The sequence below is a fragment of the Paraburkholderia phytofirmans genome (assembly GCF_046028095.1).
Classification (GTDB): Bacteria; Pseudomonadota; Gammaproteobacteria; order Burkholderiales; family Burkholderiaceae; genus Paraburkholderia; species Paraburkholderia phytofirmans_A.
Genome location: NZ_JAQQDJ010000009.1, coordinates 1 through 57,111 on the forward strand (window position 1 = coordinate 1; position 57,111 = coordinate 57,111).

A 57,111-nucleotide genomic window follows, 5' to 3' on the forward strand; every position below is an offset into this window, starting at 1 on the left:
ATGCTCGGCGCTAGCTCACTTCGACTGCGAGGTGGTTACCGACATCGAGGCAGAAGATCATCACCTCGTGCTGGTCTCGGTGTGGATGGGGCTCGAACCCCGGCCCCAACGCCGGTTGAATCCCGTCGCACGCTGGTCGACCAAAGCGGCCGGTGTCAGGCTTCGAGCCTCACACGCACGCGCTCCGCGAGTATTTCAGGAGCGAACGGCTTGCGAATGACCTCCATGCCGACCGGCGCATCGCCCGGTGCGTAACCGGTCACCAAAATGACCGGCATATCAGGGTAGCGAAGCTTTACCGCCTCCGCGACCTCGCGCCCGTTAATGCCACCGGGCAACACAACATCGCTGATGAGCAGGTCGAACTGGCTTCCTGCATGGATGAGCCGTAGCGCGGCGGGCCCGCTGTCTGCTTCAAGCACGCGATAGCCGAGTTCGCGCAACTGCTCGGCGGTCACCTCCCTGACGATCTCCTCGTCTTCGACCAGCATGACCGTCTTGGCAGTGCCGCGATCGCTCGCGGACGGATTGTCGCGTTCGACGAACGCTGGCATACATATCCGCACTGTCGTGCCCTTGCCGAGCTCGGTATCCACTTGCAAGATGCCGCCCGACTGTCGGACGAAACCATAGATCTGGCTCAATCCCAGGCCAGCGCCCTGCCCAGCAGGCTTGGTCGTGAAGAACGGCTCGAACGCCTGTTCCAGCACTTCATCCGACATCCCCGTGCCGGTATCGGAAACAGCGATGCAGCAGTATCGCCCGGGCTGTGCTTCCTCGAATGTCGTAATGTCCGATTCATGCAGTATGACCTCGGCCGTGCTGATGGTTAGCCAGCCGCCGAGCGGCATCGCATCCCGCGCATTGATGCAGAGGTTGAGCAGCGCGCTCTCCATCTGGTTCGGGTCACACATAACCCGCCATTGACCGTCAGCGAGTTTCAGCTCCATGTCGACGCCCGCACCGACCGCGCGCCGGATCATGTCCTCCAGGTCGCGGGCGATCGTGTCGAGACTCACCAGACGCGGCTCCAGTGTCTGCTGTCGTCCGAACGCAAGCAGTCTATGCGTCAGCGTCGCCGCCCGCAGTGCGCCGCGCTCCGCACGCTCAATGAAATTGATCACCTCCATCGGACGACCCTGCTCCGTACGGCTGCGAATCATACTCATACAACTGATAATTCCCTGCAAAACGTTGTTGAAGTCGTGAGCGATGCCGCCCGTGAGCTGACCGATCGCCTTCAGTTTCTCGCTATGACGCAGCCGTTCCTCGGCAAGCGAACGCTCACGGCTTTCGCTCTGCAAGGTGTCAAGCGCGGCCTGCAATTCCGCCGTTCGCTCCGCTACGCGCGTTTCGAGCATCTCGCTGCTGCGTTCGAGCGCCTCCCGGACACGCGCCTGATCTTCAACATCTGTCGACGTGCCGAGCCAGGCAACGATCCGGCCGTCCGCTCGTACCGGCGTCGCGCGGCTCTGGAACCAGCGGAACGTGCCGTCCGACTTACGGCGAATCCGGTGCTCGACGGCGAATTCACCCATCGCTTCGCACGCTGCCCACGCTGCCATGGTCGCTCTGCGATCGTCCTCGTGAACCGCGTCTAGCCAGCCCAGACCCAGGCTAGCCTGTTCGGAAATACCGCTGTAAGCGGCCCACTGCGGGCTGCACCATGTGCGCTCACCCGAACTGTGCGCCGTGAAGACCAGCTGCGGAATCTGTGTTGCGAGCATCCGGTAACGCTCTTCGCTGTCGCGCAACGAAGCGGCGTGCAGGCGCGTCTGCGCCGCGATCCGCAACCTTTCAACTGCGGCCGCCAGCAGGTTCGCATATGAGCGAAGAAATTCGGTGTCCGGCCTGGAAAAGTCGCGCGGCTTCAGGCTGTCCACCTGCAGCACACCGTAGGCGCCCCGCCCTTTTCCGCCGAGGATGACGACGTTGACAAACGCCCTCACGCCGGCGTCGGCAATAAATTCTGCGTAACGAAAACGATTTTCCGTGGCGATGTCCGGCGATATTGCCGGTTCGCCTGACTGAAGTGCATAGCCTTCCGAAGAATCGGCGTCGGCTTGTGCCGTCGCCTGTCCTACGATACCGGGTGGCCAACCGATGCCAGCGCGCACCAGCAGCGTCTTCCCGTCTTCCTGCAATTCCATCACCTTGGCCATGTCGGTACCTAGCGCCTCCCCGACGAGACGGCACGCTTCAGTGAGAATTTCGTCAAGATCATCTGAACGGAGCGCCAGTTCACCGAACCTGGCCAGAATGGCCTGTTGGTGAACAAGAATGGATTCGCGATCAGCTGTACTCACGTCCTCCTCCCCGAGTTGTCTGGTTAGCGGCTGGGCGCCCCAACAACCCGGCCATGCACGATACCCTACGCGTGTTACTAGCCAAAACCGTTCCCGATCCCGATCGGTCTCGCTGCTTGCGGCGCCATCGAAAGGCAGGCATCGCCCATATTCTTCCGCCCGCTGACCGCAGAAAGCAACCTTCGATGGAATCCTCAGCGGGATTCCTGATCGGCAGATTCTCCCGCGCTAACCATGTTCATACGGGATGGTCCCGTTGATCGGGGCTCCGCAGCTCGTCTTCACCTTAATGTTCGAATGAGCGAATTGACCGTCACTCGGAATTCAATCGCGATCGACCTAGCCCGAAGGGCACGGCAATAACCGGCACGCTCAGCATCAGGAAGCCGGCGGGCCCACTGCCCCGGTTATGCCCAACATCGAGACTGAGAGGATACGGCACTCCGGCGCAATCGCTCAATCGGAGGTGCTGTATCTACATAATCAGCTACCAGCCCTCGTGCGTGCGCTTGGCATCCGAGGGGCCTGTGATCCAGAGACACAACCAGCACGCGATAATTCGCAGTGCAGATTGGTTGCGGATCGCTTGCTTCTCGCCCCTGAGCCTTTGCTCCTCGCCGAAACTGAGGGATCGCTAGTTTGAGCCGTGTAGGGGGGCGCGGTCGAACTGCGTGCACGGAGCGCGTTCAAAATTCGACAGTTCCACGACGGCTGCGTGATCTTCGCCCGTTACTCGGTCGAGCCTTCCTGTCATCGAGATGACCGTACCGCAGAAGAGTATGAGGATCCGTACTCGTCCGTTGACTAATCTGGGTCAACCGGCCAGGCTGTATGTTGTCAACCTGTTGTTGATCCTCCCCATTGCTCGCCGCACTCAATCCCCTGCCGATTGCATGTGGCTCGCGCTGCTTGCAGACTCGCACCGGCTGCTTGACCGGCTCGCAGAAAAATAGCCCATCCCCAGCCGAGATAGGGCCAGGCTTAAAAACATACGCCAAGAAGAAGGGTTCAGTCTCCGTTGCCATTGAAGTTAAATGAAGTTTCATTCCGAGTCAACGTGAAACGCTTTCCGCAAAAATAGCCTTTGTTTAGTGCAAAGAAAATGCCGTTTTCTAACATTTATTGTTATCCGCTTCGGAAAAATAAACCTGTCTGATGTCAAATACATTTGACAGAGCTTTCTCAGCGCGAATCGGCGATACTGTTACTCGCGATGAACTTACGCCGGGCTACCGCCCCGTATGGCTGTTATCGACGGGGTTAGTGCGCAATCATTTGCGCAGCATCCAATGGATGTGTGCTCGTCGTGTTGTCCAAACGTTCAAACGGGGCGGTCACGCTGGCGCTCACAGGGAGAGCGCACGTCGACAGCCTGAACCTTCGAGTGCGGCCAGACCAGCAGCGCGGCGGAAAATATCGCGACGGCCGCGCTCGTCGCCACCAGACGGCTGTGGTTGTCGTCGGCTATGAGCACGCGCGCGGCTTTTTTATCCGTCAGCGAACTGTCTGCAAGCTCGGGCAACGCAGGACATCTCGATGTCGCAATGCAACGGCTTTGAGGCCGCCCGGGCACTGCGGAATGACCCGAGTACCCGGTGAGATCGCAATTGTTGCGCATACCGCACGGACGAGGCCGAGGTGGGTCGGCAGGTCGTGCGCGACGAATTCGATGGCTATCTGCAAAAAAGGCCGGCCACTCAACCAGCTGGTCGCGCTGGTCACCGCCCTCGCACACTAACGGGCCGCCATGCGGACGGGGCAGGCGCACCGTGAACACGATTTCAGGCGCCTCTGAATGGGCCTCGATCGTGGCGCCGTGCGCAGCGGGGTCGTCCGGGCAATGAACCAGGCCGGGCCCCAGGTTGCCGTGGTGCCGCCCGAAACGTATCCGGGCGGTACTCGAGCGGGGGGCAGATATCCTCTTCAGGGTTGCCGGCTTTACCGTAGGCCCCGCATTTCTGACCTCGAACCGGACCACCCTCCTGTCGCCGGTCATCAGCACCCGCACCGGCATATCAGGCGCGCCATACTTGATCGCATTCAGGACAAGGTAGTCACGTAGCTGCGGCAGGCGGTGGCAGTCCCAGAAACCGTGAAAGTCAAATCTGCACCGTCAACAAATCGGTGGCGTCTGCCCCCGGCAGTGGAGGCGCGCGCTAGAGCGGTAGCCAGACAACAGTCTGCGCCTTCCGGTACTGATGTACCGGCGGTAAAAGAGCATCTAATGAGAGCCAATGTTCAATAATGGCCGACGCTCCTACGATCGTCCAACGGCTCTCCTGCTATCCCGATATATCGGGCCGCCGCCCGCTACCCGTCGCCGGTAGGTGCCGCCCCTTCACTCGTTCTGCTCGTCAAGATTTTTGCTCGAGGAATTGGATCCTTCCGTGTCGGGTTGGGAAGTCTGATCCTTGCCCGACACAGTTGTTGAAACGTTAAGCTCATTAAGGGTCCGGTTTATTTTATTTCTATCGCCTTCATCGAGTGCTCGCTGCACGGCCTCATCCGAAGTAATTTCATCCGTGGGGTCAGCGTCGCCCGATTCCGATCGATTTCCGGAATCGTCCGGTTCGTCTGTGTTCATCTGCGTCATGGCACCTCCGCTTTATTAACTAAGGCTCCGGTCATGCCGGCCCTCGGATATGGAGCCGCATGGGTCGTTCCCGCTACGAAAGCCATGCTTGCCAGTGTCAAGCCGAAGAGTTATTCACCCGCAGAAGCTGCCCGACGTAGAACGCATCAAAAATGTCAACTTTGCGACTATAAGGGCCGTCAACCGGCGATCTGAGCATTCCGATAGGGCAAGCGTTTGCGGGACGCGAAATAAGTAGTCACTTCGCTCTTAAAGCGCCGCCTTCGACGCACAGACGCCGACGGCGTTTGAGGAATATTGCGGCCAACGTGTGCTGACCGCAGCTGGCAGCACGCGACCAGAAGGCGACGGCCGCGCCGCGTCGCCGAACGACGGCTACTGGATGCAATGCGGCCCTCGAGCGCTAGTTCGCCTATGCCGCTCCAGCTTTTTGCAAGACACATCTCAACCGCAGGGGAGGGGCGAGGTGGCGCGCTCTTTGCTTGGCACTGCGAGCACGTGTGCGTCGAACCGTCGCGCCGGGCAGACGGGACATTGTCGGCCGAGCGCCGGCAGTGAACGCCCGGCAGGGGTTAGGCTAACGCCTGAGTAGCGTTACGAAAAACTGGCTTACGTTTGGAAATTGCAAAAAATTCGCTGCTGATGTAATTTTTCCACTCCGGGAACGCTTCGCTCAATGCATTGCAGCCGCCCACCTGACGTACGCCTCATAACAACGCTGAAGAACCGCCCATGAAGCCGCCTCGAATCGGCCCCTTCCCCGAGCTTGCGGCATATCTTGAGGGAAAAAGTGGACTTATTACGCGCCGTTGGCTGCGTGCGGTGCGGTCCGACCCAGCGATTGAACCGGCCGGCAGGCTAACGACGGGCCAACTGGTTGATCACCTACCGTCGCTCTATGAGGAAATCTGCAACGTCTTGCGGACCGAGCGGATGACGCTGGCAGGATTGCACAACGACGCCAGAAAACATGGTCGTGACCGCTGGACGCGCGGCTATCAGCTCGATGAACTATTTCGGGAGTTGAACCAGCTACAGCGCTGCGTGCAGCGGGCGGCACGCGAGTTTTTCGCGGGAACCCCAGTATCACGTAACGCCCAGGCCACCGCACATCAACTGCTCGAGGATTTATTCAGCGCGATCATCCACACCGCGATCCGCCAACTGATCGAGGAGCAGGATGGGCGGATTTCAGCGACCATCGACGAGCGCGACCGCGCTCTGGCCGCGCAGCAAAAGAGCGAGGACCGGCTTCGGATGGCAGCATCGGCTGCCGGGCTTGGTATTTTCGAGTGGAATGTCCCAACCCGGGCAGGTGTTTGGGAAAACAGACGGATGTATGAATTTACGGGCCAGCCTGAATCGCTGGGACCGCTGTCATGCAAGGCGTTTGTGCGTGAACTTGTTCACCCGGACGACGCGCAGGCGCTGATCACGAACTACATGGAGAGCATGCAGAACGGGGGAGACTTCCATTCCGTTTTCCGAATCCTGCGCATCAATGATCGGGCGCCGCGCGTGGTCGAGATGCATGGCCGCTTCCGGACAGCGGCGGATGGCCCGATCCAGTGTTTCATCGGTACGTTAACCGATATCACGCAACGAACGCTCGCCGAAGAAGCGCTTCGTGAGACCGATCGTCGCAAAGACGCATTTCTGGCAACCTTGGCTCACGAACTTCGAAACCCGCTCGCGCCGATCCGTAATGCGGCACAGATCCTCAAACGGATCAGCCCTGATATGCCACCCGAGGCCGAATGGGCGCGCATGACGGTTGAGCGCCAATGCTCTCATCTGACCCGCCTGATCGACGATCTGATGGATGTATCACGTATCAGTAGTGGCAAGATCCGTTTGCAACGCGAAGTGTTCGACATCCGGGACGCTGTGCAAAGCGCTGTTGAGATCAATCTGCCGATCGCGCACGAACACCGGCACCGTATCAATGTCAGTCTGCCCGACGCGCCTGTACTGGTGGATGGTGACCGAACGAGGCTGACTCAGGTCGTTTCCAATCTGCTCGACAACGCGATCAAATATTCGAACGACGGCATGGAGATAGCGATCGACGCAGCAGTTCATGACGATGAAATTGAAATCGTCGTGACAGACAAGGGTATCGGCATCCCTGGGTCGCAACTTGTCCAGATGTTCGAAGCGTACGTTCAGCTGCCGCCGCCAGATGGCAAATGGCGTCCAGGCCTCGGTATTGGGCTGTCTGTCGTTCAGAACCTCGTCGATATGCACGGCGGCCGTGTGACTGCTGCAAGCGACGGAGTGGGAAAGGGATCGCGATTCACGGTCAGGTTGCCGATAACGCAGGCAAGAGCCACCGGAACCACGGGCGCGACCGTACCGGTGAGGCAACTCACGAGACGGTTACGCGTACTTGTTGTTGATGATAATCGTGACGCGGCCGAATCGCTGGCGATGCTCCTGCACGGCCATGAGGTTCAATGTGCACCCGATGGGGAAGCGGCGCTTACCGCCGCACAAGAATTTCTTCCTGACATCGTCGTGCTCGACATTGGCTTACCGGGGATGAGCGGACACGAACTGGCGAGGCGACTGAGGGCGCTGCCAAAAACCGCACATGCGGTTCTGGTTGCACTTAGTGGATTCGGGGCGCCGGAAGACCGCGCGCGCTCACGCGAAGCCGGTTGCGAGCGGCACTTTGTCAAGCCGGTCGATCCCGAGACATTGATCGATTTCGTGCGCGATATCGCGGCAAGGCTCACAAGTTGACAGGCGTTTTGCCGCTCGTGGCAGCGGCGTGGTTTTCTGGCCTCCCGGTTTTCCCGCGCGCCTTCTTATCTCTGTGGCAACGTTTCTGGACTAAACTCCAAGCATAAAGCGCGCCCGACCTCGCCCCCTTCAACTGAACCTCGCCGCTTGGATTTTCCTGATGCCGACGAACTCGCCATGCTGCGCGCCTCGTATGCCGGCATGCCGTTTGCAAAGCCGCAGAGCACTATGTGCCGGATCGAATCGGGGCAGCGCAGTCGGCACGCGGCCTGCTCGGCGAGCTTCGGCGGCGGCTGGCTAAGTTCGCGCGGCAGGTCTGCCGGCCGGATCTCGCTGCTGTTTTTGAACACGCCGACCTGTAAGCGTTTCCGGGGAGCGAAGGCTGTCACAGATGCGATCGAAGTTCTTCGACATGCAGGCCCGCCGTCACCGCAGATCAGTGACGACATCGGCTTGTGGCAGACGGCTCGCGCCGTTCCTGTGCCGCGTGCACATGACATTGCGACGCTGACGGATCTCACAGTGCAGATTCCGCGGCGGCGTCATTGGTGGAAAGCGGTCGCCGGGCTCGGTCCGGCGAGTGCACGGCGGATCGAAGCGTTCTTCACCGCGCATCCTGCACTGTCCGAGCGGGCGCGCGCCCCGATCGCGGTCCGCTGTCCTGGCGCAGTCGTCCCGTGGGAGTCGCTGGGGTGGTTTTGTCGCGTTAACGACGATGCGACGATCAGTCCCCTGAGATGAAGAGGATTACTTACATCACGAGAGAATAGAATTGTTGGGCTGCAGTCGATGCAGCGCCATCGTCACACATCTGTCCCTTGCGAATCATGTGCGCGATCTCTATACCAGACAGAATGATGCGCGCACACCGGAAGTCCTTGAACCCCATCATCGGTTTGATGATGCGTTTGATGGCCCGGTGATCCTGCTCGACGACGTTGTTCAGGTATTTGTTTTGCCGGACCTTGATCGGCGTTGAACGCTCGCCTTTGAGCGCTTCAAGTGCAGCCAGATTCGCACCGCTCCTGTCAACGGTAATTGTCTCGGGCTCACCGTTCTGTTCAATCGCCTTCTCGTAGCGGCGAGCAGCGGGCTTATCACGATGGGCGCGCAGCAGGGAATCCACCGTGTTGCCCGCCTTGTCGACGGCGCGGTACAAGTATTTCCATTGGCCTTTGACCTTGACGTAGGTCTCATCAACGCGCGAGTTCTTGCCGACAGGCCGTTTGCGTTTGCGGAATGCTTTTTCAAACACCGGCAGCAGCTTGATAACCCACCCGTGCACGCTCGAATGATCCACCTCGATACCCCGCTCAGCCATCATTTCCTCGAGGTTACGCAGGCTCAGTGAGTACGCCACGTACCACCGGACGCACACCCGGATCACGTCCAGCGGGTAGTGCAGCCGCTTCAGTACCTTGCCAATGCCAGCGGGCAGCGTCTTGCGCGGCGAGTTCGTCTTTACCATCATGCTTGTCATGCGTTGCAGTAGACGAATTTTACTTGACCGCGTTAATGCGACAAAACCCGCCGTAGCGTGCGTTGCAACTCGGGCAAGTGAGTGCGGACCGCTCGCCGATTTCATCGAGTGCCTCGGGTGCTACAAGCCCACTTTCGGCGATTTGCGCCGCGCGATCCAGATCAGGACGGTTGGTCATGACTCGCTCCTCGCCTCGCGGTTCGCCTACAGCGGCTTGAAGAATATGCCCAGTTCTTCCGCATTCGCCACAGCATCGACGTCGGCTGCCGCACGAAACACACGTTCGGAATACGCATTCGTCAACGCGCCGCGCGGACCGTCGGCCACCCAGGCCACGTCGATCAATGTCGTTGCGCGCCTGACGGAGCACACCGTGAGCACTGCCTGCAGCGACCCGACGCCAGGCTCCTACGGCGATCAGTTGTGGCGCGGGCTGCGCGCACGCGGTTCGGGCGTTTGCGCGATCAGCGGCAGAGCGATAGCGCGCGGCGGTTCGGTGTACAGCCCGCGTTGCTCCTCTCCGCCCTTGGCGAATGCCGGCGCGATGATTCTTTTTTCCGTTATCGACACCATGCCGCCTCAAGCGGATCAGTGGCCCAGAACCCTGCATGCGGCGAAACTCACCTACGCCCGCGTGAAAGATGCAACGCCGTTGGCACGAAGTGCCAACGGCGTTTGCAAGGGTCTTTCGTAAGTGTGTGTTCTATTCGCTCTTTGCCGGGGACGCGGGGACCGACTTGCCTAACTCATTCTCGTCTTCGGGCGAGGCGCCCGGCGCGAGAGGATCCGTGTCCGGCGCGACGCCCGGCAATGGACGAGGCTGTGTGCCGGACTCGTCGAGCGGCTCGTTCGAAGGATGGGCGACGGGATCGATAGTAGGATCGGTTTGCATGATTCGGCCTCGCTTTGTGAAATGAAGTGTCCGTATCCGCTGACGCAACCGCTATTCCCGATCGTCAGTTCAGGCCGCTGACGCCGGCGGCCGGATTGCAACGCGCCGGGTACAGCGGTTGCGGTGCAGGCAGTCACTCGAAAGTTCTCTGGTCCGGTTCGAATCACCGATCGCGCGGCGTAACAACGTGAACCAACGGTCCGGATAGCGGAAGCGAACTCGAAAGTTGGGGCCGGTGCGCGGGCTCTGCCGCATCGGATTGCGTGAATCGCATGCGCGTCGCCCACCCAACGAGGTGGGCATTTTTTTACAGCTAAACTTTATGCGGACTGCACGGCAGGAGTGATCGACGGAGAACGAAAGCCAGGGTCGCCATAGCGGCCCGTTTGCCGTGCATGGCCGACTTGAATACGAACAGTCATGAAAGACAGATCAACCGCTATCTGCGTACGTGACGGGCGCATACTGCTGGTTGCTCGCGAGCGCTCATCGCAAGTGACCCGGTGGTCGTTGCCCGGCGGCAAACGTACCGTGTCCGAGACGCTCGCCGAAGCGTGCCGTCGTGAGTTGATGGAGGAGACGTCGATCAATCCGCTAAAACTCGACTATCTGTTTCAATTCGGTGGATTCGCGAAACGGCATTATGTTTTTCTCGCCGAGTTGGCGCCCGACGAACCCGCTCGAGCCAGCAACGAAATTACAGCGTGTGAATGGTTCACTCCGCGAAAAATCGCGACCTTGCCGGCGAGCATTCCGACTCGTGAGATCGTCGCGTTGTTTATTCGACGCTTCGCTCACCCGCCGCTGAGGTGAGGGGGCACGTACGCGCCGCATCTTTTCTCTCGGACGCGAAGCGCGAAACCCTCGCGACGCTACTGTGAACTCGCCGGCTGTGCGTTCGGCGACTGGTTCACGGTCGCCTCACTCCCGGCAGGACTGACGCTGCTCGCCGCCGAACCCGCCGAAGCATTCGCACGATTCGCGGCGTCGCTATTATGCGTGCCGTTCGGTGCCGCCGAATTGCTCAACACGCCGCTGCTGGCGGCGTCCATTGCGGAACGGCTGCCGCCCGCGTTCTCTGCGCGCTTGCAGCCCGCTGTCGCGATTGCCACGGCGGCGACACAAAGGACGGTGACGGTGTAATTCAGTGTGCGATTCATGATATGCGCTCCTGTTCGTTATAGCCGCAGGCATGCCTGCTTGAAAACGGCACGCGGCGTCGTCTTCCGAACGAGCGTCGGGCATGTGTCGCACGGAAATCCTCGGCACGCCGCAACGCGGCCCGATCGCATTGCCGTCTAACCGCCGGACCCGGTCACGCGCCAAACCGCGTTGCCTGCGTCGTCCGCGATCAGTAGCGCGCCGTCCTGGTCCTGCGCAACACCGACAGGCGCCCCATACAGTTCCTTCTCGTCGTCAGAGACGAAGCCGGTCACGACAGGCGTAGGCGTGCCGACCGGCTTGCCGTTCTCGAACGCGACGTACACCACTGCGTAGCCGTTCAACGGCGAGCGATCCCAACTGCCGTGCTCGCCAATGAAGGCGCCGCCTCGATACTGCGCCGGCAGGTTCGTGCCTGTGTAAAACACGAACCCCAGCGGCGCCACGTGCGAGCCGATTGCGTAGTCCGGTTTGATCGCCTTCGCGACCAGATCGGGCCGCTGTGGCTGTACACGCCGGTCGACATGCTGGCCATAGTAGCTGTAAGGCCAGCCGTAAAAAGCGCCGTCCCGGACCGAGGTCAGATAGTCCGGCACCAGGTCCGCGCCAATCTCGTCGCGTTCATTCGCAACCGCCCACAGCTGCCCGGTGTGCGGTTCCCATTGCAGCCCTGTTGGATTGCGGATGCCGGCCGCGAAAATGCGGCTTCCGCCAGAGGCGAGATCGACTTCCAGCACATTCGCGCGACGGTACTCGACGTCGAGACCGTTTTCGCTCGCATTGCTGTTGGAACCGACGCCGACATATAACTTCCTGCCGTCACGGCTTGCCAGCAACGCCTTGGTCCAATGGTGATTAATCCGATCCGGCAGATCGGTCACTTCCACGCCCGCAGTCGCAATGCTGGCGGCACCCGGTACATAAGCGAACTTGAGTATCGCGTCCGTGTCGGCTATATAGAGCGTGTTGCCGATCAGCTGCATGCCAAATGGCGAATGCAGGTGATTGATATAGACGAACCTGTCCCACTCTCCGCTGCCGTCAGGCCGCTTCCGTAGCAACATAATGCGATTTGCGCCTTTTGCCTCCTTGCCGGAGCGGCTCTGAATCATGCCGGCAATCAGTTGCTTTGGCGTGGTCACCGGCTCCGCCTCTGGACTGCTCGACTCCGCGACAAGAATGTCGCCGTTAGGCAACCCATAGACCTGACGAGGATGTTCGAGCCCGGACGCAATCTTTTCGATCTTCAATCCATCAGCCACTTTAGGCTTGCCGCCTTCGCGCCAACCTACGTGCTTCGGCACCTGCATGGGAGGCGTGAAAAAACTCCGCGCCGCCGGCAACGGCGGATTAGCGCCTGCCTGATGCGCGGAATCGTAGCTCGCGTGTTCGTTGCAGCCGCTCAGCAACCCGGCGAATGCAAATACTACCAGGGCACAATTCAGGGCCGTCTTATTCACGAGCGGTCTCCATGGCGCCGAACCTGCCGAATGCCACCGCCACGTGGCCTACGCTCAGCAAGCCGACCGTGAGAACCGAAAGAATCATGTTGAGTGGAACGATGCCATACCCGTCCCGGCTGTGGACAAACGCGTTGCAGATCGCAGCCATAATGGCCGCCAGGTTCAACCAGAAATCGAGCCGTTCAACTGGCGCGGCCGTTCCGCGCGGGCTAAACCAGACATGAACGAGATTGATCAGGCGCGGTGCAATTGCGAGAACCAATCCGGCTGTTACGAGCCACGCCGCCCCTTTTGCCCAGAAAACGTTGTACGTGGTCGCGTAGACAATGTCGAAGATCAACGTACCGACAAACAGACCATACGGGATCGGATTGAACAAGTCAAAGATTGCGGTCGCCAGCTTGGACCGGTAGCGGGGACGGACTGAGATCATGCGTTCTCCGTGTCTTGATGTTGCCAGGGGCGTCATCACCCGCGCCCTTGTTCATCGACATCGCATGTGACATGCCTGCTCGCGTCATGGAACAGGCATCTGGGATGGATCAGCGATCTCGCGTCGATTCGGGTGGCACCGGATTTTTGTCCTGCGACGATTCCAATGCATTTTCCGAAGACGGATGCCGCTCCTTTTCGGCAGCGTCGCGTGCGCTTTGCACGGTATCCACCGGTGCGGTGGTGCCGACGCCGGAAGAGCGTGCGCTGCCATCGCCATCAGTCGTCTTGCGGTCCAGATCCGGATTGTGGTGAATGGGACCCATCATGTGCCTCCTGAAGAGCGACTGCTGAAATCGGGATTGGCCTGAGGCGTTCGGCGGCGCCTCAGAAGCGCGCCGCCGGTCCTCCCTCAACCCGCCGAACATTACGGCTGTTTCTGGCCGCCTTGATACTGTGGCGGCTGCTGATTCTGTTGTTGCTGTCCCTGCTGTTTGCCCGCGTCCTTGGGGTTGGTGGGCTGTGCGTTGGATTGCTTGGTGTCGGTCATATCGCTCCTTAAGCCGGACATTCCAGGAGATGGTTAAAAATCAGCAAGCGCCGTTCCGCTCACGGTTCGCCGCGACGGCGGCAGTCACGCCGCATGCGGCCGTTTCAAAAATTCGACGGATTGCCGGGATCGACCTTGCCTGTTTCCATGTTGTCTTTCTGATCGCCAAGGTCTTTGCGATTGTCGCCGTTCGTGATCTGCGACTCGCCCTTCACCTTGCGGTCTTCGTTTCCGGTCATCGAGCCGATGCCCTTATTCACATAGCCCTTGAGTTCTTCCTTGATACCTTCGCGCTGGTCCTTGTTCATAGCCTTCTCTCCATGTAGAGGCTCGCCAGGTGCGAGCCGGCATGCTCCAAGGGTCGAGCAAACCCCATTCCTCGGTGCGGCTTTGGATACGCACGTGGCAATGCTTACCGCTGTATTCGCACGCGGCTATTCCTCGGCGGCCTTCGCGGACGCTGAATCCATGTCCGCGGCTTGAGACGGCTTGCGGACGTCAAGATTCGTCGAGATACGCAAATACGCTGCGGCCAGTCTGCGCAACTCTTCTTCAGATGCGTCTTCAATACCGATCAGTGTATTGTCCGCTGCGCGATGCGAAGACAGCAGTTCATTAAGCTTCAGATGCAGCGCGACGCTATCCTTGTTCTGGCTCTGCTGAATCAGAAACACCATTAGAAAGGTGATAATCGTCGTGCCGGTATTGATAACGAGTTGCCACCCGTCCGAATAGTGGAATATCGGCCCCGAGCAAACCCATACGACCACTATCAGCACCGCGATGCAAAACGCGGCGGGTGAGCCGGCCCAACGGGTTACGAGGCTTGCAAGGCGGTCGAATAGCTGCGTGAGAGGATGGTTGCCGGCGTAGGCGGGACTCGAGGTGTTGGGAACGGTATCGAGTTCATCAGCCGGCGAACGGTCGCGAGAAAAGTTTTCCATGACGGTTCCAGGTTATTGCGGGCAATCAAAGCGCGAATCGGAGCACGATTCATGCCACCCATTGCAATCCCTTCCCACAAGCCTTCCGACGCTACTTGGGGCACACGAGGTCGAGCGCCACCATCTGATCGCCTTGTAGTTGTGCAGCCTCGCGCGCGTCCGACGCTGTCTCGAATGGACCGATAGTCGGCGCGCCGTCGAACGCATACAGAACCTTGTTATCCGTTATTCTGACTACTTTCAGCTCGCCGATAAACGCGCCACTGCCAGTCCGCCGGTAGGCTGCGTAGATCCGGTAATCGGATTCACGCGCGCCCTCGGATCGGGAAGACAGTCGCGCCGCTCTCGAGAAGACCATCTTTGCCCGGCTCATGTAAGCCCTCTCTCTATTCATGTTTTAGTGCATCAGGCAACTCGCCAACTCCCTTCTGCGTATTCGCGCTGTGCTGAACACGAGCGGAGACGCAGAGAAAGAGTTAGCGGTGATTCTCACCCGCATCGGAGCGTATGCCGCCTGCGAGCACGTTTACGCCGGCGGCACACGAACATGCAGCGAGAGCGCCGACGCGTTGATGATTAACGGAAATGCAGAAAAGCACACCGCATTCGTGCATGCTGATTCAAGCTTAGCCGAACGCACAGTTCGATATCAGATACTTCGCCTGTACGTAAATGTCCCTTTAACGGACACCACTCGCCAGGATCAGCCGGCTTGCCGCTGTCGGGTTTTGCGTGCGGGCCTGGCCGCACTGGCCGTATCCGTACTAGCGGCATCCGCACTTTCCAGTTGCGTATCCGCGTCGGCAGGCACGCTGCCTCCCCGCTCGGCGGATTGATCCGACGCCGGCGGCGGCTCCTCCGACGTCATGGCGCCTTCCGCTTCGATCTGCCGTCGCGCTTCCTCGCAGTGCTTCTCCGCATTGTCGTCCCGCGATGGATCGTTTTCCCATAGGTGATAGGCTCGCGTGCGAATGCGTGCTTCGAGATCTGTGTCCATACTTATGGCTCCTTTTCGAGGTTGGGTGCTTATTCGTTCGGGCGGCTCGTAGATGGAGCCGACGGTTCCACGTCCGGATCGACGTGGTCGTGTTCCGGGATATAGCGGCTTTGTTCCGGATGTTCCGATCCCGGCGGCACCATCGTTGCATCCATGCTGCCGTGCGGTTTCTGTTTTACCGATCCGTCCGATTCGACGGACACGTCACCACTACCGGAAGACTGCCGGCGTTGATCGGCGCGCTCCACGGGATCCGATGGCTCCTTGTTCATGTTCCTCTCCATACTGTGACGTATTAATGAAGAAGCAAACGGGCACCCATGCGCTCACGCGGACGGCTTCAGTTCGACCTTGATCCAGCCAGGCTGCCGCTCGTCGAATGCCTTGAAGGCTTCGATCGCGTTCGTCATCGATTCGCGCTGCGTGAGAATTTTCGACGGATCGATTTTGCCGGTACGTACCATTTCGACCAGTCGCGGGACGTACTTGCGATGGTTGCAATTTCCCATGCGTATGGTCAGATTCTTGTTCATGGCCATGCCGATCGGAAAGAACGAATCCGTAGGCGGATAGACGCCGATAATCGACAGCGTGCCTGCTTTCGCCAGCGCCTGAACGGCCCATTGCAACGCCTGCGAAGGCGCATCGCCCGGACGCCAGTGGGCTCCGTGCGGATCGGCATGCGGCGCGATCTTCTTGCCTTCTTCTTCGAATGTCTCTTTCTCCGCGTCGGCCTGCGCGGCGGCGGGACCCTCATGAGCGTGCATTGCGTCGACACCCACCGCGTCGATGGCGCAATCCACACCTATGCCGCCGGTCAACGTCTTGATGGTTTCGACGGGGTCTTCCTTATCGAAGTTGATCGTTTCTGCGCACTGCTGTCGCGCCATTCCAAGACGTGTGTCGAAGCAGTCGACGGCAAAAATGCGGCCTGCGCCCATCAGCTTCGCCGAAGCGATGGCGAACTGGCCGACCGGGCCGCAGCCGAATACCGCAACCGTATGGCCCGGATTGATACCGGCGAGGTCGGCGCCAAAGTAACCGGTGGGGAAGATGTCAGAAATTGGTATGGCCTGTTCGTCGCTCACCTCGTCGGGGAGCCGGACCAGATTGACGCTTGCAAAAGGCACGCGGACTTTTTCCGCCTGCATGCCGTCCAGTCCGCCGGCGGCTTTAGGGCCGCCGTAAAACACCGTGCCGGCACCTGGCCCGTTCGGATTGGCGTTGTCGCACTGCGCGTAATACCCAGCCCGGCAATAGGCGCAATAGCCGCATGCCACCGTCGACGGAATGACGACACGATCGCCGATTTTCAGATTGCGAACGTGCTCGCCGATTTTTTCTACCACGCCGACACCTTCGTGCCCGAGGATCGTGCCCTCCTCCACGCCTTCAAAAGTACCGCGAATGAAGTGCAGGTCGGTGCCGCAAATTGCACTGGTTGTGAGGCGCACGATCGCGTCGGTGGGTTCCTCGATCACCGGTTCGGGTACGTCGTCGAGACGAATGTCGCCGATCCCGTGAAAAACAATGGCTTTCATCAGTTGCTCCATAAGTGATGCACCGGCGCGCTAAGTCAGTGTCGCGCCCGGTGCGCCCGCTGCGTGACGAAAAGCGCTGCAAGCGGTATTCCTGGCAAGCAGGAACCCTCTCTCGCAGTCCGCTCGCACCTACGGCTTGAGTACCACCTTGATGCAACCGTCTTCCTTGTCGCGGAATGTCTTATACATGCCGGGGCCGTCTTCCAGCGACACGGTGTGGGTGATCACAAAAGAAGGATCGATCTGGCCTTCCTGGATGCGTTTGAGCAGATCGTCGGTCCACCGGTTGACGTGCGTTTGCCCCATCTTCCATGTGAGCCCCTTGTTCATCGAGGCGCCGAACGGAATCTTGTCGATCAGTCCGCCATACACACCCGGCACCGATAGAATGCCGGCGGGGCGACACACATAGATCATTTCGCGCAGCACGTGCGGGCGATCCGTCTCCAGCATCACGGCCTGCTTCACCCTGTCGTACATGGCGTCGAACGAACGGGTAGCGTGCGATTCCATGCCCACGGCGTCGATGCATTTTTCCGGACCCTTGCCCTGCGTAAGATCCTTGAGGCGATCGAGCACACTCTCTTCGTCGAAGTTGATCGTGATTGCACCGCTGGCCTGTGCCATGGCGAGTCGCTCAGGCACGCGGTCGATCACGACCACCTGTTTCGCGCCGAGCAGAATCGCGCTGCGAATCGCCATCTGTCCGACCGGTCCCGCGCCCCAGACCGCAACGGTATCGTAAGGCTGAATGTCGCAATTCACTGCAGCCTGCCACCCGGTCGGGAAGATGTCGCCAAGAAACAGAACCTGCTCGTCGGTCAGCCCTTCCGGAATCTTGACGTGTGTCGTGTCGGCCATCGGAACGCGAACATATTCCGCCTGTCCGCCGGGATATCCGCCGGTCAGGTGCGAGTAGCCAAAAAGTCCGGCAGTGGTATGGCCGAAGACCTTATCGGCTTTCTCCTTGTTCCGGTTACTACGCTCGCACACCGAAAAGTTGCCGCGCTTGCATTGGTAACACTCTCCGCAAAAAATGGTGAACGGCACGACGACACGATCGCCTACCTTCAGCGTGGTGTTGTCCTTGCCCACCTCCACGACCTCTCCCATGAACTCGTGACCCATGATGTCGCCGCTTTCCATGGTCGGCATGAAACCATCGAACAGATGCAGATCCGAGCCGCAGATTGCGCAACTCGATACTTTGACAATCGCGTCACGGCCTTCTTCGATCACGGGATCAGGGACCGTATCGCAACGGATGTCGTGTTTGCCATGCCAGCGTAGTGCTCTCATCGTGAGGCTCCTTTCGGAAAAAGTTACGGGGGACTGCTGTTTGTGTTCGATCCTTGCTGCGGCGAATTAAAAGATGGGCAACTGGTTCTCTAATGTCTGGGGGGGGCAGCGCGCGTCTAACGGTTCTCGCTCATCTCCGGCACGATTGCTGCATGGTTGAGAAGCGCAACGAGCGGGGTGCCGCCTATCACGTTGCCGGCAAAAGTAGGCAACAGGAATTTGAAGAAGTAGTCTACGGGCGATGCGATGCCCCGCAAGCCACGCATAAGCTGCTTCCGTGGAACCGGCAATGATGTGCGACAGATGCGAGACGCCCACCACGTACGTAATCAGCAGCACGGTCAGCAAGCGGCCGGACCGCGCGCTGGGCAGAAGCCAGACCATCAACGCGATCAGCCAGCCGGCCAGGATCGCATGGACCACCGTGGGCATCGGCTTCGACGAAGTCATTGCGTCCACGGAAATACTGCGCAGCGCGTCGAATACGTCAGCGGCGAAGATGCCGGGAATACGCAGCATGGCCGCGAAAATCCATGTGCCGACCAGATTGGACAGCAGCACGACGGCCCACAGCCGCAGCGCTTTCAGCGCTGTCGTCGCGTCGCGGCGTGTGAGTACCGGCAACACGACCGTCAACGTGCTTTCCGTAAATAAATGCTGACGTCCCCTGATGACCAGCGCGAACCCCACGGTGTATCCGATACTGGAAACGAGCGGGCGCCAGGGCGCTTCCGGCAGCCGCGCGTCGAGCACGGCGGGAATGAGAAACGAGAATCTCATCGACATCCCCGCCGCGAGCGACGACCACGCGAGCGCGCCGAAGGTTCGGCTCAGCGCGGCCTCGCCTTCCTCCCGGACAATCTCGTGAAGCACCAACGCGTGAGGCGCCGAGTGATCGGCCGCCTGATCCCGCTGCCCCTCGTCGAGGTGCGGCGAACCCGCGGCGGCCTCCTGCGGATCGGACGCCGATGAGCTCTCATCCGCGGCGCGACGATTGTCGCGCTCGTGCCGTTCAGTCTGGTGTTCGGGATGAACGGATTTCTGCATTGCCCTGATCTCCTCTTAGGTCGCGCATCGCCTGCCTTCGGCACGTTGCGGACACTGCGGCAGCACACCGTGCAAACGCTGATGCGCATGCGCTATGCCCGGCGACCCCTGCGTTCAACACAGCATGCGAGGAAACGCCGCCGGCCTCGCTCCGAAGGCGGCCCGGAAATTGCGTAAAGACACGCGTGGAGACAATGTCGGAGACATGATGAAAACTCCAGAAGCAGCCGTGTCGTTCCTGTCGTCGCGCGGGCTCAAACTCGCCACTGCCGAATCGTGCACGGCAGGTCTGATCGCGTCGTATCTCGCCGGCGTGTCCGGCAGCGGCTCATGTCTGGACGTGGGGTTTATCAGCTACTCGCCGTCGGGCAAGGTCGGATTCCTCGGCGTAGATGCAGCGACGATCCATGACTACGGGCTGACCAGCGAGGAAGTGGCGAGAGAAATGGCCGAAGGTGCGTTGCGTCAGGAAGGTTGCTGCGCAAATGTCGCGGTGTCGAATACGGGCGTGGCCGACGAGGTTCCCGAAGGTGATCCGCCTGCGGGTACGCAGTGTTTCGCCTGGTCTTTCCGCACTCACGAGGAAGGTATCGTGACCTTCTCCGAAACCCGTCGCTTTAGCGGCGAGCGCAACGACGTTCGCTCAGCCGCCGCACTGTATGCGTTGTCGCGCATCGAACATTACTTCAACCATATTCCGCTCGCGAGCCGAACCGAGCACTCAGAGCAATAGCGTTGATAAGCAACCTTGGTCCGGAGGCACTTTCGCCTGTTGCCGCTTATCGCGATGGCCAAGCGGGACTTGCTCCGGAAAAACTCTCTAACCCTGATCTGGAGAAGCCATGCCGTCAGATAACCTCTCGTTGTCGCCCACCATCACTTCGATGATTCGCCTCGACCATATGCACGCCCTTGCGGCGTTTCACCGATACCGTCCGGACAGCCCATGCTGGCGCAAGCGCGCTATCGTTTTGTCAACTTGCGCCGCCCTCGAAATCCATGCGCAACTGGAAGAAGAAATCTTTTATCCGGCAGTTGCGCGCGTTTTGCCGGACGACGAGACGCTGCGCAAGAGCGAGCCCGAACACGACGAAATGCGGCAGATGATCAGCAAACTCCGCGCAATGCAGCCCGACGACCCAGCGTATGACAGTTCTTTTTTTCAACTGATGCGCGAAGTAATTCACCACGTTGCCGACGAAGAAGCGGCTTTGCTGCCCGCTGCCGAGCGGGCACTCAGCAGCGAGTTGCGCACGCTCGGAGCGAGTATGACGCGCCGGCGCGTGCAATTGCTCGCGCAGCGCCCCGTTGAAATTGCCGTCAATACCGCCGGCACCTTTCCGCTGGTGACGCTAGGTGTGGGCGCATTGCTGCTGATGATGGGATCGCGCTGTTTGGGAAGCAGTTCGAGATCGCGCCGCTAGACGCGACTGTGGGGCGCATGCTGCTATGCGCCCCACCGGAATCGCCAGGATGGCTCGCTCACGAGGCGTACTGTTACTCGCTCACGCCTTTTTTCGCGGCCAGGTCCTGCGCCATTTTGTAATGCTCCTTGATGGTCGGCAATGCCTTTTGTGCCGCCGCCTTGAGATCGACATTCTGACCTTGTTCAGATTCCTTCTCGAACGCGGTTACCGCGGCCTTGTGTCCCTCGAGGCCCACTTTCTGGATGTACGCCTGGTCGAACGCTTTGCCCTTCAGTGGCTTCAGCGAGTTGAGTACGGCGGTATCCGAGTTGTCCTTCGGAACTTCCACACCATGCGGCGCTGCCATTTTCAACTGCACGGTCAGCTTGGTGTGATCCATCATCATGTGATGAGCAAACGACTTCACGTCCTTGTCGCTGGACGCGCTCGTTGCGAGCTTCGACGCGTCGATCTCGGTTGACGAAGACATGGTCGCAGCCTGCACAAAATCCTTGTCCACCTGCGGAAGCTGATTTGCGGAGGTGGTCGATGCAGCCTGCGTCTGGGCAAACGCGGCAGGACCGGCGAGACAGAGAAGACCGGAAGTGAGTGTGACAACAAATGCTTTTTTCATGGAATCCTCTCGATGGGTTCGGAATGGTCAACGGGTCGATAACATCGCAGCAAGCGTCATACCGTGAACCGCGCGCCTGAATCACGCGTGGCCGGCCTTCGACTTGTTGCTGCTCTTTCGCGTGTCTTCCTCTCCGCCATTCTGCTGCGAGGCCTTCGCGTTACCTGCCTTCTCGGCAAATTCGGTCAACTTCAGGTCGGTGGCCTTCTCTTCCTTCAGCGTTGCCTCGAGCAGCTTCACGCCCTCGGCGAAACCGAGCTGCTTGCCGATAGCGCACAGACTGCCGTATGCAGCGATTTCGTAATGCTCAACCTTTTGCGCTGCAGCCACGAGCCCGGCGTCGAGCACCGGCCCTTTCTCGATTTCGTCGATCAGTTCCTGACCTTCTTCGATCAATCCTTCCATTGCCACGCATTTCATTCGCTTCAGGCGGATATTGCACGTCTCGACAACCTGATCGATTCTTCCAACCTGCCCTTGCGTTTCTTCAAGGTGCAGCTTGAACGCTTCGATGAGTTGCGGATCTGAAGCCGAGCGGGACAGCTTCGCCAAAGCTTTGGTCAACTGCTTTTCCGCGCTGTAGATGTCAGAGAGCATGTGAATGAACAGATCGTCGATGGTCTTGCGTTGTGCCATGGTGAGCTCCTCATAAAGAGAGTGGAGCCTTTCGTGGCGCAACCGGTGTGCCCGCCGGGCAGCAGGCAGGCACGGCAATCTATTACCGATCCCGCCGGCAAAGAGCTATTTGTGCAGCTTGTCCCGCAACGAGCTGACATCGTTCGCAGTGATCGGCTGCGCGTTATTACCCCACGCGCCGCGAATGTAAGTTAGCACCTGAGCGATCTGAACGTCGGCCAGCGTGCCGGCAAAACGCGGCATCTGCTGACGCGGCGGCCCGGTCAACGTGGAGGGGCTGTTGCCTCCTTCCACCATGAGGCGAATCAGCGACGTCGTGTCCTCCGCGAGCACCGACGAATTGCCTGCGAGAGCGGGAAAAACGTCATGCACGCCCTCGCCCGCTACGCCATGACATTGCGCGCAAAACGAGCGATACACATTGAAGCCCACCGAGAGCGTGTCGGGCACCTTGCCGCCGTTGACCGGTTTGCGCGCCGCGTCTTCCCGCGGGGCATAAGTACCCGACGCCCGCCGCTGCGGCAGCGACTTCAGATAGCGGCCGATTGCGAGCAGGTCGTCGTCGCTGAGATACTGCGAGCTGTCCTCGATTTGCTGAACCATGCTGCCGTACGCGACGTTACCGCCCGCGTGCCCTGTCTTCAGAAACGCGGCGATTTCGTTCGCCTCCCACCGGCCGAGCCCTGCGCCAGCGTCGTCGGTCAGATTCGGCGCGAACCAATGGTCGTTCGCGCTGCCGGTCAGAAACGTCGCGGACGACTCGTCGGTCCCGTTTTCCTGATATGCCGCGCCGCGCGGCGTATGACAGCTGCCGCAATGCCCGAGAGACTGCACCAGATACGCGCCGCGATTCCATTGTGCGTCGTGGGCGGCATGCGGCTCGTAAGGTTTGTCGGGCACGAACGCCATCTGCCAGAGCCACAAACCCCAACGCTGATTGAATGGAAATGAGACATCGGACTCGATGTTGGGCTTGGGCACCGGTGCAACGCCGTGCATCATGAACGCGTACAACGCCTGCAGATCGGCCTCGTCCATCTTCGCATACGCTGTGTACGGCATGGCCGGATACAGCCGCTTGCCGCCGCGTGCAAAGCCTTTGCGCAGCACGCGCGCAAAGTCTTCATAGCTGTATGCGCCGATTCCGTACCGAGGGTCGGGCGTGATGTTGGTCGACTCGATAGTACCGAATGGCGAATTGATGCCGAGACCGCCCGCGTACGGCGCGCCGCCTCGAGTCGCCGTGTGGCAGCCCGCGCAATCGGCCGCTTTGGCGACATACGCTCCGCGGGCAAGGGTCGTGGCGTCGGGCGCTGTCGTGGCGCGACCCGGCGACGCAGCAGCGCCGGAGGCCGCACCCGTGGCTGCCGCCCCTGTCGTGCTCGCGGCCCCCGCTTCTTTACCGTACACGTCGCGCGACGACGACGCGGGGCAGACCAGTGCAAACATGATCGGAATCACGACCAGTAACCGCGATAACCGGGCCGCCGTGAATCTGCGCAAAACACGGGGTGCACTCATTGCGCGCTCTCCCCCGGCAACGCCGCCGCGGTTTGCGCATCGGCTCGCGGCGGCACATAGCCGCGCAGCCAGCGCATCGCGATCGTCAGCCCACCGATCAGATACGCCGCGGCGCCCGGCACCCACATGATGAGGCCGCCCGCCTGCTGGTCGTGCAAAGGATCAAAGCCGAGCGCACTGGTGGGCTCGACGTAAGACGGATACCAGAGCCCCGGTGCGAGTGCGATCAACGCGCCGAGTGCGCTCGTATGAACCATGGTGGTGAAAACGGACAGCATGGCGTGGCCGCCCGATCGACGCAAGACACCTTCACCGAAAACCGTCCACCAGAAGATCAACGCGCTCAGCATGAAGCTCGTGTGCTGCAGCGTATGCACCCACGGATGCTGGAGCGCGGCCTCGAATAGCGCCGGTGCATGCCAGCCCCACAGCGCAGCGGCATGCAGTATCCATCCCGCGAGCGGTGACGTGATGCGGCGCCACACGAGCGCGAACGTGGGCGCCAGCACCGCCCGCCCTGCCCAGTGACGTCCCGCGCGCGGCAACGACCAGATCCATACGCCGAGCGGGCGTCCAAGCACGAGGAGCGGCGCCGCAATGAGCATCATCGTTTCATGCTGGACCATGTGCGCGGAAAAAAGCGCCGCGGAAAGCGTGTCGAGCGGCGAGCACAACGCAAATACCAGGGCGAGTGTGCCGGCCGCGAAGGTAACGGCGTGCCAGGTCCGCCGCGCGCGGCTGCGCGGAGAGCCTCGCCGCCATAGCCGAAGATACCCGCTCGCGTAAGCGACCGTACTCATCACTAACACCACGACGACCCATGCGTCGAACGACCAGCCGAACGAAGGTGCGGCTTTCTGCGCGTCGGTCAGCACATGCGCCCACGTTATTGATGGGTGCATCAAGATGGCGGCGGGCGCGGCGGCAACGCGCGCTGCGCGGAACGCCGCTCTTATCGGCAGGGTGACAGAAGCCATTGTGGAAACCACATCATCAGCTGGATCAGCGCGCACAGCGCGGCTACGAGCATCGCCATGAGCGCGAAAAACGGCTGACGGGCGCCGTGCGAGCCATAGCTCGCTGCAGGCACGCTCGCAGCAGCGCGCCAGCGGCGATAGGCAAGCCACGCCGCGGCAACGCAGGACAGGAAGGCGGCCGCGCTCACCGCGCCCAGGGCAAGCTGGCTACCGGTCCTGCACGCCACCTGGACGAGCGCGTAGTTGATGCTCTGCGCGCCGAGCACCGCCACCGGTGCAGCGAGGAGACCAGGCCAGACGGACATGTCGGTGAGCTTCATAGATGTACCCGCGGCGCGAGATAAATGACCGCGTAAATGGGCAGCCAGGTCAACACGACGAAATACCAATAGACGGCGTTCTCGCTCGTGTCGAGCAGCCTGCGCTTTTCGAATGGCCCTGTGTAGAGCAGCGCGGTGAGCACGGCCGTGTCCACGGTGTCAGTAATCAGATGTGTGGTGTGCAGCCCGATTAGCACCCAGACAATCGATCCATAGGCATTGGCGTACCACATGACGTTCAGCGCGGTAAACTCGAAACCCCGCACCACGAGAAACGCGAGCGTGAACGCGAGACACACAAGCAGCCACGTGCGTGCCTTCTCGCGCTGCCCCTGCTGAGCCGCATTTTTGGCGAACTGGTTCGGCACAAGGCTCGCCAGAAGCAGCACGGTGTTGATCGTCCCCCAGGTGAGCGAAGGCGGCGGCGCATGCAAAGGCCATACGGCGTTGACGGTACGCAGATAGAAATACACGCCGATTGCCATCGCGAAGACGGTGCCTTCGATCAGCATGAGTCCCGCGGTCGCCCACCACATCAGACTGCGATGACTGAAGCCGAAGCTCGGCAGCGCCCGCACGTCGAGCACGTCGCGCGGCTGGAGCGCTCCGCTCTGACTGCTGCTCTCGCGGGGCGAGACGGCGTTGCGCGCGCTTGCCACGCGCGCTTGCCGCGTTGCCTTCTGCACCGGGCCGGGCACGGGCCAGCGTTCGAGCACACGCGCAACGCTATTTTCCCGGCGGCTCGGCCAGAACCAGACGATCATCGTCACCGCGACCGGCACCGTGCCCCACCACACGGCAGACGGCGTAAATATCGAGCCGATAAAGAACACCGTCGTCGCCACCGCACTCAGGAACGGCCAGATCGATGGACCCGGAAACAGAGGCCGTGTGTCGGGTACGGCGTCCAACGCGGTGGTCGTGAGCACCTCACGCGCGTGCACGGCAAGGCCCGCCACGCCGCCATGCCCACTGTATCCCTCCCACAGTGGCGCGCGACCGCGCACCACGGGCAGCACGTCGAAGTTGTGCGGCGGCGGTGCGCTTGGAACGCTCCACTCGAGCGTACCCGCGCCCCACGGATTGTTCCCGGCGCGCTCGCCGCGACGCAGGCTCGTGGCCACATTCACAATGAAGAACAGCACGCTTAGCGCGATCGTGACTGCCCCGACGGTCGCGATCAGGTTCATGCCGTCCCATCCCATACCTTCCGGGTAAGTCCACACCCGTCGCGGCATGCCGTGCAGGCCGAGCAGATGCATCGGAAAAAAAGTGACGTTGAAGCCGATGAAGAACAGCCAGAATTGCCAGCGCGCGAGCCGCTCGCCGAGCATGCGTCCAGTGAATTTCGGAAACCAGTAGTGAAACGCACCGAACAACGGAAATACGGCGCCGCCTAGCAGCACGTAATGCAGATGGGCCACGACGAAATACGTGTCGTGCACCTGCAGATCGAGAGGCACCGCGCCGAGCATGATGCCCGTCATCCCGCCTAGCACGAGGATGAAGAAGAACGCGAGCACGAACAGCAGTGGCGGCTTCAGGCGGAGCCGCCCCGTGAGCAGCGTCGCCAGCCAGCAATAGATCTGCACGCCGGACGGCACCGCGATCAGCACGCTTGCCGCCGTGAAGAAGGTCTTGCCCAGATCGGGAACGGCTGTCGCGAACATGTGGTGAACCCACAGTCCGAACGCGAGGAATGCCGTCGCGATCAGGGAGAGAACCATTGCGGAATAGCCGAAGATGGGACGGCGCGCAAACGTCTCAATGATTGACGACATAAAGCCAAGCGCCGGGATGAAAATCAGGTACACCTCGGGATGGCCGAAGAACCAGAAGAGGTGCTGCCACAACATGACGTCGCCACCGAGCGCCGGATTGTAGAACTGCGTGCCCACGAGCCGGTCGAGAATCAGCGCGGTGCTTGCCAGCATTACTGCGGGCATCGCGAAGAGCACCATGAACTGCGTGACGAGCGTGGCCCATGCGAAAAGGGGCATGCGGTTAAGCGACATGCCCGGCGCACGCATCTTCAGGATCGTCGTGATCAGCACGATCGCGACGAGCAATGACGACAGCTCGGTAAACGTGATCATCTGAGCCCAGATATCGCTGCCCTTGCCGGTCGCGTAGTCCGGCCCCGCCAGCGGCACGTAACTGAACCAGCCCGAGCGCGGTCCTGCACCGACGCCGAACGCAATGAACAGCGTCAGTCCACCGAAGAGGAACATCCAGTACGCGTAGGCGTTCATGCGCGGGAATGCAACGCTGCGTGCACCGATCAGCAGCGGGATCAGGTACATCGCCACCGCCTGCATGACCGGCACCGCAAACAGGAACATCATCGCAGTGCCATGGATCGTGAAGAGCTGGTCGTACATATCCGGGCCGACAAGGCGGCTCGCTGGGCGCGCCAGCTGTGCGCGCATGACGAGCGCCATGAGTCCCGCGAGCACGAAGAAGACGGATGTGGTGACCATGAAACGCCGCGCAATGCTCTTGTGGTCGATGGCGCTGAACCAGCCTGCCAAGCCGTGGGGATCACGCCAGGTTCTGGCGAGCGCGGCGCGAGCGTCTTCGTGCGCATCCGGGCCGTCTTTCACGTGCCAGCGAGCCTCGGCGTCATGATGTGTCTCTCTGGTACTCATTGGAGGGTCGTCAGCCATCGAACGACCGCGAGGCGGTCAGCGTCGGAGAGCGGCACGGTCGGCATTGTCGTACCCGGTTTCTGTGCATCCGGATTGCGAATCCAGGCGGCAAGGTTCTGCGGCGTATTAGTGAGAACACCTGCGGCAATCGTCTTTCTGCTCATCAGGTGAGTCAGGTCCGGGCCGTTCGTGCCGGCGGCGCCGGTGCCTCGCACCGTATGGCAATTCGCACAGCTCGCGCGCTCGAACGTATCCCGGCCATGCAGTGCTATGGCGTCCGTTGTCGCGGCGGCGGGTTGCGATTGCTGCGCGACCCAGGCCGCATACTGCTCCGGTGGGTCGGCAATCACGAGCATGGCCATAAGCGCATGCTCGGCGCCGCAAAACTCCGCGCACTGGCCGCGATATACGCCTTCACGGTCGGCGCGAAATTCGATGGTGGTATCCATGCCCGGAAGCATGTCTTTCTTGCCGTGCAAACTCGGTACCCAGAAACTGTGGATCACGTCGCTTGCCTGCAGCGAGACGATAACGGGCCGGCCAACCGGCACGTGCAGCTCGTTCGCGGTGACCAAACCCGGCTGTCCGTTTGCGGCTTGATACGAGGCCTGCCACCACCATTGCGCGCCCACCATATCAATGCGTACCGGTTCGTTCACGGGCAACATCGATAGCGCGCGATCCGTCAATACATCTGCGACGATGAGTCCAACAAGGACAATGACAGACAGCGCGCTCGCGCCGATCACCAGACGCCGCGTCCGGACCTCCGGTTGCGTGAGCGCAGCGAGGTCGGGTGCATGCTTCGACGGTCCCTGTCCGTCGCGGTCGCGATTGCGGACCAATGCAACGAGCGTCGCGAGCAGCACCATAGCAAAAACGCCCCCCGCACACAATCAGCGATAGATTCCAGAGTCGAGCGATGTGCCGGGCCTGCACGCCGGCGGGCTGCGTGGCACTCTGCTGAACGGACACACTGGCGCCGGCCACGCCCGGCAACGCGGCCAAAATGCCGGCGGTCGCGACACAACGGCGACGCGCGTGCCTCCCCCATGCGCCGCAAGCGCGCAATGGATGCGCTGCATCGAGCCTGGCGTCGCCCGGAGCCCGACGGTTCGAAGATCGCTTATCCATACGGCCAGATGCCCAACTGCGCACCCCTCGACTTGCCCGGTCAGGACCTACTGGCTTGCGCCTGCAGGATGATCGCTCGCAGCCGTGGCGGGTGCCGCGACTTCCGGACCGCTCGTTGCTTGCATGCTGCTCGGAGAGTGATCGGTGGTCGAATCGTTGGAACGGTTACACCCGCCGCATAGGGCCGACAGCGTGATCACAAACGCCGTAGCGAACAACATATGGTTTCTCGTGTTCACTGTCTGTCTCCCTGTTTTAAATCGCCACCGAGCGCGTGCAAGTCGTGGCGTACGTGGCAGAACCGGTCCACGCTGCTGACGTAGCAACCCGCATTCCCCACCCGACGTAACAGCACGATCTCCATGACGCCACATGAGGCATCAAAATACGAACCGTTTTTTACACGCAGCGTTGAAGTTTTTACGCCGCTGCCGCGCATGACGACATCGGAAACGCTTAGCGCTTCGCATCCTCGCGATCGCCGGCCGACCGCGCGAGATACACGGTCGTGGTTTGCGGCAGATGCTCGAACAGCCACCTTGCCATTTCGGCTGTGGTGCAAATTACGGGCGTGAGGGAAAAACGGCGTGTTCGCGATTGCATCATCATGCTGAAAGATCGGCCTTCCAAACAGCGGGCGCAGTGAATGAAATGAACGGCCCCCGCCCATCGGTATGGCAAACAGTGGATAGAGCTCTTGCAATCCGACGGCATCGCAATTTGAAAACTGAGCTTGCCCCCGAAAAACGAAATCACTTGCTGAGCGGTAAACTCACGCAAGGAGAAAACATTGATGACAAGCAAGGCAAAGCGAGCGCAGTACACACTCAAGTTCAAGCTGGAAGCCGTGCGGCTGGTCAAGGCCGGGCAAAGCATGGCGGCGGTAGCGGCGACACTGGGTGTGGTTGAACAGACGCTATACAACTGGGTAAAGGCTGACCGGGAAGGCAAGCTGGCAGGGGCTGGCGCAAAGCCGGTGAGTCCGGAACAGATGGAACTGGCACGGCTGCGTGCCGAAGTGACTCGCCTGAAGATGGAGCGGGATATTTTAAAAAAGCGGCCGCGTACTTCGCCAAGGAGTCGATGTGAAGTACGCGTTCATCGAGCGCAATCGACACCACTGGCCGGTCTCGGTGCTATGCGAAGTGCTGGAAGTCAGTCCCAGCGGATATCATCAGCGCCGGCAACGCATCGCACAGGCCACGCCGCACCGTGGCCGCGTGAGTGACGACGCACTGCTGGCAAACATCAAGGCGATTCACGCGCAGGTCAAAGGCGAATACGGCTGGCCGCGCATGTGGAAGGAACTGCTCGCACTTGGCGCGCGTGGGCAAGGAGCGGGTTCCAAAGCTGATGGCTCAGCATGGCATTCGGGCTCGCCACAAGCGCAAGTACATCGCGACAACGAACTCGAACCACGATTTGCCGGTTGCGCCGAATCTGCTGGAGCGCAATTTCACCGCCACCGCACCGAACCTGGTCTGGACGAGTGATATTACTTATTTGGCGACAGCCGAAGGCTGGGTCTACCTCGCGGTCATCATCGACCTGTTCAGCCGGCAGGTGGTGGGCTGGTCGATGCAGCCGCACATGAAAGCGGAGCTGGTCACGGACGCGCTGCGCATGGCATGGTTCCGACGCCGTCCACAAGCCGGCGTAATCGTGCATAGCGACAGGGGCAGCCAGTATTGCAGCGGCCTGTTTCAGGACACGCTGAAAGCCTACGGCATGCGTTCATCGATGAGCCGACGTGGCGATTGTTGGGACAACGCGCCAACGGAAAGTCTGTGGGGTTCGCTGAAGGTAGCACGCATGCATGGACGACACTTCGCCACGCGACGTGCTGCAATGGATGAGGTGATTGACTGGCTGGGCTTTTACAATGCACGCCGGTTACACTCGACACTCGACTACGTCAGCCCCATGACGTTCGAGAAGAACTGGCTGGCAGCCCAACAAGGCCAGGCGGCATAACTCCCTCGGTTATGGGGTTCGTCAAACAGGGGCAAGGTCAGTTGACATAACTGCTCTGCCACTATACTGTAGTGATCGAAATATTCAAGAAGCCTGATTGCTGATCACCATTTTCCGCCTTGTCTGCGCGGTACTCGTTGTCCTCTCTTCTTCCTTGAAGTTTTTGTCGCTCCGCAACGGAGCTGTTATTTTTATTTCAGGGAATTCTCATGGATACCGGTACTGTCAAGTGGTTCAACGATAGCAAAGGCTTTGGCTTCATCACTCCGGACGCAGGCGGCGACGATCTCTTCGCGCACTTCTCGGAAGTTCGGGGCGACGGCTTCAAGACGCTCACGGAAAACCAGAAGGTGAGCTACGACACAAAGCGTGGCCCGAAGGGCATGCAGGCGTCGAACATCTCGCCGCAGTAAAGTATCTCAGGGGCCGGTCTACCGGCCCTTTGCATGTTTGCCTGACTTGCATCCTCGCGGAGCCAATGCGCTCCCGATCTGATCGCCACAATTGAACGTGCGCATCATTTGTCTTTCCGACACGATCCGTCTCGCCCCAATTTCGATTTATTCGCCTGCACGGCATCGTTGTCGTGCGGGCGTCGTCCGGTTATAGCTTATGCAAAACAATAAACATATTCACCAGTACAACGGTTACTCAGTTTCCCCGTCCGCTCACCGTTTGCCGGACGGCTGGTTTGCCGCCAACCTGCTTCTCACCAGAGGCGATGCCCGGAGCGCTGAGCCCGCGTCCTATAAGTTTGATGCGCTCGACTATTTCGATAGCGAAACACAGGCTGTCGGGCACGCCACGGCCTGGGCTCGTGGCTGGGTTGATAGTCGCGGTTAATTGGGAAAGCCCTTGCATGGCAGCGGCAGGGTGGGCGGCGGCGAGATCGACCGGCCGCCAGTACAGGGCCCGGCCTGATCACCACAATACAGCGCTATATCACCTGCTTGCGCATGAAGCAGCGTCATTCCGGCGACCGCTTTGGCGCCTCGCGCGGGCGTTGTCGCCGACGGACGGGCAGGATGCCCAAGGCATGATACGTTGGCAGACCCTGCCTGTTGCACCAGCGTCAGTCAGACCCGCTACACCCGCTTCACCCGTCACACAAAGTCGCCAGTAAGCGCCGCAGGAGTGCGCGGGCTCGCGCCCATCAGAACGTCACTCAACCGGATCACGGGATCCGGTCGCCTGATCGACACAACGCTATTCCCGTCAATCGCATCACAAGGAGCAGAGATGGCGTTATTGGTCATACAGGTCGCAGTCAGCGGGGACCTGGTCGAGGTTTTTGAAATGACGGTCGATGATGTCGACGGCCACCGGATGCTCGCCGCTGCCAATGAGGACGAACGGGTGGTTCATCCGTCGGGACAGGCACCCGAAGACGGTGAGGTCTGGATTGATCTGATCGATGGGGATGGCGAAACGCTGTTCGACCAGGTGGCGTGTTTTCACCGCGCGGATGCCGCCGACGCGCTGCAGGTTCATTTCGACATGAATGTCGATGTCGTTAAAGATTGCCTGTCAAAGTCGAATATTGCTTCGCTCCATGCAAGGCACCGTCTGGCGGCCCAGGCCTACTTCCGCCAGATAGATCGTCTTGTGGATTGCTCTCCGGTAAGTTCCAGGCAGAGCAATCGCCGGCGTGTCGGCGACGCCAGTGTCATGGAACTTGCAATAGAGCTCCGCAGGCGGCTGGACGGCGTCGTCACGCAACTTGCCCTGAGCGAGTTGCCCACCCACGTGCAGGCTGCGGCGCAGGAACTCAAGGATGCGACGAAGAGCTACGTGGGTGCGGTTCAGCGCCTGTGAAGCAGCAGCCGGAACTCGAATGTGGAGGAACCGTATGCAAAGAACGCTGAAGTATCGCGGGTTTGAGATTTGTGTTGACCTCGTGCCCACTTCTGAAGACATGTTTGACGCCTGGCTTTGGATTGAAGGGCCGCCTCACGGCCCGTCAGTAGCCACGCATGGCCAGCGTATCAAGGTCCGCGGCGGCCCGTTTTCCCAGCGTTGGGCTTACTTCGTTGCGCAGATCGCTGGCCAGGCCGCAATCGATGTGATTCTCGGTCCCGGCGAATAGTTTGACGCGGTAGCCCGTGAGAAGCGGCCCCGCATTTCCCGCTGTGCCGCTTGTGATGGAAAAGTACCGGATACCTACCTGACAGGAAACACGTTTCATGGACGAACGCAAGCGCGACAGTATGATTGCCTACCTCCGCCACCGCATGGAGGACTTCGGAATCACCCCGGATGATCTGGCTGCAACACTTGCGGCTGAGCCGGCAGCGGGCCGCTATCGCAGCGCGCATGGCGAGAGCTGGAGTGGTGAAGGTGCGATGCCGCAATGGCTGAAGCAGGCGATCAGTGCGGGCCAGTCCATTGGCCACTTCGAGCTGTCATCAGGTGCAGTTTCCGCACCGTCCCTGCAGGCACGCACGGTGGCAGGTGCAGACTGGACAAACGATCCGTTCGCGGGCAGTCCGCTCGCGCGATCGAATTCCGGTTAGATCCGTTGGCAAGCGGCTCAACTACCGTTCAAAAAATCCGTGCCGTCCGGCCGAAGTGTCTCCAGTGGCCGAAGTACATCGCGAATCCCAAGCAGATCCGCAACATATTGCTCTAGCTGGTCAATGACGTCCGTCACCTGATCGACGAAGGACTCGTCCTGGGTGCCGACCGTCAGCCCTGCGCCGTTGACGATCGTATGAGCGATGCGGTGCAGGCGCAACAGGTCGTCGCGCAGACCTTGCGGATCGTAAAGGCTGGTTCGTACCTCATCGAGTCTACCCACGGCGTCCAGCATACGCGTCGTGTCGTAGGCCGATTGCAGTTTTTCCAGCGCGGCGACATCCACCTCACCATACGGCGTCGCGGTGACCGCGGCTCTTGCGCTCATGCAGTCGTTACCTCATCTCGTCACCCGGGCGTGCCGCCTGACCAAACAGCGTATCGTTGATCCAGCTCTCTGGCGTACGATCAAGATGCAGTCTGTAGCGCCCGAACCGGCGGATATTGTGCGTCGGGTATGGACTCAGGAATTCAATATCGTCCGCGCGGATTTTCTCGCCTTCAACCACCATGTCGCGCAGCGCGCGCATCATGTCTGCGGTGTTCTGCAGGATCACGGCTGACGCAATGAGGTCATTGTAGCGTAGCCGTTTCTGCTGCTCTTCCGGCTCGTTCTCGGCCATCACATCGCCACCGAACGACAGCCATTTCGCGAAGCCGTTGTAAGACTCGATCTTGTTGGTGTTCGCGGTCACTTCCTGCCGCAATTCGCGGCTGCCGATCCATTCAAGCAGGTAGACGGTGCGTACGACGTTACCCAGTTCGCGCGCAGCGAGGTAGAGCCGGTTTTTTCTGCTTTCCGAACCAAGTCGGCGCAGCAGCAGCGGTGACGATACCGTTCCCGCCTGGATCGACAGCGCGACCTGCATAAGTTCCTGCCAGTGGCGCTCGATCAGCACCCAGTCGATGGTCGCGGTAAAGAGCCTGTCGATGTGTTTGTACTTCGCGTCGTTGTGTGGCCGATACAGCACGAGATCCTTCCAGTTGCGGATACGTGGCATCAGCTTGATCCCTAGCAGATGCGTGAATGCGAACACCGCGGCCGACTGGCCCTGCGTGTCAGCATGCACCGTGTCGGCCTTGACCGACAGGCCAGCTTTTAGCAACCCCTCGATCACGTAGATGGCTTCCCACACGCCGGGCGGGATGAAATGCCGGAACACGGCGATGTAGTTATCGGCGACGTGCCGGTACGCGACGGCGCCCATTTTCCGATAACGGAAGTGATAGCCGGCCAGCAGGTTGTTGTCGTAGAAATCGTACTGGGTGCCGTCCGCGGCGACGGTCTTGCCATCCCCCCAGTGCTTCGGCAGATCGAGCCGCAGGTACAGTTCGATCAGCTCGCGCTGCGCGGTTTCGAGCTTCTCGAGGCTCATGTGCCGGCGGTTGACGAACGACAGCATATGCGCGGTCACATCGGTGTCGAGATGGCGTGCGGCCTGGGTCGGACCCAGATTGCAACCCATTGCGAAAATCGTCAGCAGGTAGCGCTCGGCGGCCTTGCGGATCTTGGGATCAATACCGGAAAGCGGTCCGAAATGCCGAGTGAAATGCGTCCAGTGTTCGATGTTCGCGAGGATGTCCAGCACATTGCGGGTCGGCAGCCGCGCATTGAGCTTCTCCTGCAGCGCGATCGCGCTGGCCGGGATTTCGCGGGCCACGGTCTTGCGCAGGACCGGCTCGTCACCCTGGCCGATCGTGACGTGTTCGCGTTTGTGCGGAAAGTCGTTGTCCAGCTTGCGCGCCGTATCGCCCAGCCACTGCCGCAGCTGGGCAACGAAGTCCTGCCCATTCTCGGGCAATCCGACCTTCGCGCAGTAGTCGGGCATCCGCTGCTCGCATTCCCGCCATGGCAGCAGGTGCGCCCGATAGTCGGCATACGCGTCCGAGCCTGACACGCACAGGTCGCCGACGCGCAGTTCCTCAGCCATGTAAGAGAAGACGCATAGCTCAAGATATCGCCGGTTCGTTGGGGCGCCGTCACCGTGCGAGCGCCGTACGAGCTTGCGCCAGCGCGGCGCTGCAAAGCTCACGTCGACGTCGGCATCGATCCATTCCCGATGCCGTGTTTCGTTCTCCAGCACGACCGCGAGCGCATCAAGCAACGTTCGCACCGGACTCGTCGAATCCCATTCGAGCGTGCGGGCGAGACGCAGGATAACCGACCGATGTGCGCGGAAATGTTTCCACAAAAGAGGCAGATAATTGCCGCCGCTGACTGCGCGCACTGCGGCACAGCTCTCGCGCAACGGTTCGAGGTCGCCCCTGGGCGCGAGCCACTGGCGGATCGACTTCGCAACGGTCGTCTCATCGGACTGCTCGACGAGTATGTCAACCACACCGTCAAGCAGTACAACGAGATCTTCCACCTGGGTGCGCTGTCGGCGCTGGATGATCTCCAGTTCTTCGCTTGCGCGTTTGTGAATCGCCCCCATCCGGCGCACAAACATGTCCGCGAGATCGTCGCGGGCACGCACACGCATGCGGTTGAGTAATGCCACGATCAGCGTATAGCGCTTTTCCGGCAGGGTGTCCTTTTTAAGGTTGGCAGCATCAAGGCTCATGGCCTGGGTGGCCAGCGAGCGCAGCTTCGATGCAGGGATTCCCGCTATCACGTTGGTGAAGTCACCAAGTTCGTCGAGCCAGGTGATCTGGTCGATCAGCAGATCGAGATGCTGGCGGGACGGTCGCTTCGCGTGGCGTTTGATACGGTTGTAGGCGCTCTGACGACTCGTCAGGTCCCGTGCGAGCAGGCGGTCAAGGTCGCGCTTCTGCCCGTCGGTAAGGCGCCGGGCAACACGCCGGAACAACCGCGTCTGGGTTTTCGCATGGATCTGCTCCGTGATGCGGTCAAGCGTTGAGAAGGCCGGGAGTTCAACGTTCTGCGCGATAAGCTCATCAATCGTGGCGTTGATGATGTCGACGGGTTGGTCCATCGACAGGGCTGCCGTGTGCGCCGCGCGTGTCGCGATGACGTTGGCGTCGGTCCCGTAGTAGGGCTTGACGCCGAGGTACTCACGAATTGTCAGGTAGTGCCGGAAGAGGGTCGGTGACGTCTGCGTGTCATAGCCGAACTGAACCACGGAACCAATGTCCGCCGCCGACCGCACGTATTCGACGACCGATGACGGAATGCTGTCCAGGGCCGGAAAATGATGCATCTGCTGGAAGACTTTGAGCAGCACCAGCAGGCCCAGTCTCGATCGTTCACCCCGAGTCGAACGGCGGGCCCATTCGAGTTCGTCCGGCTGTGGTGTGTAGCAGGTTTGCAGGTCCCTTGTAGCGAGAACCTTAGGGAAACGCGGATAGGCGGTGCGCTCAATGGTTGCCATGCGAGTCTTCCTGATCGCAGAGGGCCGCTCAGATTAGCGCAAGAAAAAGCCCGTGTTACCAGGTCGCGTTGAAATGATCCGGCCTGTTTTTATAACCAGAAGTCCTATGATAGGAAATAACGCTTACCTTGCTCATACCCCCCCTTCAATCGATGTCTCAGGTGCCTCGATACACTTCTGTCATCGATACAGATCGACAGAACTTGACCATCATAATATATCTAGTTATCGTAGTTACCTATCTTGCTACTTTTCCCATAAAATTCCATGAACCCTAACGACGAATATCCGACCTTCGCCGCATTTGGATTGTCTCAAGGGTTCTCTCACCCTGTCGACATTGGTGACTCGTCGAAGATCCGCCTTCCCAAGCTGTCTCATATTGTTGCGGAACGACTCCGGACACAGATCGTAACGGGCAAGCTCAGCTCGGGAGACTGTTTGCCACCGGAAGCAGAACTGATCGAAATCTTCAAGGTTTCGAGGCCGACAATTCGCGAAGCGCTGAGAATTCTGGAGACGGAAGGCCTGGTGGTGCTTGGCCGAGGCATCCGGTCCGGGGCGCAGATCCAGCTTCCGAGCGTAGGGCGAGCTGCACACTATGCGGCAATGGTGCTCTCGACCGCGGGCGCCACGATGGCCGAGATCCACGAAGCGCGGATGGCATTGGAGCCGCCGCTCACACGCTCCCTCGCGGAGTCGGCAGACAAGTCTGGCCTGGTGGCTCTGAAGGAATGCCTGATACAGCAGCAAGGCGCACTGGCGAAAAAAGACTATGCGGCCGCGCTAACCGCGATTAATCGGTTTCACGAACTGCTTTGCCAGAGTGCTGGCAACAGCGTACTAACTCTGTTGGTAGGGATGCTTCACGCGCTATCGCGCTCAACCGCTTCGATTCTCGTTGAACGGGGTGGTACCAGCTCTGAGGAAGTGCACAAAAACATGGTGAAGACCACCTCTGGTCACCGGCGACTGATTGAGTTGCTCGAGTCGGGCAATGGAGAGCAAGCTGAACAGTTCTGGGCCACGTACATGAAACGCTCCCATGAATTTCTGACCCGCTCGGGGCTCGGCGCTTTCAAGCTGAACTACGACAGCCCAGCTTCGCCCTGAGTGGCAACTTCCCCTCCGCTTGCGCTCGTCGTCTGGGTGGTTGCACCGGTTCGCCGGCCCTGATGGCGTCGGCGCGGCGGTCACACATGGACTATCTATGGATCCCGTTGTTCTCTATACCGTCCGCAATAGTGTCGCGGAAATCGAGCTGAACAGGCGCGACAGCAAAAACGCACTCGACGCCTCAATGTACATGTTGCTTGCCGAGACGCTCGGCAAGGCAGAGCGCGACCCCGAGGTCCGGGTCCTGTTGATCCGCGGTCAGGAGGATATGTTCTGCGCCGGCAACGACCTGAAAGACTTCGCAGACGAAACTGGGCCCGGAACGAAGCCGGCACTCGCGTTGATGGACGCGGTCCAGTCACTCAAAAAGCCATTGATCGCCGCAGTAGCCGGTCCCGCAGTCGGAATCGGCACAACTCTCCTGTACCACTGCGACGTGGTATATGCCGCCGAGAACGCCAGGTTCGGCATGCCGTTCGTCGCCTTGGGCGTGTGTCCGGAGTTTGGTAGCAGCCGATTGGCACCCCTGTCCGCCGGCTACAGAACTGCTGCGGAAGCGATCCTGTTTGCCGAGCAGTTCGATGCCGATTACGCTGTTCGCGCCGGTATCGTTAGCCGCATCGTGCCCGCGCTCGAGCTTCTCGGCTATGCCCGCGCCCGTGCCGAGAAGCTCGCCAGCATGCCGCGCGCGGCGGTACTGGAAAGCAAAAAGCTGCTGAAAAACCACTCTTTCCGCGATATGCCTGCCGTTTTCCGTGAAGAACTGGCGGTGTTCGACGCACTGCTGGAATCCGACGACGCCCGGCGCTCCATCGCTGCGTTCCTGAACCGCAAGAAATCCTAGATCGTCCTTTGCGCGAACACAGCGGCGTGTGGTACCGCGCGGACGTGGGCTTGCGAAACCATGGCCTTCCGCCGCTTCATCGTCGTCGTTGACGAAACCGGCAACATAGATCACTATGTTATCTATGTTGCCGGTTTCGTCGTTTGCAGTGTTCCCACCCGGATCCTTGTCAGCGGCAGCCTGCGACCTTCTGGCGAATTCTGTCGAGCGGATGCCGCATCAGGCATTCGCGTAGACAACAGGCAATTCGATATCCCTTTGGAGCGGTCATGGAAAGCAATGCGCGACGTGAGGTGCTGGTAGTCAGCGGAGTACGCACTGCCATCGGAACCTTCGGTGGAAGTCTGAAAGATATTGGCCCAACCACGTTAGGGGCGACTGTCGTACGTGAAGCACTTCGCCGGGCGTCGATAGACGGTTCCGAAGTCGGACACGTCGTGTTCGGCAACGTCATTCCGACTGAGCCTAAAGACGCTTATCTGGGCCGGGTCGCGGCGCTCGAGGGCGGGGTCGCGGAACAAACGCCCGCTTTGACGGTAAATCGCCTGTGTGGCTCTGGGCTGCAGGCCATCATCAGTGCCGCGCAAGCCATCCTGCTCGACGATGCCGCGATTGCGGTCGCGGGCGGCGCGGAAAGCATGACTCGAGCGCCGTATCTTGCGACGGGCGCCCGTTGGGGTGCGCGCATGGGCGACATCCGGCTCGTCGACACGATGACCGGCACGCTCACGGATCCTTTCCACGGCATACACATGGGAATTACCGCGGAGAATGTCGCTGAGCGTCACGGCATTTCACGGGAAGAACAGGATGCGCTCGCGCTCGAATCACAACGACGCGCGGCGAGGGCTGTCGAGGCCGGGTATTTCAAAGACCAGATCGTGCCGATAACACTTCGCTCCAAACACGCCGAGAGCGAATTTTCTGTCGACGAACATGTGCGCGCTGTGACGACCGCCGACGAACTGTCGAAGCTGAAGCCGATTTTCAAGAAGGAAGGTACTGTCACAGCCGGCAATTCGTCGGGTTTGAACGATGGCGCCGCCGCGGTAGTACTTGCCGAGGCGAAAACCGCGGCCCGTCAGGGGCTCCAGCCCATGGCGCGACTCGTCTCCTACGGTCACGCAGGTGTCGATCCGCGCTACATGGGCATGGGAGCAGCACCCGCGGCGCGCCAGGCGCTGCAACGGGCCGGTCTGGATGTGGATGCAATCGACGTGATCGAATCGAACGAGGCGTTCGCCGCGCAGGCCTGCGCAGTAGCGCGCGAAATGCGCTTCGATCCAGCAAAAATGAATCCCAATGGCTCCGGCATCTCGCTAGGTCACCCCATCGGTGCGACAGGCGCCATCATCGTCGTCAAGGCCCTTCACGAGTTGCGGCGAATCGGCGGCCGCTATGCGCTCGTCACTATGTGCATCGGTGGCGGCCAGGGAATCGCTGCCGTTTTCGAACGGCTCTGAGGCCACAACATCACGCGATGCGTGTCGGCATCCGCGGCGCAAATGTCGACGTCGCTCACCAAATACGGAAGAAACATGAAATCGATCGGAGTCATAGGGGCCGGGATCATGGGCAGTGGTATCGCACAGGTCTGCGCTCAAACAGGTCTTGACGTCGCACTTTTCGACACTCGCGAAGCAGCCGCACACTCGGCGGTCGCGTCCATCGACAACCGCATGCACCAACTCGTCGTCAAAGGCGCGATCGACAGTTCGACGGCCACGGCTACCGTCAATCGTGTACAGGTCGCCACCAACATCGTCGATCTCGGTGGCTGCGACATTGTGATCGAGGCGGCGACCGAGCATTTCGAAACAAAACGGCAGATCCTGAACGACATCGAGAACGCGACCCCGGCCGATCTGACGATCGCGACGAATACCTCGTCGATCTCGATTACAAAGCTCGGCAGCGCACTGCGCGCGCCCGAGCGGCTGGTCGGCATGCACTTCTTCAATCCAGTGCCGCTGATGGGCCTCGTCGAGGTGATTCCGGGTTTGCGGTCGAGCCCGACGTCCCTGGCGCGTGCGCGCGAGTTGATCGCGCAGCTCGGCAAGACGGCCATCGACGTAAAAAACTCGCCAGGCTTCGTCGTCAATCGCATTCTGGTTCCGATGCTCAACGAGGCGATCACCGTTCTACAGGAAGGACTGGCGAGTGCGGCCGACATCGACGCCGGCATGAAGCTCGGAGCCAATCATCCGATCGGCCCGTTGGCACTGGCGGATATGGTCGGACTCGACACGCTCCTCGCGGCGATGGATACGCTGTATCGCGATTTCAGCGATCCGAAGTATCGCGCTGCGCCTCTGCTTCGCGAAATGGTGGACGCCGGATTGCTGGGCCGCAAGTCAAGCAAGGGCTTCTACAGCTACGGCTAATACGACGTCCAGCGCCCAAGTGGTGTTCCGGTGCCCCATTCGCTGGACCTGATTTATAGCCAAACGATAGCTCGATGGGTTACGCTGCTCGCCCTCTCAGCGTGCCGAGCAAGGAGACATTTTGAAAATACTCGTACCAGTGAAACGTGTCGTCGACTACAACGTCAAGGTCCGTGTGAAGTCGGACGGCAGCGGCGTAGACATCGCCAATGTGAAGTTCTCGATGAATCCGTTCGACGAAATCGCCGTCGAAGAGGCCGTGCGTCTGAAGGAAGCCGGCATCGCGACCGAAGTGATCGTCGTATCGGCGGGTGTCACGCAAGCGCAGGAAACGCTGCGCACGGCGCTCGCGATCGGCGCGGATCGCGCGATCCTGATCGAGTCGAATGAAGAACTGCAGCCGCTGGCTGTTGCCAAGCTGTTGAAGGCGCTGGTCGACGAGGAACAACCTTCCGTCGTGATTCTCGGCAAGCAGGCCATCGACGACGATTCGAACCAGACCGGCCAGATGCTCGCCGCTTTGGCTAACCTGCCGCAAGCAACGTTTGCGTCGAAAGTAGTTGTTGCTGACGGTAAAGCCACCGTGTCGCGTGAAGTGGACGGCGGCGCTGAAACGCTGTCGCTGATGCTGCCCGCAGTCATCACCACCGACCTGCGTCTGAACGAGCCGCGCTACGTGACGCTGCCGAACATCATGAAGGCAAAGAAAAAGCCGCTGGAAACGATCAAGCCGGAAGATCTCGGCGTTGACGTCGCACCGCGCCTGAAGACGCTGAAAGTCGCCGAGCCGCCCAAGCGCTCCGCCGGTGTGAAGGTGCCGGATGTGAAGACGCTGGTCGAGAAGCTGAAGACCGAAGCCAAGGTGCTGTGAGGAGACTGACGAAATGACGAATCTGGTAATTGCAGAACACGACGCCAAGTCGATCAAGGCCGCGACGCTGAACACGATTGCAGCAGCGCAGAAGATTGGCGGCGACATTCACGTGCTGGTGGCAGGTCACAACGCACAGGCTGCGGCGGATGCGGCAGCGAAGATTGCTGGCGTGTCGAAAGTGTTGCTGGCCGACGCGCCGCAACTCGAAGCCGGCCTCGCGGAAAACGTCGAAGCGACGGTGCTGAACATCGCTAAGGACTACACGCACATCCTGGCGCCCGCTACGGCGTACGGCAAGAACATCGCACCGCGTATCGCAGCGAAGCTCGACGTCGCGCAGATCAGCGACATCACCGCAGTGGACTCGCCCGATACGTTCGAGCGTCCGATCTACGCGGGCAACGCAATCGCCACGGTGCAATCGGCTGATCCGATCAAGGTCATCACGGTTCGCACGACCGGTTTCGACGCGGTCGCGGCTGAAGGCGGCAGCGCGGCGGTCGAAAAGATCGACGCGGCAGCCGACACCGGAATTTCGCAGTTGGTGAGCCGCGAAGTGACGAAGCTGGATCGTCCGGAACTGACGAGCGCGAAGATCATTGTGTCGGGCGGTCGGGGACTCGGCAACGGCGAGAACTACACGAAAGTGCTCGAGCCACTCGCCGACAAGCTGAACGCAGCGCTCGGCGCATCGCGTGCAGCAGTCGACGCGGGCTTCGTGCCGAACGACTATCAGGTCGGTCAGACCGGCAAGATCGTCGCGCCGCAACTGTACGTGGCCGTCGGCATCTCGGGTGCGATCCAGCATCTGGCGGGCATGAAGGACTCGAAGGTGATCATCGCAATCAACAAGGACGAAGAAGCGCCGATTTTCAGCGTCGCGGATTATGGCCTCGTCGGCGATCTGTTCGCGGCCGTGCCGGAATTGGCGGACGCGCTTTGATTGCGTGACGTTGGCCGATACGACCGTCTGTCCCAATGGCTCCAATGTTGAGGGGGTGGTCGCATCGCACGGACAGTGAGCAGCGGTAAGTAACGAAGTAACTGCTCCGCATTCGACGGGTTGTTGGGTCGAGGCGCCGGTCTCCCCGACCGATAACGATCCACTGGATAGTCACGCCCATCGAATACGTGAAAGCGATCGTGGCCGACTGGAGCGCTTTTCGAATGCCAACAATGAATTCGAAGCCGGCCGGCAAAGCGCACCGGGGCAGGACGCAATTCGCAAACTTTATGGAGAACATGCTCCCGTTCGAACGCTGATTGGCACGGATCCGCCGATCACAGCGGGCACCGCGCGGCAGTCAACATGGCGTTCAGTAAGCCTCGGGTTCGTGCGTTGGACACCTATATCGATCAGATGGTCAACGAAGCAATCGATCGATTCGATGGAACGGGCGAGGCAGAGTTCATATCGGAATTCGCGATTCCGTTGCCGATGCCGGTAGTCGCCGATCAGCTTGGCGTCCGCGCAATATGAGCGACACGTTCAAGCGCTGGTCCGACGCGATGATGATAGCGGCTAACGTGGGCAACCTTCGGAAGTTCAGCTCGACGCGGCTCGCACTATTCTGGAAAGGCAAGAATTCTTGCTCGCGGAGCAGAAAGCTGTACGTGACACCGCGAGACTGCATTCTGTCGGACATCGCGTCAGCCGTCGGCGAAGATGGCAAGGTGTTGCCCGAAGCTGAACGGCTGACAAACGCATCGCGAATTCTGGCGGCAACGAAACGACTACCGGCACACTCGGCCACGCAATGCTGCGGATGATTGCCGCGCCTGTGCTGAGGAAAAGCTTCGCGCCGATCCAACGCTGCTTCTGCCTTTCGTCGAAGAGTGCCTTCGCCTCGACGCACCATTGCAGGGTCTAGTGCGCCGCGCTACTCAGGACGTTGAACTTGCACGGGCAAACGATTCGTGCGAACGACATCGTGGTGCTACGTTGGGGCGCCGCAAACCGTGACGAACGGCGCTTCGCCTGCCCCGATGCGCTGGACCTGTCCCGCTCGGACCTTCGTGAGCATTTGGCCTTTGGCCACGGCATTCACCTTTGTCCGGGGCGGGAACTAGCGCACGCGGAAGTCAAGATTGCCTTTGATCAATTGCTCAAGCGCCTGAAATTTCCGGTTAGCCGACATTGATGACAGCGTGCAGTTCCTGTCTTCGTTCATCGCGTATGGCCCGAGCGGTGTGAAGATCCGCTTTGACCGCGCATAATCTCGCCTGAACAGAGCGTCCTTCCATACAAGTCTGCGTACCGGAAGGACATCGCACGAGCACTGAGCTCGGACTCGCCGTCGCGCCGCTACCCCGCGTTAAACTTCACAGGGCGGCTCGACAGCTTCTCAACCGCCCGCAGGATAATGAAGAACCGCTGCAGCAAGTGCGCTGCAGCGGTTCTTCTTCCGCAGTCAGGCCGTCGGAAATGACGGCCCCTTCATCACAGCATCGTGTAGACCGACTTGGTTTCAAGGAACGGCTCGATACCCTGCAGACCGCTTTCACGTCCCCACCCCGATTGCCGGTAACCGCCAAAGGGCATCGATTTGTCCAACATGCCATAGCAGTTTATCCACACGTTGCCGGCACGGATGCGACGTGCGGCCTTGTGCGCGGTCGATACACTGGAGGTGAAGATACCCGAGCCCAGTCCATACGTCGTGTCGTTTGCGAGGCTAGCGAGTTCGTCGATATCGTCGAACGGCATCGCTGTAAGGACTGGACCGAAGATCTCTTCGCGAGTGATACGAATATCACGCCGCGCAGAATTCGCAAAGACGGTGGGCTCCACGAAATAACCGCTCTCTCCGAACTGCCGGCCGCCGCACATCAACTCCGCTCCCTCGGCGATACCGCTTTCGACGTACTCAAGGACGCGCTGCATCTGCTTGGCCGAAACGAGCGGTCCCAGCTGCGTACTTTCTTCAAACCCATTACCCAGCTTCATCGTTTTGGCCGCGGCACTAATGCGCTCGACCACCTCTTCGTAGCGGCTGCGTTGAATGTACAGCCGCGAACCGGCGAAACAGACCTGCCCACTATTGGCAAAGATAGCAGTCAGGCAAGCCGGAATCGCCTTCGACATATCTGCGTCGTCGAATACGAACACGGGCGATTTTCCGCCGAGTTCCAACGTCAGGCGCTTCAGATTTCCTGCGGATGCATGCACGAGGCTTTTGCCTACGTCCGTCGATCCGGTGAACGTCAGCTTGTCGACCTGCGGATGGTTGGCCAAAGCCGCGCCCGCAACGCCGCCCACGCCGGTGACAACGTTCACCAGTCCTGCCGGCAGCTCCGAGTTCGCGAGCAGTTGCGCGAGGCGCAGTGCGCTGAGCGGAGTCTGTTCGGCCGGCTTGACAACCACGGAGCAGCCCGCAGCGATTGCAGGAGCAATCTTGTTGATGACCGTGGCGAGCGGCGCATTCCACGGCGTGATTGCGCCGACCACACCAACCGGTTCCATCAGCGTATAGGCATGCAACTCGCGGCCGGCACCGGATATGTCCGATGTCAGGCCGTGAAGTTTGGTGCAAAGCCCGGCGTAATATCGCAGCCCGTTGATCGCGCCATTAATGGTCGCGCGCGCGAAGGCGAGTGGCATACCGTTGTCGATGACCTCAAGCTTCGCGAACTCTTCCGCGTCAGCGCTAATAGCATCGGAGAGCCGCCACATCGCCGCGGCTCGATCCGCCGGCAGCCGGCTGGTCCAGGTGCGCTCCTCGAAGCACGCACGGGCCGCGTTCACCGCGCTGTCCACATCCGCCTCGTTCGCTGAAGGCACCTCCGCCACGATTTTCCCGGTAGCGGGGTCTTCCACCGTTAGTTTGCCGCCGGCCGAGCCGCCCGACAACTCGCCGCCGATCAACATTTTGTCCGCAAATTTCATGATTCAATCCCTTTTCAAATAACCGTGTTGAGTACCACGCGCTCACTTGTCGAACAGGATGACCGAGCGTACCGATTCCCCTGAGCGCATCATGTCGAAGCCGCGATTGATCTCATCGAGCGTCAGTGTGTGAGAGACCAGGTCTTTCAGGTCGATGTCACCTTCCACAAACAGGTCGACGTAGCGCGCGACATCCTGGCGCTTCGCTCCGCCCATCAGGGAGCCGGTCCAACGTCGTCCCGTCACCAGCGTACCGGGCAGCGTGCTCAGTTCCTTGCCTGCTTCGACGACCCCGACATTCACCGCCAGTCCCCAGGCCGGATGAGTTGCCTCGAGCGCTTGCCGCATCACGGCAGGCGAGCCGATGCATTCGAATGCGTAATCGAGGCCCATGCCGGTCATCTTTTGCAGGTGCGCAACGACGTCGGTGACCTCGCGGACATTGACGAAGTCCGTCGCGCCCATCTTGCGTGCTACAACTTCCTTAGCCGGGTTTGCATCGATCGCTATGATCCTTGCCGCGCCCGCGAGTCGGGCGCCCTGCACGACGCTCAGACCGACGCCGCCGACGCCGAACACGCCAACCGACGAACCGGCCTTGATCTGCGCTGAATTGAGCGCGGCACCAATACCAGTAGTCACGCCACACGCGATACAGCACGCGTATTTGGGCGCCGCAGCTTTGTTCACACGTGTGAGCATATCGTCGCGCACCACAGTGACTTCGGAAAATGTTCCCAAACCCATGAAGGTGTTGATGGGCTTGCCGCCAAGCGAAAATGGCGTCCACGTTGACCGGCGCCGCATACCAAACTGGACGCACAAGTTGGTTCGCCCGGATTTGCAGAACGCGCATTCACCGCAGTCCGGAATCAGGTAGGGAATCACCGTGTCGCCGACCGAAAAATCGGTCACACCCGGCCCGCATGCAATCACCTCGCCGAAACCCTCATGCCCGAACACCATCGGAAATGGCTCCGTGCCCTTGCCTTCCATCATCGTCAGGTCGGAGTGACAAAGACCCGTTGCCTTCAGACGGACCATCACCTCCTTGTGGCCTGGGTCCGCGACATCGATCGTATGAATTTGAAGCGGCTCGTTCGGGCTAAACGCGATTGCGGCCCGCGATTTCACTGGCATAAATGTCTCCGTATTAGTTCTATGCGTTTGTTAGATGGTGCTGAGGAACCCGTGCGCGAATGAAATGCGCGATCTTTCCGAGCGCGCGCTCACTTGCGGGAAGGATGTTTACCATCGTCAGAAAACCGTGGATCTGCCCTGTCCAGCGCTCGAATTCGACGTTGACACCCGCGCGAATCAGCCTTGCGGCGTACTCCTCGCCTTCATCGCGTAACGGATCGAATTCGGCGGTGAATATAAGTGTCGGTGGCAAGCGAGAAAGATCGCCTGCTCGCAGCGGCGACGCGTCCGGATTCACCCGCTCGGCAACATCCGGCAGATAGTGGCTCCAGTACCACGCCATCGTCTCCTTCGTCAGCAACGACTGGCAGGCCGGATCGACATACGATGCGCGCGTGAAGTCCGCATCGGTTGCCGGGTACGCCAGCACGACGCCGGCCAGCGCGGGATCCTCGCGATCTCGTGCCTTGCGCGCGAGCACCGCCGCCAGATTTCCGCCAGCGCTATCGCCGACCAGCACGATCGGGACGTCGCGCCCAGCAATGGAAGGTCCATGTTGTCTCGCCCACTGCAACGCCGCATCGCTGTCGTGCAGCGCTGCGGGAAAACGGTGTTCTGGAGCGAGCCGGTAGTTGACCATCAGCACCGCACACGAACTGCTGGTTGCCAGTTTGCGGGCGAATACGTCGAAGTCGTCGATGTGACCGGTCGTCCAACCGCCTCCGTGCAGATAGATCACGATGCCCTGAATCTCGGCCTCGGGAACGATCACGCGGATGTCGAACCGGTCCGCACCGTCGCCCACTCGTACGTCCTCGACGCGGCGCACATCGGGAGGTGTTCCGAACATCGGGCGCATGCGCACCATCCCGTTGCGCACCTCATCCGGCGACATTTCGCTGATCGGCCTGGTGCGCGCCGCGGCGACCTGTTCGACAAACGCACTGGTTGCTTTATCTAGTGGCATCGTCACGCCTTGAACAGGAAGCCGCTGTAGCCGTTCGACGCGACATCGAGACACTTTTGGCGGAACGCACCGATTCCACCGGCGTATGGCATGAAGACCCGCGGCTTACCCGGCACATTGGCGCCCAGATACCAGGAATTGGCCTGCAACAACAAGGTCTTCGCGGCGACGTCGTTGACGTGTTGGACCCATGCTGCTTCCGATGCGGGATCGATTTCGACTCGCGAATAGCCGTTTTCACGCATATGCTCGAGCATGGCGCTGATCCACTCCACGTGCTGCTCGATCACCATCACCACGTTCGCCAGCACGCCCGGGCTACCCGGGCCCGCAATCATGAACATGTTAGGAAAATCGGCCACCCCGAAGCTCAAATAATTCACCGGCCCGGCGCCCCAGTTGTCCTTCAGGCGCTTGCCGCCTACACCTTCGATATCGACCTTCGTGATGCTACCCGTCAGCGCATCGAAGCCGGTTGCAAAGACAATGATGTCCAGCTCGTAGCTGCCCTGCCAGGTTTTCAAGCCGGAAGGCAGGATCGTTTCGATCGGCGCCGATCGAACGTCGACCAGCTCGACATTTTCACGATTGAATGTCGCGTAGTAGTCCGTATCCACGCAGATCCGCTTCGCGCCGAGCGGATGGTCTTTCGGCATAAGCAGTTCAGCTGTCCGCGTATCCTTGACGATCTCGCGGATCTTGCCATGCACGAACTTGACGGCCGTGTTGTTCGCTTCCTTGTTCGTGATGAGATCGGCAAACGCGTGCATGAAAGTCGGTCCGCCGTTCTGCCAATGGTGCTCGTAGATCTGCGCCCTTTCGGAGTCGGAAACGTCGAATGCCGACTTATTGCCCCGCTCATGCAGTCCGAGCCCGCGCCAGCGCGCCAGTTCACGGATCTCAGAATAGCGATCCTTGACGCTTTGCACATAGTCGGCGCTGAGCGGCGCATTGCGCGCCGGTACACTAAAGTTGGCGGTGCGCTGAAAAACATGAAGCTGCTTGGCCTGCTGAGCGATGACCGGAATGCACTGAATTCCGGTCGAACCAGTGCCGATCACGCCAACGCGCTTACCGGTAAAATCCACCGGTTCGGTCGGCCAGTTGCTTGTGTGATACCAACGGCCGCCGAAGCCGTCCAGTCCGGGGAAGTCGGGAACGCGAGCGGCGGACAATGGCCCCGTCGCCATCACGAAGAAGGTTGCCTCGACCGGATCGCCCCGGTCCGTCTCGATCCGCCATGTGCTGTTCGATTCATCGAAAAGGGCTCGCTTGACGCGGGTCTCGAATACGATGTCGCGTTTCAGGTCGAAACGCTCAGCCACGTGCTCTGCATACCGAAGAATTTCGGGCTGCGTAGCGAAGCGCTCGGTCCACGTCCAATCCTGCTGCAGTTCATCGTTAAACGCATACGAATATTCGACGCTCTCCGCGTCACAGCGGGCGCCGGGATAGCGATTCCAATACCAGGTACCGCCTACCGTCGGCGCTGCCTCGTACGCCCGGACACTCATGCCCATGTTGCGCAAGCGGTGGAGCATATACATGCCCGCGAACCCCGCGCCCACCACCACGACGTCGAAGTGATGGTCGGATACATCTTTGCCATGGGGACTCGCCGACGAACGATCAACCATTGCTGCATCTCCTTTAGGGTCGGCCATCCGGACGAGGCCTTTATTGTCGAATCGAAATCACTGAAAACCGGTCCGCCATGCAACGCTTTGACCACGCGTTGCCAGGGCCGCGTGGTACGGAAGTCCGATCTATCGATTTTTCCATTGGGGTTTGCGCTTCTGAGCGAAAGCTGAAGGACCTTCGAAGAAGTCTTCGCTCGTGATCAGCTCGTCGATGACAGCTCGATCGCGATTGGCCAGCGCCTCGGTCGCCACCGGCCATTGGTCCGCCTGCTGCATGGCTTTCATCGACAACCGAACGGCCGTCGGAGAGGCCTCCAGAATTTCAGCTGCGATTTCTCGCGCTTTACAGACCGCCTCGCCTGCCGGCACAACTCCATTGACGATGCCCCACCTCTCGGCGTCCCTGGCGCCGAACTTACGTCCAGTCAGGATCAGTTCATACGCTTTCTTCCGGGGCATCTGCCGGGGTAGACGTACTAGGCCACCGGTACCCGCAATCACGCCGACCTTCACTTCGCTCAGCGCGAATTTGGCGGTTTCGTCAGCGACGACGATGTCGCAGGCAAGACAGATTTCCAGTCCGCCGCCCATAGCGAAGCCGTTAACCGCTGCAATCACGGGTTTGTCGCGCTGCCGGTGTGTCAGACCGCCGAACCCTTGCTTCGGCAGCCAGACCGGCTTGCCGCTGGCCCCGTACTTCAGGTCGGCGCCGGCACAAAACGCAGCGCCGCCGGCTCCATAAAGAATGGCGACCCAAAGGTTCGGATCGGCCTCGTACGCGTCAAAAATCTCGGCCAGCTCCTCGTTCGCCATCGGAGTCAGACTGTTCGATGCCTCGGGCCGATTTATCGCGACCTCGAGCAGGTGACCATCCTGCTTCACGGTGCAGTATTCGTATCCGGTCCGGAATATCGGCTTGCGAACCGGAAAGATTTCGGCCATGTGCGCACTGCCAAACGTGAAGCGATTGCCTTTCGCGGTCGAGACGACCTGTATGTCGCGCCCCAATGGGTCTTCGTCCAGCATCGCGCTCAGCGTCGGCACATCGGCGTCGAACGTGTTCGCGAGGAAGCGCCGACCGGAATCCAGCAGACGGCCTACGATGATTGCGCGCACCCGTTCGCCGCGCTCGAATGCGACCGTATAGGTTTCGATGCGAGCGCCGCCGTGCGGCTCATGGCAAAACGCTGGCGCCGGCACCGCGTCGATCGCGGCCTGGATCGCACTGCTATCGCAGCTTTTCCACTCCCGGGGCGTCGCCGAATAGATACCGACCGAGTATTTCGACAGAATTCCACCGTTGGCGCCCACCAGCCCGAACTGACCCGGCGACTTGCGCAGGCGCTCGACCATCGTCGCGATTGCATGCATGCTGTAGTTATTGCCGGGCCCCCCAAAATAAGGAAGTCCACCCGTCACGGTCAATTTGCGGGGATCGTCCGAACGCAGACCAAGGCCATCGCAGGCCGCATTGGAAACGGCGATTGGAAAGCAGCTATAAAAATCGAAGTGGCCGAGCTCATGAACGGTCACGTTGGCCGCATCAAGCGCAGCTTTTAACGCGAGCTTCGCCGCCGGCGAATCACCGAGGTCCTCCCGCTCCATCAGCGGGCGCTCGGTCAAGTCCGCATAGCCATGCAGATATACCCAGTTCACTTCGGGAACTCCCAATTTGCGCGCGGTTTCAACGGTTGTCAGAACCAGCGCGGCGGCCTGATTTACCCGATCCTGCGCAATCAGCCTGCGGCGGTACGGCTCCGCGATCATCTCATTGCGCTCGTCGGCAGACGTCAGCGCTTCAGCCCTTAGCGGCGCGACTTTGAACGCAGAATATGGATTGTCCGCTGCCACTGCGGTGAACGGCGCAAACAGCTCACCTATTTGCGCAGCGTAGGCCTCGCGCGTCAAGCCGAGTCTCGCGCGCCTCGCATTCTCGGCAAGCGCGTACGACACAGGCGCGCCGCGCAGGCCATGCGCCAACGTCTCCTGAGTCATCATGCCAGCTAGTCCCATGCCACGGTCCTGGACGTCGCCTTCGGGCTGCTCTGCCCAATCTGCTTTGCCTCCGGCTTTAAGCAGTTCCCTCACCGTTGAAATGTTCTCGGCACCGGCGATCAGAACCGCGCTGCATTCTCCGCGAGACAACTGTTCGCAGAATTCGCTGACGAGGCGCTGCGGCGAATCTCCGCCCGCCTTATCCCATACGGCCAAGCGCGGCTTTATCCCCAACCGGGCAGCGATCGAACGGGGAAAATTGTTCGACTTGCCGAAGGGTTGCCCGCGCGCCGGCGTCGAATCTTCGAAGGTTCGTGTCGTCACGATCGCGTCTATCGATGCAAGCACGGCCTGGGTCTTTTCGGTGTCTTCGACCGCGTTCAGGCAAGCTTGGGCGGCCAACTCGACGGCAGACAATTGCCGATAGTCGGCCGAACCGAAACGGTCCGTGTACTGGCCAACTCCGACGATGACCGGCGTCGCGGAACGAACTGACATTCTGTGTCTCCCGAATATTGACGGCGAAGTCGATGCTCAATCGCGCCCCGCCAGAATAACACCAACATAGATTACGTAGTTGTCTTGGTCAGTATTGCGACGCGTCATCAGCATTGTCAAGCGTCTATTCGAAAGACGTTTGTCTCTTTCTAAGCCGCCTATATGGCAAACCCTTAGTGCGTCAAGAAGGTTCACTATGTAGTCTACGTTTGACACCAAATATCTCGACCTGAACCGCTGACATGACTCAATCGACCAGCCTCGACACCCTCTTCAATCCTCGCTCCGTCGCCATCGTCGGCGCTTCGGGCAACAATCCCTGGACGCGTCTAGTCGTCGACACGCTCCGCAATCTCGGTTTCGACGGCAGCGTCTTCTATGTCAATCGACGCGGGGGCGAGGTCATGGGCGAACCCGCCCACAGTTCATGTTCGGCCATTGGCCGGCAGGTGGACGCGGCATTCGTTGCCGTCCCGGCGCTCGCCCTGGAAGAGGCGCTTGACGACATCGCAGACGCGGGAATCCGCTTCGGCGTGGTCGTCAGTTCGGGGTTCGCCGAAACGGGTCGCACCGGTGCCTCGGAACAGGAGCGAATCTTCGCGCGCGCAGCAAGCCGAGGTCTGAAACTACTCGGTCCGAATAGTCTCGGAGCGATGAATCTGGTCGACAAATCGGCGCTCTCCGCCTTGCCTGTGCCGCTGCCGGTGTTGCCGGGAGGACGGATCGCTCTGATCAGTCAAAGCGGCGCAACAGCAGGCCTGCTCGCCCAGCAGGCCCACCGCCAGAACATCGGCTTAAGCCACGTGGTCGCGTTAGGCAACGAGGCTATGATCGATCTTGCCGACGTCCTCGACTACGCGGTCGAGCAACCCTCGGTCAAAGCGATCGCGCTGTTCGCCGAGACCATACGCCGGCCCGAGCGCTTTCTTGCGGTCGCCGAGCGGGCACTGCAGTTGCGCAAGCCGATCGTGGTGCTGAAAGTGGGCAGCAGCCCGTTGACCGCCGAAGTTGCGCAGGCGCACACCGGCGCGTTGGTTGGCGACGACCGGGTGTTCAATGCCGTCTGTGCCCAATATGGTCTGGTGCGAGTCGATTCGCTGGAGCAACTACTTGTTACCGCGTCAGTGCTTGCCCACCTCGGGCCGCTGGAGGATAAGGGTTTCGCCGCTGTATCGATCTCCGGCGGCGCCTGTGAAGTGATGGCAGATGCAGGGTCCGCGGCCGGCGTCAGATTTGCGCGTTTTGCGCCCGCCACGCTCGAACGTCTCAAGGACGTTGTCGCCGATTTCGGGGCTGCGCATAATCCGCTCGACATCACTGGCGCGGCCATGGCCAAGCCGGAAATGCTCAGGCAGGTGCTCGAAATCCTTGGCCGGGATCCCGATGTCGGCTTGCTCGGCTGCACTTTCGACATGCCGTCGAGTGCGCAGCTCACGCACGGCTTCTCGCTCGCCATGCTAGACAACACGTTGCGCGGTTTCGCAAGCGTCAAATGTCCGACGATTCTGCTCGAGCAAACCATGAAAGACACGACGGACCACGCGCGCAGCCTTATGACAACGCATGAAGTTCCGTTTCTGTCGCCCGGAATCGACGGCACGATGCGCGCGATCGGTCATGCGTACAACTGGTCTTCATGCCTTCGTCGCGAACGGCGCCGAGCGTCCGTACCGCAGACGCTGTCGAGCGAGCGCCCTACCACCGAACGGGCCGCGCTCGACTATCTGTCGAGCCATCACGTGCCGGTTATACCGGCAACCGTCGTACATAGCGCCGAGGAAGCGTTTGCCGCTGCACAATCGATGGCGGCGCCTGTCGCGCTGAAGATTCTGTCGCCCGATATCTTCCACAAAACGGAAGTGGGCGGCGTCGCCCTCGACTTGCGTACTCCGGAACGCGCGCAACAGGCCTACACGCAGATCATCGCGAATGTCGGCTCGCGTGCGCCGAACGCCCGGGTCGATGGGGTCATCGTGTCGCCGATGCGTACTGGCGGCATCGAACTATTCGTCGGTGTCGCGAAGGATCCGATGTTCGGTAAGGTGCTAGCGGTCGGACTTGGAGGAATCTGGGTCGAGGCGATGTCCGATACAGCGCTTCGACTGTTGCCAGTTGAACCGGAAGACGTGACGGAAATGTTGGGGGAATTGAAAGCCAGAAAGATACTGGAAGGGTACCGTGGCGCGCCGGCAGTCGACCTTGGCAAACTTTCGGCAGTGATCTCCCGCATCGGCAATGCCGCTCTCGCACTGGCTGAAGACATGGTCACCCTGGAGGTCAATCCGTTGTATGTGCAGGCAGACACGATCGAAGCGCTGGACGCGCTCGTGGTCTGGCGCGACACCCACTGAAACCCTTGCTGGGTCGGAATTATTCATTGCCGCAAGCGGCACACGATGTCCCGACCTATTGAGGCGGTTCGCCGGCTTTGCCGGCGCGACTGTTCATTACTTACGCGAGGAGCGCGGCATGTAGCGCTACTCCGTAACGAACCCCGAACGTCCGCCCGCTCCCTTTCCCTGTCTGCGCCGAAACCCACACCAGCGATGCTTGCAAAGGCCTCGGTATCGGCTTAACATCATAGATATATAAGTTATCTATGTGGACGGAGACAATGGAACGACAACTCGAGCTGGCCGGAAAAGTCGCGATGGTAACGGGAGCAAGTTACGGTCTAGGACGAGCGATCACCGAGGAGTTACTGGCGCGCGGCGCCAAGGTCATGCTGACGGACATCACCGATCGTGTCGAAACGACGACCGAAGAATTGCGCAGAAACGGCCACGATGTGGCACACGCATCCCTCGACGTCACTCGCCGCGAGTCGGTCAAGGCAGCCGTTGACAAAACGCTCGCGCACTTTGGCCGACTCGACATTTTCGTCAACAACGCCGGTTGGTCGAAGGTCATGAAGCCACTGCGCGAGATCACCGCAGAAGACTGGGACACCTATATGGCGATCAATGTCCGCGGTAATCTGTTCTGTCTTCAGGAGGCTGCCGAAGGGATGATTGCGGCAGGCAATGGCGGCCGTTTCGTGTCGATTGCATCCACCGCTGCGGTCAAACCGTACAAGCGTGCAGCGGCGTACTGCACCAGCAAATCCGCTATCCCGATGCTGGTCAAGTCAGCGGCACTCGAACTCGCTGAATTCGGGATTACCGTCAACTGCGTCGCGCCCGGCCCGACGACCACCGAAACAAATCTCGCGCACAGCTCTGGTGCGATCGATCCGAAAGTCGGTGAGGAAAAGCGGCGACGGGAAGCGCTGATTCCGCTTGGCAAGAACGATCCCGAGGACATCGCGACGGCCGTTGCGTTCTTCACCTCCGCCGCGGCACGCCGCGTGACCGGGCAGTTGCTGGTGGTGGAAGGCGGCGGGCAGCTACTGTCATGAGCGCGGCCCTTTCCTTTGCAGAGTTGTTCTCGGTCGGCGGCAAAACCGCGGTGGTTACCGGTGCCGCGTCGGGTATCGGCAAAGCGACCGCATGGCTGCTCGCTGACGCTGGCGCCCGGGTCATCGTCGCAGACAACCAAATTGAGGCGGCGACCGTGGTCGCCAGCGACATCGGTCGCGGTGCATACGCACTAGGCTTCGATCTGCGCGATGACGAGTCGATCGCCAGGCTGTTCGCCGACACGTCGCGCGAGTCAGGATCAGTCGATATCCTGATCAACAACGCCGGCATCTACCCGCGTTACGCGTTCGACGAATTGACCGAAGCGGCATGGCAGGAAATGCAGCGCGTCAACACCTGGGGTTGTTTCGTGGCGATGCGCGAGGCCGCGCGCTGGATGAAACATCGCGGACAAGGCGGCCGCATCATCAACATCTCGTCGATCGGGGCGCTACGCACCGCGGTGAACGACCAGCTCGCCTACAACGCGTCGAAAGCCGCACTCGATTCGATGACGCTCTCGGCCGCGCTCGAACTCGCCGCGCACAACATTCTGGTCAATTCGATCTGTCCCGGCGCGGTACGGCCACTCGATCCGAAGCCTCGGCCCGCATACCACACCTCGCCGAGCGGCCCGCTGCTTGCCGAAGGTCGCATGTTGCTGGGTCGACCCGCGCTACCGGCGGAAATCGCTGGTCCGATTCTCATGCTCGCGAGCGCTGCCGGCGGCTACATCACAGGACAGACCATCGCAATCGATGGCGGATTTTCCCTATCTTGAGGAAACCTGATATGGCGGAAAAACAACTCTACCGCACCTCCATCTATCACAATTGGGCTAGCGCCGGTCATGCATATGCCGTCCTCGGCTATGACACCGCACGCGTGCTCGCGATCGTGCGGCCGCCGTCACCTGCCGCCGTCAGCGCGGGACTCAACAAGTCGCGCATGGTGCCTTCAGCGACAAACGCGGCGGGCACCGTTATCAGCTTCGTGCGTTATGACCGGCGTGGTTTCCGCAGTGATCCTTTCGTATTACGGCAGGTCGTGCGCGGGAAAGTGCGTCCGCTCGATTCCGTTGCGGTCGCGTGATGCTATGGGTGTAATCGTTCAATATCATGGCGAGGTCGCCGAAGTTACCCTCGATTGGCCTGATGTCCGCAATGCCTTGGGGCCAGGCGAGGGCCGCGAACTCCGGCTTACGCTCGAGAAAGTCACGACCAACGAAGACGTCGGCGCCATCGTACTTTCGTCCAGTGGCAAGGCGTTTTGTGCAGGCGGCAATCTGCCCGAAATCGTTCGGCTTGCCGAAGGTGGTCCTTCCGCGGTTCGCGAGACGATCTACGGAGAATTCCAAGGCGTTTTTCGCGCGCTGCGCGAAAGTCCCGTCCCTGTGCTGACCGCCGTGGATGGTGCGGCGGTCGGCTTCGGGTGTGACCTCGCGCTGGTTGGCAATGTGACTTTCGTGGGCGAGCGTGGCTGGCTCGCGCAAGGCTGGATCAAAGCTGGGCTGATCCCCGCAACGGGAGGTACGCATTACGTCATCTCGCGCGCGGGAGAGCAGGCCATGTGGCGACTGCTGGCGTCGGAGCGGGTCGACGGCCCGACCGCGGAACGCTGGGGACTGGCGATCTCGTGCACGCATGCTCGTGAAACCGCATTGAACATGGCGAACACACTGGCAGGATTGCCTCGCTCGCCACTCAAAGCACTGAAACAGCTTGCTGCGCAGCGCGATCCGTCAGTTCATCTCGAAGCGGCAC

Annotated in this window: 54 protein-coding genes and 4 pseudogenes (1 of these 58 only partly in view); 25 read left to right on the plus strand and 33 right to left on the minus strand. The window is 60.4% G+C overall.

Annotated features, from left to right (window positions below; all coding sequences use genetic code 11):
* Positions 1-155: 155 nt before the first annotated feature.
* The 3 genes from PQR54_RS23775 to PQR54_RS23785 all read right to left on the minus strand — a co-directional run bounded on the left by PQR54_RS23775 (position 156) and on the right by PQR54_RS23785 (position 4,899).
* Positions 156-2,306 (minus strand): response regulator, encoded by a 2,151-nt coding sequence (locus tag PQR54_RS23775; RefSeq protein WP_408249941.1) that lies wholly within the window; start codon positions 2,304-2,306, stop codon positions 156-158.
* Positions 2,307-3,627: 1,321 nt separating this feature from the next.
* Positions 3,628-3,828, minus strand: a complete 201-nt coding sequence (locus PQR54_RS23780) for a hypothetical protein (RefSeq protein ID WP_408249943.1) — start codon at positions 3,826-3,828, stop codon at positions 3,628-3,630.
* Between the two features lie 816 nt (positions 3,829-4,644).
* A complete protein-coding gene (locus PQR54_RS23785) occupies positions 4,645-4,899 on the minus strand; it encodes a hypothetical protein (RefSeq protein WP_408249945.1) in 255 nt (84 codons plus the stop codon).
* Positions 4,900-5,631: 732 nt separating this feature from the next.
* Here PQR54_RS23785 and PQR54_RS23790 point away from each other — a divergent pair.
* Both PQR54_RS23790 and PQR54_RS23795 read left to right on the plus strand, forming a co-directional pair.
* Positions 5,632-7,644 carry a hybrid sensor histidine kinase/response regulator gene (locus tag PQR54_RS23790; RefSeq protein ID WP_408249947.1) on the plus strand — a complete coding sequence of 671 codons (2,013 nt, stop codon included), beginning with the start codon at positions 5,632-5,634 and terminating at the stop codon, positions 7,642-7,644.
* A gap of 147 nt (positions 7,645-7,791) precedes the next feature.
* A pseudogene (locus PQR54_RS23795) lies at positions 7,792-8,334 on the plus strand (phage integrase family protein); the annotation flags it as partial.
* Between the two features lie 61 nt (positions 8,335-8,395).
* Here PQR54_RS23795 and PQR54_RS23800 read toward each other — a convergent pair.
* Entirely contained in the window at positions 8,396-9,124 is a 729-nt protein-coding gene (locus PQR54_RS23800) for an IS6 family transposase (protein WP_408249949.1), read from the minus strand.
* Here PQR54_RS23800 and PQR54_RS23805 point away from each other — a divergent pair.
* A complete protein-coding gene (locus tag PQR54_RS23805) occupies positions 9,087-9,818 on the plus strand; it encodes a DUF3331 domain-containing protein (RefSeq protein ID WP_408249951.1) in 732 nt (243 codons plus the stop codon). The genes PQR54_RS23800 and PQR54_RS23805 overlap by 38 nt on opposite strands.
* A 9-nt stretch (positions 9,819-9,827) precedes the next feature.
* On the opposite strand, the gene PQR54_RS23810 is transcribed toward PQR54_RS23805, so the two are convergent.
* Complete coding sequence (locus tag PQR54_RS23810; RefSeq protein ID WP_408249953.1) at positions 9,828-10,016, minus strand: hypothetical protein; 189 nt, start codon at positions 10,014-10,016, stop codon at positions 9,828-9,830.
* A gap of 420 nt (positions 10,017-10,436) precedes the next feature.
* Here PQR54_RS23810 and PQR54_RS23815 point away from each other — a divergent pair, with 420 nt between their 5' ends.
* The gene (locus PQR54_RS23815) at positions 10,437-10,829 is read left to right on the plus strand and encodes an NUDIX hydrolase (RefSeq protein WP_408249955.1); all 393 of its coding nucleotides are present in this window, start codon (positions 10,437-10,439) and stop codon (positions 10,827-10,829) included.
* A 59-nt stretch (positions 10,830-10,888) separates the two neighbouring features.
* Here the strand turns inward: PQR54_RS23815 and PQR54_RS23820 are convergent, their stop codons facing one another.
* The 13 genes and pseudogenes from PQR54_RS23820 to PQR54_RS23880 form a co-directional block, all read right to left on the minus strand.
* A complete protein-coding gene (locus tag PQR54_RS23820; RefSeq protein WP_408249957.1) occupies positions 10,889-11,176 on the minus strand; it encodes a hypothetical protein in 288 nt (95 codons plus the stop codon).
* A 138-nt stretch (positions 11,177-11,314) separates the two neighbouring features.
* Entirely contained in the window at positions 11,315-12,637 is a 1,323-nt protein-coding gene (locus PQR54_RS23825; RefSeq protein ID WP_408249959.1) for a PQQ-dependent sugar dehydrogenase, read from the minus strand.
* Positions 12,630-13,073 carry a DUF2231 domain-containing protein gene (locus tag PQR54_RS23830; RefSeq protein ID WP_408249961.1) on the minus strand — a complete coding sequence of 148 codons (444 nt, stop codon included), beginning with the start codon at positions 13,071-13,073 and terminating at the stop codon, positions 12,630-12,632. The genes PQR54_RS23825 and PQR54_RS23830 overlap by 8 nt, the downstream gene beginning before the upstream one ends.
* A gap of 109 nt (positions 13,074-13,182) precedes the next feature.
* Positions 13,183-13,401: a hypothetical protein gene (locus PQR54_RS23835; RefSeq protein WP_408249963.1), complete on the minus strand. Its 219-nt coding sequence runs from the start codon at positions 13,399-13,401 to the stop codon at positions 13,183-13,185.
* A gap of 98 nt (positions 13,402-13,499) precedes the next feature.
* The gene (locus PQR54_RS23840) at positions 13,500-13,622 is read right to left on the minus strand and encodes a hypothetical protein (protein WP_408249965.1); all 123 of its coding nucleotides are present in this window, start codon (positions 13,620-13,622) and stop codon (positions 13,500-13,502) included.
* 104 nt (positions 13,623-13,726) lie between these two features.
* Positions 13,727-13,930, minus strand: a complete 204-nt coding sequence (locus PQR54_RS23845) for a CsbD family protein (protein ID WP_408249966.1) — start codon at positions 13,928-13,930, stop codon at positions 13,727-13,729.
* A gap of 126 nt (positions 13,931-14,056) precedes the next feature.
* A complete protein-coding gene (locus PQR54_RS23850; RefSeq protein WP_408249968.1) occupies positions 14,057-14,566 on the minus strand; it encodes a low affinity iron permease family protein in 510 nt (169 codons plus the stop codon).
* A gap of 91 nt (positions 14,567-14,657) precedes the next feature.
* Positions 14,658-14,939, minus strand: a complete 282-nt coding sequence (locus tag PQR54_RS23855; RefSeq protein ID WP_408249970.1) for a DUF6723 family protein — start codon at positions 14,937-14,939, stop codon at positions 14,658-14,660.
* 330 nt (positions 14,940-15,269) lie between these two features.
* On the minus strand, positions 15,270-15,563 hold the full coding sequence (locus PQR54_RS23860; RefSeq protein ID WP_408249972.1) for a DUF2934 domain-containing protein: 294 nt from the start codon (positions 15,561-15,563) through the stop codon (positions 15,270-15,272).
* Positions 15,564-15,592: 29 nt separating this feature from the next.
* A complete protein-coding gene (locus PQR54_RS23865; RefSeq protein ID WP_408249974.1) occupies positions 15,593-15,835 on the minus strand; it encodes a hypothetical protein in 243 nt (80 codons plus the stop codon).
* A gap of 54 nt (positions 15,836-15,889) precedes the next feature.
* The gene (locus PQR54_RS23870) at positions 15,890-17,104 is read right to left on the minus strand and encodes a zinc-dependent alcohol dehydrogenase (protein WP_408249976.1); all 1,215 of its coding nucleotides are present in this window, start codon (positions 17,102-17,104) and stop codon (positions 15,890-15,892) included.
* Between the two features lie 129 nt (positions 17,105-17,233).
* Positions 17,234-18,403, minus strand: coding sequence for a zinc-dependent alcohol dehydrogenase (locus PQR54_RS23875; RefSeq protein WP_408249978.1), 1,170 nt, complete (start codon positions 18,401-18,403; stop codon positions 17,234-17,236).
* Between the two features lie 116 nt (positions 18,404-18,519).
* Positions 18,520-19,450 (minus strand): annotated as a pseudogene (locus PQR54_RS23880) (formate/nitrite transporter family protein).
* A gap of 208 nt (positions 19,451-19,658) precedes the next feature.
* Between PQR54_RS23880 and PQR54_RS23885 the strand changes: the two are divergent.
* Positions 19,659-20,183: a CinA family protein gene (locus tag PQR54_RS23885; RefSeq protein ID WP_408250524.1), complete on the plus strand. Its 525-nt coding sequence runs from the start codon at positions 19,659-19,661 to the stop codon at positions 20,181-20,183.
* A 109-nt stretch (positions 20,184-20,292) separates the two neighbouring features.
* Entirely contained in the window at positions 20,293-20,874 is a 582-nt protein-coding gene (locus tag PQR54_RS23890; protein ID WP_408249980.1) for a hemerythrin domain-containing protein, read from the plus strand.
* Between the two features lie 73 nt (positions 20,875-20,947).
* Here the strand turns inward: PQR54_RS23890 and PQR54_RS23895 are convergent, their stop codons facing one another.
* From PQR54_RS23895 to PQR54_RS23930, 8 genes are all read right to left on the minus strand, one after another.
* Positions 20,948-21,490: a DUF4142 domain-containing protein gene (locus PQR54_RS23895; protein ID WP_408249982.1), complete on the minus strand. Its 543-nt coding sequence runs from the start codon at positions 21,488-21,490 to the stop codon at positions 20,948-20,950.
* A gap of 81 nt (positions 21,491-21,571) precedes the next feature.
* Entirely contained in the window at positions 21,572-22,126 is a 555-nt protein-coding gene (locus PQR54_RS23900; RefSeq protein WP_408249983.1) for a YciE/YciF ferroxidase family protein, read from the minus strand.
* A gap of 105 nt (positions 22,127-22,231) precedes the next feature.
* Complete coding sequence (locus PQR54_RS23905) at positions 22,232-23,647, minus strand: c-type cytochrome (protein ID WP_408249985.1); 1,416 nt, start codon at positions 23,645-23,647, stop codon at positions 22,232-22,234.
* A complete protein-coding gene (locus tag PQR54_RS23910) occupies positions 23,644-24,549 on the minus strand; it encodes a cytochrome c oxidase assembly protein (RefSeq protein ID WP_408249987.1) in 906 nt (301 codons plus the stop codon). The genes PQR54_RS23905 and PQR54_RS23910 overlap by 4 nt, the downstream gene beginning before the upstream one ends.
* Before the next feature lie 50 nt (positions 24,550-24,599).
* Positions 24,600-24,944, minus strand: coding sequence for a hypothetical protein (locus PQR54_RS23915; RefSeq protein WP_408249989.1), 345 nt, complete (start codon positions 24,942-24,944; stop codon positions 24,600-24,602).
* Positions 24,941-27,592 carry a cytochrome c oxidase subunit I gene (gene ctaD, locus PQR54_RS23920; RefSeq protein ID WP_408249991.1) on the minus strand — a complete coding sequence of 884 codons (2,652 nt, stop codon included), beginning with the start codon at positions 27,590-27,592 and terminating at the stop codon, positions 24,941-24,943. Before ctaD ends, PQR54_RS23915 begins: the two co-directional genes overlap by 4 nt.
* The gene (gene coxB / locus PQR54_RS23925; RefSeq protein WP_408249993.1) at positions 27,589-28,464 is read right to left on the minus strand and encodes a cytochrome c oxidase subunit II; all 876 of its coding nucleotides are present in this window, start codon (positions 28,462-28,464) and stop codon (positions 27,589-27,591) included. The genes ctaD and coxB overlap by 4 nt, the downstream gene beginning before the upstream one ends.
* Positions 28,465-28,961: 497 nt before the next feature.
* Complete coding sequence (locus PQR54_RS23930) at positions 28,962-29,429, minus strand: hypothetical protein (protein ID WP_408249995.1); 468 nt, start codon at positions 29,427-29,429, stop codon at positions 28,962-28,964.
* A 90-nt stretch (positions 29,430-29,519) separates the two neighbouring features.
* On the opposite strand from PQR54_RS23930, the pseudogene PQR54_RS23935 reads away from it, so the two are divergent.
* The 6 genes and pseudogenes from PQR54_RS23935 to PQR54_RS23960 all read left to right on the plus strand — a co-directional run bounded on the left by PQR54_RS23935 (position 29,520) and on the right by PQR54_RS23960 (position 33,213).
* Positions 29,520-30,700 (plus strand): annotated as a pseudogene (locus tag PQR54_RS23935) (IS3 family transposase).
* Between the two features lie 209 nt (positions 30,701-30,909).
* The gene (locus PQR54_RS23940) at positions 30,910-31,113 is read left to right on the plus strand and encodes a cold-shock protein (protein ID WP_408249997.1); all 204 of its coding nucleotides are present in this window, start codon (positions 30,910-30,912) and stop codon (positions 31,111-31,113) included.
* 199 nt (positions 31,114-31,312) lie between these two features.
* Positions 31,313-31,543 (plus strand): hypothetical protein, encoded by a 231-nt coding sequence (locus tag PQR54_RS23945; protein WP_408249999.1) that lies wholly within the window; start codon positions 31,313-31,315, stop codon positions 31,541-31,543.
* Between the two features lie 396 nt (positions 31,544-31,939).
* A complete protein-coding gene (locus PQR54_RS23950; RefSeq protein WP_408250001.1) occupies positions 31,940-32,515 on the plus strand; it encodes a hypothetical protein in 576 nt (191 codons plus the stop codon).
* A gap of 34 nt (positions 32,516-32,549) precedes the next feature.
* Positions 32,550-32,786: a hypothetical protein gene (locus tag PQR54_RS23955; protein ID WP_408250003.1), complete on the plus strand. Its 237-nt coding sequence runs from the start codon at positions 32,550-32,552 to the stop codon at positions 32,784-32,786.
* Between the two features lie 97 nt (positions 32,787-32,883).
* Positions 32,884-33,213, plus strand: a complete 330-nt coding sequence (locus tag PQR54_RS23960) for an H-NS histone family protein (protein ID WP_408250005.1) — start codon at positions 32,884-32,886, stop codon at positions 33,211-33,213.
* 17 nt (positions 33,214-33,230) lie between these two features.
* On the opposite strand, the gene tnpC is transcribed toward PQR54_RS23960, so the two are convergent.
* Entirely contained in the window at positions 33,231-33,602 is a 372-nt protein-coding gene (gene tnpC, locus PQR54_RS23965; protein ID WP_408250007.1) for a Tn3 family transposase post-transcriptional regulator TnpC, read from the minus strand.
* A 7-nt stretch (positions 33,603-33,609) separates the two neighbouring features.
* Positions 33,610-36,606, minus strand: a complete 2,997-nt coding sequence (locus PQR54_RS23970) for a Tn3 family transposase (protein ID WP_408250009.1) — start codon at positions 36,604-36,606, stop codon at positions 33,610-33,612.
* 267 nt (positions 36,607-36,873) lie between these two features.
* Here PQR54_RS23970 and PQR54_RS23975 point away from each other — a divergent pair, with 267 nt between their 5' ends.
* The 7 genes from PQR54_RS23975 to PQR54_RS24005 all read left to right on the plus strand — a co-directional run bounded on the left by PQR54_RS23975 (position 36,874) and on the right by PQR54_RS24005 (position 43,965).
* Positions 36,874-37,719, plus strand: a complete 846-nt coding sequence (locus PQR54_RS23975) for a FadR/GntR family transcriptional regulator (RefSeq protein WP_408250011.1) — start codon at positions 36,874-36,876, stop codon at positions 37,717-37,719.
* A 97-nt stretch (positions 37,720-37,816) separates the two neighbouring features.
* On the plus strand, positions 37,817-38,566 hold the full coding sequence (locus PQR54_RS23980) for an enoyl-CoA hydratase-related protein (protein WP_408250013.1): 750 nt from the start codon (positions 37,817-37,819) through the stop codon (positions 38,564-38,566).
* A gap of 269 nt (positions 38,567-38,835) precedes the next feature.
* Positions 38,836-40,029 carry an acetyl-CoA C-acyltransferase family protein gene (locus PQR54_RS23985; RefSeq protein ID WP_408250015.1) on the plus strand — a complete coding sequence of 398 codons (1,194 nt, stop codon included), beginning with the start codon at positions 38,836-38,838 and terminating at the stop codon, positions 40,027-40,029.
* Between the two features lie 75 nt (positions 40,030-40,104).
* Positions 40,105-40,950 (plus strand): 3-hydroxyacyl-CoA dehydrogenase NAD-binding domain-containing protein, encoded by an 846-nt coding sequence (locus PQR54_RS23990; protein ID WP_408250017.1) that lies wholly within the window; start codon positions 40,105-40,107, stop codon positions 40,948-40,950.
* A 121-nt stretch (positions 40,951-41,071) separates the two neighbouring features.
* On the plus strand, positions 41,072-41,821 hold the full coding sequence (locus tag PQR54_RS23995; protein WP_408250019.1) for an electron transfer flavoprotein subunit beta/FixA family protein: 750 nt from the start codon (positions 41,072-41,074) through the stop codon (positions 41,819-41,821).
* A 13-nt stretch (positions 41,822-41,834) separates the two neighbouring features.
* The gene (locus tag PQR54_RS24000; RefSeq protein WP_408250021.1) at positions 41,835-42,767 is read left to right on the plus strand and encodes an electron transfer flavoprotein subunit alpha/FixB family protein; all 933 of its coding nucleotides are present in this window, start codon (positions 41,835-41,837) and stop codon (positions 42,765-42,767) included.
* 955 nt (positions 42,768-43,722) lie between these two features.
* Entirely contained in the window at positions 43,723-43,965 is a 243-nt protein-coding gene (locus tag PQR54_RS24005) for a cytochrome P450 (RefSeq protein ID WP_408250023.1), read from the plus strand.
* Between the two features lie 299 nt (positions 43,966-44,264).
* Here PQR54_RS24005 and PQR54_RS24010 read toward each other — a convergent pair whose 3' ends face one another.
* The 5 genes from PQR54_RS24010 to PQR54_RS24030 form a co-directional block, all read right to left on the minus strand.
* On the minus strand, positions 44,265-45,710 hold the full coding sequence (locus PQR54_RS24010; RefSeq protein ID WP_408250025.1) for an aldehyde dehydrogenase family protein: 1,446 nt from the start codon (positions 45,708-45,710) through the stop codon (positions 44,265-44,267).
* 42 nt (positions 45,711-45,752) lie between these two features.
* Positions 45,753-46,850: a zinc-binding dehydrogenase gene (locus PQR54_RS24015; RefSeq protein WP_408250027.1), complete on the minus strand. Its 1,098-nt coding sequence runs from the start codon at positions 46,848-46,850 to the stop codon at positions 45,753-45,755.
* A gap of 19 nt (positions 46,851-46,869) precedes the next feature.
* Complete coding sequence (locus tag PQR54_RS24020; RefSeq protein ID WP_408250029.1) at positions 46,870-47,817, minus strand: alpha/beta hydrolase; 948 nt, start codon at positions 47,815-47,817, stop codon at positions 46,870-46,872.
* 2 nt (positions 47,818-47,819) lie between these two features.
* Positions 47,820-49,454 (minus strand): flavin-containing monooxygenase, encoded by a 1,635-nt coding sequence (locus tag PQR54_RS24025; protein WP_408250031.1) that lies wholly within the window; start codon positions 49,452-49,454, stop codon positions 47,820-47,822.
* Between the two features lie 129 nt (positions 49,455-49,583).
* Complete coding sequence (locus tag PQR54_RS24030) at positions 49,584-51,950, minus strand: enoyl-CoA hydratase-related protein (protein ID WP_408250033.1); 2,367 nt, start codon at positions 51,948-51,950, stop codon at positions 49,584-49,586.
* Between the two features lie 242 nt (positions 51,951-52,192).
* Between PQR54_RS24030 and PQR54_RS24035 the strand changes: the two are divergent.
* From PQR54_RS24035 to PQR54_RS24060, 6 genes and pseudogenes are all read left to right on the plus strand, one after another.
* Positions 52,193-52,594, plus strand: a pseudogene (locus PQR54_RS24035) (CoA-binding protein); the annotation flags it as partial.
* 48 nt (positions 52,595-52,642) lie between these two features.
* The gene (locus PQR54_RS24040) at positions 52,643-54,301 is read left to right on the plus strand and encodes an acetate--CoA ligase family protein (protein WP_408250526.1); all 1,659 of its coding nucleotides are present in this window, start codon (positions 52,643-52,645) and stop codon (positions 54,299-54,301) included.
* Between the two features lie 263 nt (positions 54,302-54,564).
* Complete coding sequence (locus PQR54_RS24045; RefSeq protein WP_408250035.1) at positions 54,565-55,347, plus strand: SDR family NAD(P)-dependent oxidoreductase; 783 nt, start codon at positions 54,565-54,567, stop codon at positions 55,345-55,347.
* Positions 55,344-56,129, plus strand: a complete 786-nt coding sequence (locus PQR54_RS24050; RefSeq protein ID WP_408250037.1) for an SDR family NAD(P)-dependent oxidoreductase — start codon at positions 55,344-55,346, stop codon at positions 56,127-56,129. Before PQR54_RS24045 ends, PQR54_RS24050 begins: the two co-directional genes overlap by 4 nt.
* A gap of 11 nt (positions 56,130-56,140) precedes the next feature.
* The gene (locus tag PQR54_RS24055) at positions 56,141-56,440 is read left to right on the plus strand and encodes a hypothetical protein (RefSeq protein WP_408250039.1); all 300 of its coding nucleotides are present in this window, start codon (positions 56,141-56,143) and stop codon (positions 56,438-56,440) included.
* Positions 56,441-56,444: 4 nt separating this feature from the next.
* Positions 56,445-57,111, plus strand: the 5' portion of a protein-coding gene (locus PQR54_RS24060; RefSeq protein WP_408250041.1) for an enoyl-CoA hydratase/isomerase family protein. 71 nt of this gene lie beyond the right edge of the window; 667 of the gene's 738 nt are visible here — the first part of the coding sequence; the start codon lies at positions 56,445-56,447; its stop codon lies off the right edge, out of view.

Excerpts from the sequence above, each read along its gene's own strand:
- PQR54_RS23850 (WP_408249968.1), bottom strand. The coding sequence starts at position 14,566 with ATGGAAAACTTTTCTCGCGACCGTTCGCCGGCTGATGAACTCGATACC.
- PQR54_RS24010 (WP_408250025.1), bottom strand. The coding sequence starts at position 45,710 with ATGAAATTTGCGGACAAAATGTTGATCGGCGGCGAGTTGTCGGGCGGC.
- PQR54_RS23875 (WP_408249978.1), bottom strand. The coding sequence starts at position 18,403 with ATGAGAGCACTACGCTGGCATGGCAAACACGACATCCGTTGCGATACG.
- PQR54_RS23800 (WP_408249949.1), bottom strand. The coding sequence starts at position 9,124 with ATGACAAGCATGATGGTAAAGACGAACTCGCCGCGCAAGACGCTGCCC.
- PQR54_RS23785 (WP_408249945.1), bottom strand. The coding sequence starts at position 4,899 with ATGACGCAGATGAACACAGACGAACCGGACGATTCCGGAAATCGATCG.
- PQR54_RS23860 (WP_408249972.1), bottom strand. The coding sequence starts at position 15,563 with ATGGACACAGATCTCGAAGCACGCATTCGCACGCGAGCCTATCACCTA.
- PQR54_RS23900 (WP_408249983.1), bottom strand. The coding sequence starts at position 22,126 with ATGGCACAACGCAAGACCATCGACGATCTGTTCATTCACATGCTCTCT.
- PQR54_RS23960 (WP_408250005.1), top strand. The coding sequence starts at position 32,884 with ATGGACGAACGCAAGCGCGACAGTATGATTGCCTACCTCCGCCACCGC.
- PQR54_RS23970 (WP_408250009.1), bottom strand. The coding sequence starts at position 36,606 with ATGGCAACCATTGAGCGCACCGCCTATCCGCGTTTCCCTAAGGTTCTC.
- PQR54_RS23815 (WP_408249955.1), top strand. The coding sequence starts at position 10,437 with ATGAAAGACAGATCAACCGCTATCTGCGTACGTGACGGGCGCATACTG.
- PQR54_RS24025 (WP_408250031.1), bottom strand. The coding sequence starts at position 49,454 with ATGGTTGATCGTTCGTCGGCGAGTCCCCATGGCAAAGATGTATCCGAC.
- PQR54_RS24055 (WP_408250039.1), top strand. The coding sequence starts at position 56,141 with ATGGCGGAAAAACAACTCTACCGCACCTCCATCTATCACAATTGGGCT.
- PQR54_RS23885 (WP_408250524.1), top strand. The coding sequence starts at position 19,659 with ATGAAAACTCCAGAAGCAGCCGTGTCGTTCCTGTCGTCGCGCGGGCTC.
- PQR54_RS23940 (WP_408249997.1), top strand. The coding sequence starts at position 30,910 with ATGGATACCGGTACTGTCAAGTGGTTCAACGATAGCAAAGGCTTTGGC.
- PQR54_RS23975 (WP_408250011.1), top strand. The coding sequence starts at position 36,874 with ATGAACCCTAACGACGAATATCCGACCTTCGCCGCATTTGGATTGTCT.
- tnpC (WP_408250007.1), bottom strand. The coding sequence starts at position 33,602 with ATGAGCGCAAGAGCCGCGGTCACCGCGACGCCGTATGGTGAGGTGGAT.
- PQR54_RS23855 (WP_408249970.1), bottom strand. The coding sequence starts at position 14,939 with ATGAGCCGGGCAAAGATGGTCTTCTCGAGAGCGGCGCGACTGTCTTCC.
- PQR54_RS23990 (WP_408250017.1), top strand. The coding sequence starts at position 40,105 with ATGAAATCGATCGGAGTCATAGGGGCCGGGATCATGGGCAGTGGTATC.
- PQR54_RS23945 (WP_408249999.1), top strand. The coding sequence starts at position 31,313 with ATGCAAAACAATAAACATATTCACCAGTACAACGGTTACTCAGTTTCC.
- PQR54_RS23790 (WP_408249947.1), top strand. The coding sequence starts at position 5,632 with ATGAAGCCGCCTCGAATCGGCCCCTTCCCCGAGCTTGCGGCATATCTT.
- PQR54_RS24045 (WP_408250035.1), top strand. The coding sequence starts at position 54,565 with ATGGAACGACAACTCGAGCTGGCCGGAAAAGTCGCGATGGTAACGGGA.
- PQR54_RS23950 (WP_408250001.1), top strand. The coding sequence starts at position 31,940 with ATGGCGTTATTGGTCATACAGGTCGCAGTCAGCGGGGACCTGGTCGAG.
- PQR54_RS23865 (WP_408249974.1), bottom strand. The coding sequence starts at position 15,835 with ATGAACAAGGAGCCATCGGATCCCGTGGAGCGCGCCGATCAACGCCGG.
- PQR54_RS23820 (WP_408249957.1), bottom strand. The coding sequence starts at position 11,176 with ATGAATCGCACACTGAATTACACCGTCACCGTCCTTTGTGTCGCCGCC.
- PQR54_RS24015 (WP_408250027.1), bottom strand. The coding sequence starts at position 46,850 with ATGCCAGTGAAATCGCGGGCCGCAATCGCGTTTAGCCCGAACGAGCCG.
- coxB (WP_408249993.1), bottom strand. The coding sequence starts at position 28,464 with ATGGTGCTGCTCGCGACGCTCGTTGCATTGGTCCGCAATCGCGACCGC.
- PQR54_RS23835 (WP_408249963.1), bottom strand. The coding sequence starts at position 13,401 with ATGATGGGTCCCATTCACCACAATCCGGATCTGGACCGCAAGACGACT.
- PQR54_RS23905 (WP_408249985.1), bottom strand. The coding sequence starts at position 23,647 with ATGAGTGCACCCCGTGTTTTGCGCAGATTCACGGCGGCCCGGTTATCG.
- PQR54_RS23910 (WP_408249987.1), bottom strand. The coding sequence starts at position 24,549 with ATGCACCCATCAATAACGTGGGCGCATGTGCTGACCGACGCGCAGAAA.
- PQR54_RS23840 (WP_408249965.1), bottom strand. The coding sequence starts at position 13,622 with ATGACCGACACCAAGCAATCCAACGCACAGCCCACCAACCCCAAGGAC.
- PQR54_RS24030 (WP_408250033.1), bottom strand. The coding sequence starts at position 51,950 with ATGTCAGTTCGTTCCGCGACGCCGGTCATCGTCGGAGTTGGCCAGTAC.
- PQR54_RS23895 (WP_408249982.1), bottom strand. The coding sequence starts at position 21,490 with ATGAAAAAAGCATTTGTTGTCACACTCACTTCCGGTCTTCTCTGTCTC.
- PQR54_RS23915 (WP_408249989.1), bottom strand. The coding sequence starts at position 24,944 with ATGAAGCTCACCGACATGTCCGTCTGGCCTGGTCTCCTCGCTGCACCG.
- PQR54_RS24050 (WP_408250037.1), top strand. The coding sequence starts at position 55,344 with ATGAGCGCGGCCCTTTCCTTTGCAGAGTTGTTCTCGGTCGGCGGCAAA.
- PQR54_RS23980 (WP_408250013.1), top strand. The coding sequence starts at position 37,817 with ATGGATCCCGTTGTTCTCTATACCGTCCGCAATAGTGTCGCGGAAATC.
- ctaD (WP_408249991.1), bottom strand. The coding sequence starts at position 27,592 with ATGAGTACCAGAGAGACACATCATGACGCCGAGGCTCGCTGGCACGTG.
- PQR54_RS23985 (WP_408250015.1), top strand. The coding sequence starts at position 38,836 with ATGGAAAGCAATGCGCGACGTGAGGTGCTGGTAGTCAGCGGAGTACGC.
- PQR54_RS23845 (WP_408249966.1), bottom strand. The coding sequence starts at position 13,930 with ATGAACAAGGACCAGCGCGAAGGTATCAAGGAAGAACTCAAGGGCTAT.
- PQR54_RS23810 (WP_408249953.1), bottom strand. The coding sequence starts at position 10,016 with ATGCAAACCGATCCTACTATCGATCCCGTCGCCCATCCTTCGAACGAG.
- PQR54_RS23870 (WP_408249976.1), bottom strand. The coding sequence starts at position 17,104 with ATGAAAGCCATTGTTTTTCACGGGATCGGCGACATTCGTCTCGACGAC.
- PQR54_RS24020 (WP_408250029.1), bottom strand. The coding sequence starts at position 47,817 with ATGCCACTAGATAAAGCAACCAGTGCGTTTGTCGAACAGGTCGCCGCG.
- PQR54_RS23890 (WP_408249980.1), top strand. The coding sequence starts at position 20,293 with ATGCCGTCAGATAACCTCTCGTTGTCGCCCACCATCACTTCGATGATT.
- PQR54_RS24000 (WP_408250021.1), top strand. The coding sequence starts at position 41,835 with ATGACGAATCTGGTAATTGCAGAACACGACGCCAAGTCGATCAAGGCC.
- PQR54_RS23830 (WP_408249961.1), bottom strand. The coding sequence starts at position 13,073 with ATGATCTCAGTCCGTCCCCGCTACCGGTCCAAGCTGGCGACCGCAATC.
- PQR54_RS23955 (WP_408250003.1), top strand. The coding sequence starts at position 32,550 with ATGCAAAGAACGCTGAAGTATCGCGGGTTTGAGATTTGTGTTGACCTC.